General features: G+C 60.8%; 52 protein-coding genes and 1 pseudogene (1 of these 53 running past the window's edge). 27 read left to right on the top strand and 26 right to left on the bottom strand.

Annotated features, from left to right (window positions below; translation table 11 throughout):
* The 3 genes in view from H8A92_RS08745 to H8A92_RS08735 are tightly spaced (at most 19 nt apart) and all read right to left on the bottom strand, a layout consistent with a single transcriptional unit that may run on beyond the window.
* A protein-coding gene (locus H8A92_RS08745) for an error-prone DNA polymerase (protein WP_229195436.1) crosses the window boundary here: on the bottom strand, window positions 1-1,305 show its beginning. 1,980 nt of this gene lie to the left of the window's left edge; 1,305 of the gene's 3,285 nt are visible here — the first part of the coding sequence; its start codon is at window positions 1,303-1,305; its stop codon lies beyond the left edge, outside the window.
* Window positions 1,302-2,705: a DNA polymerase Y family protein gene (locus tag H8A92_RS08740; protein ID WP_229195435.1), complete on the bottom strand. Its 1,404-nt coding sequence runs from the start codon at window positions 2,703-2,705 to the stop codon at window positions 1,302-1,304. Before H8A92_RS08740 ends, H8A92_RS08745 begins: the two co-directional genes overlap by 4 nt.
* Window positions 2,706-2,724: 19 nt before the next feature.
* Window positions 2,725-3,486, bottom strand: a complete 762-nt coding sequence (locus H8A92_RS08735; RefSeq protein ID WP_229195434.1) for an ImuA family protein — start codon at window positions 3,484-3,486, stop codon at window positions 2,725-2,727.
* A 249-nt stretch (window positions 3,487-3,735) separates the two neighbouring features.
* Between H8A92_RS08735 and H8A92_RS08730 the strand changes: the two genes are divergently transcribed.
* Window positions 3,736-4,221 carry a hypothetical protein gene (locus H8A92_RS08730; RefSeq protein ID WP_229195433.1) on the top strand — a complete coding sequence of 162 codons (486 nt, stop codon included), beginning with the start codon at window positions 3,736-3,738 and terminating at the stop codon, window positions 4,219-4,221.
* 14 nt (window positions 4,222-4,235) lie between these two features.
* Window positions 4,236-4,718, top strand: a complete 483-nt coding sequence (locus tag H8A92_RS08725) for a hypothetical protein (RefSeq protein ID WP_229195432.1) — start codon at window positions 4,236-4,238, stop codon at window positions 4,716-4,718.
* Between the two features lie 24 nt (window positions 4,719-4,742).
* Here H8A92_RS08725 and H8A92_RS08720 read toward each other — a convergent pair whose 3' ends face one another.
* Window positions 4,743-5,555, bottom strand: coding sequence for a competence protein CoiA (locus H8A92_RS08720; protein ID WP_229195431.1), 813 nt, complete (start codon window positions 5,553-5,555; stop codon window positions 4,743-4,745).
* Between the two features lie 17 nt (window positions 5,556-5,572).
* Window positions 5,573-6,295, bottom strand: coding sequence for an SOS response-associated peptidase (locus H8A92_RS08715; RefSeq protein ID WP_229195430.1), 723 nt, complete (start codon window positions 6,293-6,295; stop codon window positions 5,573-5,575).
* 109 nt (window positions 6,296-6,404) lie between these two features.
* Here H8A92_RS08715 and H8A92_RS08710 point away from each other — a divergent pair, with 109 nt between their 5' ends.
* The gene (locus H8A92_RS08710) at window positions 6,405-6,710 is read left to right on the top strand and encodes a hypothetical protein (RefSeq protein ID WP_229195429.1); all 306 of its coding nucleotides are present in this window, start codon (window positions 6,405-6,407) and stop codon (window positions 6,708-6,710) included.
* Between the two features lie 132 nt (window positions 6,711-6,842).
* Here the strand turns inward: H8A92_RS08710 and H8A92_RS08705 are convergent, their stop codons facing one another.
* Both H8A92_RS08705 and H8A92_RS08700 read right to left on the bottom strand, forming a co-directional pair.
* The gene (locus H8A92_RS08705; protein WP_229195428.1) at window positions 6,843-7,076 is read right to left on the bottom strand and encodes a helix-turn-helix domain-containing protein; all 234 of its coding nucleotides are present in this window, start codon (window positions 7,074-7,076) and stop codon (window positions 6,843-6,845) included.
* Window positions 7,060-7,752 carry a tyrosine-type recombinase/integrase gene (locus tag H8A92_RS08700; protein ID WP_229195427.1) on the bottom strand — a complete coding sequence of 231 codons (693 nt, stop codon included), beginning with the start codon at window positions 7,750-7,752 and terminating at the stop codon, window positions 7,060-7,062. The genes H8A92_RS08705 and H8A92_RS08700 overlap by 17 nt, the downstream gene beginning before the upstream one ends.
* Window positions 7,753-7,924: 172 nt before the next feature.
* Between H8A92_RS08700 and H8A92_RS08695 the strand changes: the two genes are divergently transcribed.
* On the top strand, window positions 7,925-8,290 hold the full coding sequence (locus H8A92_RS08695) for a hypothetical protein (RefSeq protein ID WP_229195426.1): 366 nt from the start codon (window positions 7,925-7,927) through the stop codon (window positions 8,288-8,290).
* Here H8A92_RS08695 and H8A92_RS08690 read toward each other — a convergent pair.
* Both H8A92_RS08690 and H8A92_RS08685 read right to left on the bottom strand, forming a co-directional pair.
* Complete coding sequence (locus tag H8A92_RS08690; protein WP_229195425.1) at window positions 8,287-9,495, bottom strand: hypothetical protein; 1,209 nt, start codon at window positions 9,493-9,495, stop codon at window positions 8,287-8,289. The two genes, H8A92_RS08695 and H8A92_RS08690, sit on opposite strands and share 4 nt — an antisense overlap.
* Before the next feature lie 148 nt (window positions 9,496-9,643).
* Window positions 9,644-11,641: a toxin-antitoxin system YwqK family antitoxin gene (locus H8A92_RS08685; RefSeq protein WP_229195424.1), complete on the bottom strand. Its 1,998-nt coding sequence runs from the start codon at window positions 11,639-11,641 to the stop codon at window positions 9,644-9,646.
* A 486-nt stretch (window positions 11,642-12,127) separates the two neighbouring features.
* Here H8A92_RS08685 and H8A92_RS08680 point away from each other — a divergent pair, with 486 nt between their 5' ends.
* From H8A92_RS08680 to H8A92_RS08650, 7 genes are all read left to right on the top strand, one after another.
* Window positions 12,128-13,246, top strand: coding sequence for a hypothetical protein (locus H8A92_RS08680; protein ID WP_229195423.1), 1,119 nt, complete (start codon window positions 12,128-12,130; stop codon window positions 13,244-13,246).
* Window positions 13,247-13,289: 43 nt separating this feature from the next.
* Window positions 13,290-14,093 carry a hypothetical protein gene (locus H8A92_RS08675; protein WP_229195422.1) on the top strand — a complete coding sequence of 268 codons (804 nt, stop codon included), beginning with the start codon at window positions 13,290-13,292 and terminating at the stop codon, window positions 14,091-14,093.
* 119 nt (window positions 14,094-14,212) lie between these two features.
* Entirely contained in the window at window positions 14,213-16,672 is a 2,460-nt protein-coding gene (locus tag H8A92_RS08670; RefSeq protein ID WP_229195421.1) for a hypothetical protein, read from the top strand.
* A 27-nt stretch (window positions 16,673-16,699) separates the two neighbouring features.
* Window positions 16,700-19,021 carry a hypothetical protein gene (locus H8A92_RS08665; RefSeq protein WP_229195420.1) on the top strand — a complete coding sequence of 774 codons (2,322 nt, stop codon included), beginning with the start codon at window positions 16,700-16,702 and terminating at the stop codon, window positions 19,019-19,021.
* A gap of 282 nt (window positions 19,022-19,303) precedes the next feature.
* Entirely contained in the window at window positions 19,304-19,876 is a 573-nt protein-coding gene (locus H8A92_RS08660) for a hypothetical protein (protein WP_229195419.1), read from the top strand.
* Window positions 19,876-20,226 carry a hypothetical protein gene (locus H8A92_RS08655; RefSeq protein WP_229195418.1) on the top strand — a complete coding sequence of 117 codons (351 nt, stop codon included), beginning with the start codon at window positions 19,876-19,878 and terminating at the stop codon, window positions 20,224-20,226. Before H8A92_RS08660 ends, H8A92_RS08655 begins: the two co-directional genes overlap by 1 nt.
* Window positions 20,223-21,335, top strand: a complete 1,113-nt coding sequence (locus H8A92_RS08650) for a hypothetical protein (protein WP_229195417.1) — start codon at window positions 20,223-20,225, stop codon at window positions 21,333-21,335. The genes H8A92_RS08655 and H8A92_RS08650 overlap by 4 nt, the downstream gene beginning before the upstream one ends.
* 15 nt (window positions 21,336-21,350) lie before the next feature.
* Here the strand turns inward: H8A92_RS08650 and H8A92_RS08645 are convergent, their stop codons facing one another.
* The gene (locus H8A92_RS08645) at window positions 21,351-22,049 is read right to left on the bottom strand and encodes a hypothetical protein (protein WP_229195416.1); all 699 of its coding nucleotides are present in this window, start codon (window positions 22,047-22,049) and stop codon (window positions 21,351-21,353) included.
* Between the two features lie 560 nt (window positions 22,050-22,609).
* Between H8A92_RS08645 and H8A92_RS08640 the strand changes: the two genes are divergently transcribed.
* The 5 genes from H8A92_RS08640 (at window position 22,610) to H8A92_RS08620 (ending at window position 27,387) form a co-directional block, all read left to right on the top strand.
* A complete protein-coding gene (locus tag H8A92_RS08640) occupies window positions 22,610-22,993 on the top strand; it encodes a DUF2958 domain-containing protein (protein WP_476695693.1) in 384 nt (127 codons plus the stop codon).
* A 10-nt stretch (window positions 22,994-23,003) separates the two neighbouring features.
* Window positions 23,004-23,921, top strand: coding sequence for an ArdC family protein (locus H8A92_RS08635; RefSeq protein ID WP_229195415.1), 918 nt, complete (start codon window positions 23,004-23,006; stop codon window positions 23,919-23,921).
* 73 nt (window positions 23,922-23,994) lie between these two features.
* Entirely contained in the window at window positions 23,995-25,860 is a 1,866-nt protein-coding gene (locus H8A92_RS08630) for a ParB/RepB/Spo0J family partition protein (RefSeq protein WP_229195414.1), read from the top strand.
* Window positions 25,861-26,006: 146 nt separating this feature from the next.
* The gene (locus H8A92_RS08625) at window positions 26,007-26,750 is read left to right on the top strand and encodes a zincin-like metallopeptidase domain-containing protein (protein WP_229195413.1); all 744 of its coding nucleotides are present in this window, start codon (window positions 26,007-26,009) and stop codon (window positions 26,748-26,750) included.
* A 301-nt stretch (window positions 26,751-27,051) separates the two neighbouring features.
* A complete protein-coding gene (locus tag H8A92_RS08620) occupies window positions 27,052-27,387 on the top strand; it encodes a DUF736 domain-containing protein (protein WP_229195412.1) in 336 nt (111 codons plus the stop codon).
* A 49-nt stretch (window positions 27,388-27,436) separates the two neighbouring features.
* Here H8A92_RS08620 and H8A92_RS08615 read toward each other — a convergent pair whose 3' ends face one another.
* Window positions 27,437-29,080 (bottom strand): type IV secretory system conjugative DNA transfer family protein, encoded by a 1,644-nt coding sequence (locus tag H8A92_RS08615; protein WP_229195411.1) that lies wholly within the window; start codon window positions 29,078-29,080, stop codon window positions 27,437-27,439.
* Between the two features lie 331 nt (window positions 29,081-29,411).
* Between H8A92_RS08615 and H8A92_RS08610 the strand changes: the two genes are divergently transcribed.
* Window positions 29,412-29,750 carry a plasmid mobilization protein gene (locus H8A92_RS08610; protein WP_420831301.1) on the top strand — a complete coding sequence of 113 codons (339 nt, stop codon included), beginning with the start codon at window positions 29,412-29,414 and terminating at the stop codon, window positions 29,748-29,750.
* Window positions 29,747-31,171: a relaxase/mobilization nuclease domain-containing protein gene (locus tag H8A92_RS08605; protein ID WP_229195409.1), complete on the top strand. Its 1,425-nt coding sequence runs from the start codon at window positions 29,747-29,749 to the stop codon at window positions 31,169-31,171. The genes H8A92_RS08610 and H8A92_RS08605 overlap by 4 nt, the downstream gene beginning before the upstream one ends.
* A 469-nt stretch (window positions 31,172-31,640) precedes the next feature.
* Here the strand turns inward: H8A92_RS08605 and H8A92_RS08600 are convergent, their stop codons facing one another.
* The 3 genes from H8A92_RS08600 to H8A92_RS08590 form a co-directional block, all read right to left on the bottom strand.
* Window positions 31,641-33,134, bottom strand: a complete 1,494-nt coding sequence (locus H8A92_RS08600; protein ID WP_229195408.1) for a DUF4407 domain-containing protein — start codon at window positions 33,132-33,134, stop codon at window positions 31,641-31,643.
* Window positions 33,127-33,558 (bottom strand): hypothetical protein, encoded by a 432-nt coding sequence (locus H8A92_RS08595; RefSeq protein WP_229195406.1) that lies wholly within the window; start codon window positions 33,556-33,558, stop codon window positions 33,127-33,129. The genes H8A92_RS08600 and H8A92_RS08595 overlap by 8 nt, the downstream gene beginning before the upstream one ends.
* Window positions 33,559-33,657: 99 nt before the next feature.
* Entirely contained in the window at window positions 33,658-34,197 is a 540-nt protein-coding gene (locus H8A92_RS08590; protein ID WP_229195405.1) for a toxin-antitoxin system YwqK family antitoxin, read from the bottom strand.
* A 140-nt stretch (window positions 34,198-34,337) separates the two neighbouring features.
* Here H8A92_RS08590 and H8A92_RS08585 point away from each other — a divergent pair, with 140 nt between their 5' ends.
* Together H8A92_RS08585 and H8A92_RS08580 are read left to right on the top strand one after the other, a co-directional pair.
* Window positions 34,338-36,167, top strand: coding sequence for a hypothetical protein (locus H8A92_RS08585; protein ID WP_229195403.1), 1,830 nt, complete (start codon window positions 34,338-34,340; stop codon window positions 36,165-36,167).
* A 103-nt stretch (window positions 36,168-36,270) separates the two neighbouring features.
* The gene (locus tag H8A92_RS08580; protein ID WP_229195402.1) at window positions 36,271-36,765 is read left to right on the top strand and encodes a hypothetical protein; all 495 of its coding nucleotides are present in this window, start codon (window positions 36,271-36,273) and stop codon (window positions 36,763-36,765) included.
* Between the two features lie 147 nt (window positions 36,766-36,912).
* On the opposite strand, the gene H8A92_RS08575 is transcribed toward H8A92_RS08580, so the two are convergent.
* The 9 genes from H8A92_RS08575 to H8A92_RS08535 all read right to left on the bottom strand — a co-directional run bounded on the left by H8A92_RS08575 (window position 36,913) and on the right by H8A92_RS08535 (window position 44,974).
* The gene (locus H8A92_RS08575) at window positions 36,913-37,467 is read right to left on the bottom strand and encodes a hypothetical protein (protein WP_229195401.1); all 555 of its coding nucleotides are present in this window, start codon (window positions 37,465-37,467) and stop codon (window positions 36,913-36,915) included.
* Between the two features lie 603 nt (window positions 37,468-38,070).
* The gene (locus H8A92_RS08570) at window positions 38,071-39,768 is read right to left on the bottom strand and encodes an alpha-amylase family protein (protein WP_229195400.1); all 1,698 of its coding nucleotides are present in this window, start codon (window positions 39,766-39,768) and stop codon (window positions 38,071-38,073) included.
* 607 nt (window positions 39,769-40,375) lie between these two features.
* Window positions 40,376-41,164, bottom strand: coding sequence for a 3-hydroxybutyrate dehydrogenase (locus H8A92_RS08565; protein ID WP_229195399.1), 789 nt, complete (start codon window positions 41,162-41,164; stop codon window positions 40,376-40,378).
* Window positions 41,165-41,237: 73 nt separating this feature from the next.
* On the bottom strand, window positions 41,238-42,029 hold the full coding sequence (locus H8A92_RS08560) for an acetoacetate decarboxylase (protein ID WP_229195398.1): 792 nt from the start codon (window positions 42,027-42,029) through the stop codon (window positions 41,238-41,240).
* 26 nt (window positions 42,030-42,055) lie between these two features.
* On the bottom strand, window positions 42,056-43,228 hold the full coding sequence (locus tag H8A92_RS08555) for a DUF3734 domain-containing protein (protein WP_229195397.1): 1,173 nt from the start codon (window positions 43,226-43,228) through the stop codon (window positions 42,056-42,058).
* Window positions 43,229-43,268: 40 nt separating this feature from the next.
* Window positions 43,269-43,871, bottom strand: coding sequence for a PepSY domain-containing protein (locus H8A92_RS08550; RefSeq protein WP_229195396.1), 603 nt, complete (start codon window positions 43,869-43,871; stop codon window positions 43,269-43,271).
* Window positions 43,872-43,902: 31 nt separating this feature from the next.
* Entirely contained in the window at window positions 43,903-44,484 is a 582-nt protein-coding gene (locus H8A92_RS08545; RefSeq protein ID WP_229195395.1) for a hypothetical protein, read from the bottom strand.
* A 131-nt stretch (window positions 44,485-44,615) separates the two neighbouring features.
* Window positions 44,616-44,771 carry a hypothetical protein gene (locus H8A92_RS08540; RefSeq protein WP_229195393.1) on the bottom strand — a complete coding sequence of 52 codons (156 nt, stop codon included), beginning with the start codon at window positions 44,769-44,771 and terminating at the stop codon, window positions 44,616-44,618.
* Complete coding sequence (locus tag H8A92_RS08535) at window positions 44,768-44,974, bottom strand: hypothetical protein (protein WP_229195392.1); 207 nt, start codon at window positions 44,972-44,974, stop codon at window positions 44,768-44,770. The genes H8A92_RS08540 and H8A92_RS08535 overlap by 4 nt, the downstream gene beginning before the upstream one ends.
* Window positions 44,975-45,280: 306 nt before the next feature.
* Between H8A92_RS08535 and H8A92_RS08530 the strand changes: the two genes are divergently transcribed.
* Both H8A92_RS08530 and H8A92_RS08525 read left to right on the top strand, forming a co-directional pair.
* Window positions 45,281-45,718 (top strand): hypothetical protein, encoded by a 438-nt coding sequence (locus H8A92_RS08530; RefSeq protein WP_229195390.1) that lies wholly within the window; start codon window positions 45,281-45,283, stop codon window positions 45,716-45,718.
* An 8-nt stretch (window positions 45,719-45,726) separates the two neighbouring features.
* Window positions 45,727-46,377 carry a TetR/AcrR family transcriptional regulator gene (locus H8A92_RS08525; RefSeq protein ID WP_229195389.1) on the top strand — a complete coding sequence of 217 codons (651 nt, stop codon included), beginning with the start codon at window positions 45,727-45,729 and terminating at the stop codon, window positions 46,375-46,377.
* Between the two features lie 150 nt (window positions 46,378-46,527).
* Here H8A92_RS08525 and H8A92_RS08520 read toward each other — a convergent pair whose 3' ends face one another.
* Window positions 46,528-47,175, bottom strand: a complete 648-nt coding sequence (locus H8A92_RS08520; RefSeq protein WP_229195388.1) for a TetR/AcrR family transcriptional regulator — start codon at window positions 47,173-47,175, stop codon at window positions 46,528-46,530.
* Window positions 47,176-47,382: 207 nt separating this feature from the next.
* Between H8A92_RS08520 and H8A92_RS08515 the strand changes: the two genes are divergently transcribed.
* The 4 genes and pseudogenes from H8A92_RS08515 (at window position 47,383) to H8A92_RS08500 (ending at window position 53,597) form a co-directional block, all read left to right on the top strand.
* Window positions 47,383-48,252, top strand: coding sequence for a histidine kinase dimerization/phosphoacceptor domain -containing protein (locus tag H8A92_RS08515; RefSeq protein WP_229195387.1), 870 nt, complete (start codon window positions 47,383-47,385; stop codon window positions 48,250-48,252).
* The gene (locus tag H8A92_RS08510) at window positions 48,249-49,373 is read left to right on the top strand and encodes an efflux RND transporter periplasmic adaptor subunit (protein WP_229195386.1); all 1,125 of its coding nucleotides are present in this window, start codon (window positions 48,249-48,251) and stop codon (window positions 49,371-49,373) included. Before H8A92_RS08515 ends, H8A92_RS08510 begins: the two co-directional genes overlap by 4 nt.
* Entirely contained in the window at window positions 49,370-50,446 is a 1,077-nt protein-coding gene (locus H8A92_RS08505) for an efflux RND transporter periplasmic adaptor subunit (protein ID WP_229195385.1), read from the top strand. The genes H8A92_RS08510 and H8A92_RS08505 overlap by 4 nt, the downstream gene beginning before the upstream one ends.
* Window positions 50,443-53,597 (top strand): annotated as a pseudogene (locus H8A92_RS08500) (efflux RND transporter permease subunit). The gene H8A92_RS08505 and the pseudogene H8A92_RS08500 overlap by 4 nt, the downstream one beginning before the upstream one ends.
* Before the next feature lie 346 nt (window positions 53,598-53,943).
* On the opposite strand, the gene H8A92_RS08495 reads toward H8A92_RS08500, so the two are convergent.
* Window positions 53,944-55,239 (bottom strand): MFS transporter, encoded by a 1,296-nt coding sequence (locus H8A92_RS08495; RefSeq protein ID WP_229195384.1) that lies wholly within the window; start codon window positions 55,237-55,239, stop codon window positions 53,944-53,946.
* Between the two features lie 92 nt (window positions 55,240-55,331).
* Here H8A92_RS08495 and H8A92_RS08490 point away from each other — a divergent pair, with 92 nt between their 5' ends.
* Window positions 55,332-55,937 carry a TetR/AcrR family transcriptional regulator gene (locus H8A92_RS08490; RefSeq protein ID WP_229195383.1) on the top strand — a complete coding sequence of 202 codons (606 nt, stop codon included), beginning with the start codon at window positions 55,332-55,334 and terminating at the stop codon, window positions 55,935-55,937.
* Between the two features lie 216 nt (window positions 55,938-56,153).
* Here the strand turns inward: H8A92_RS08490 and H8A92_RS08485 are convergent.
* Window positions 56,154-57,203, bottom strand: a 1,050-nt coding sequence (locus H8A92_RS08485; protein WP_229195382.1) for a beta-ketoacyl-ACP synthase, incomplete at its 5' end; no start/stop codon positions are given.

The raw sequence follows: 57,203 nt of genomic DNA, 5'->3' as shown, positions 1-57,203 counted from the left end.
CCAGATCATGCCGGCAAGAGATGCCGTAACATCTTCCGGCAGGCCGAGTGCCTTGCCGACCTCGCGCACGGCGCCGCGCGAGCGGTAACGCGAGACAACGGCTGTGAGCGCGGAGCGCGTCCGGCCGTAGGTCTCATAAATCCACTGAATGACTTCTTCGCGCCGTTCGTGCTCGAAGTCGACATCGATATCCGGTGGTTCGCGACGTTCCTCGCTCACGAAGCGCTCGAAAAGCAAACCCTGCCGTACGGGATCGATCGCCGTGATGCCTAGCACATAGCAGACGGCGGAATTCGCGGCAGAGCCGCGCCCCTGGCAGAGGATGCCCTTGGAGCGGGCGAAGCGAACGATGGTTTCGACAGTCAGGAAGTACGGCGCATATTGCATGCGTTCAATCAAGGTGAGCTCGTGCCGTAATTGTGTAGCCACCTTGTCGGGGAGCGCGTTCGGATAGCGCCGCGCGGCACCATCCCATGTGAGCTTTTCGAGCCGTTCCTGAGCGGTGAGCCCATCCTCGAGTTCTTCGGTCGGATAGGAGTAGGTCAATTCATCGAGCGAGAAGCGGCAGCGCTCCGCTATTTCGATGGTCCGGCGCACGGCTTCCGGATAGCGGGGAAACAACCGGAACATTTCCTGCGGCGTTTTAAGGAAGCGATCGGCGTGCCGCTCAAGCAGAAAACCTGCCCGGTCGATGGTCGTGTGCAGGCGTATGCAGGTGACCACATCCTGCAACATGCGCCGTGTCGGGCAATGATAGAGAATGTCGTTGGTGACGACTGTGGCCACACGAACTCTCGAAGCCGCGCTTTCGATGCTTTCCAGTCGCTCGGCTTCATTTGGAAGAAAGAGGCGGGTCAGCGCGCAATAGGCGCGGTTGCCGAAGATATCGCGCAACCGGGCAAGCTCGCTTCCCAAGCGATCATCGAGCCCGTCCGGAAGAAGGACGGCAAGCAATCCTTCGTTCCATTTCGCGACATCAGGCCAGTCGATTTGACAGGCGCCCTTGCCGGCACGCGCCTTGCCAACGGTGAGCAGGCGGCAAAGCCGACTATAGGCTCTGCGATCCGTAGGATAGACGAGAAGGGACGTGCCGCACTGGAGATCGAGCCGGCAGCCGACAAGAAGCCTGACGCCTGTTACTTTTGCGGCTTCATGAGCCCGCACGATCCCCGCGAGCGAATTCCGGTCGACGATTCCGAGCGCCTTGATGCCGAGCACTGCCGCCGCCGCGAACAAATCCTCAGCCGATGAAACGCCACGTAAAAAGGAAAAATGCGTGGTGACCTGCAATTCTGCATAATTCATGCTTCACCCACGCCATGGAGCCACCAGCCGCCACCTTCTCCGGCAGGACCGTTGCGGAATATCCAGTAGCGGGAGCCATCTGCGGTTTCGATGCGGTAGTAGTCGCGCACGAGGCTGAGTTCGGCATCACTGATCCACCACTCACCGTGGATACGTTCGGGCCCGTCCGCCTTGGCGACACGATGCTGGCGATTGCGCCATACGAACATGCGCGGCGGGTGATCGGGGAGTGCCGCAATAGCATGAACTTTTTCCGGTCGATCAAATAGTCGAGCGGGCCGCGGCAGGTTTTTGGGCCATGCCACGCTTTGGATCGGGTCCAAGGCTGGGATACGTTTCATGCTGCGCTCGGGCAGCGCGCTTTCGACGGGCGTCAGCCGGAACACCTTGTTCTGCCCGAGGCGCACACCGAGCGTATCGACGAGCTGGCTTACATCGACATCGGCGCCTCGCATCCCGACGTGGCGGCCGATGGTCTGCTTTTCGGCAAGCGCTTCGACCCACGAAGCGGTCAGGGCCGCGATTTCGATACCGAGGCCGGGATCGACCAAGACAAGCCGTTCGGCAAGCAGTTTTGCGAGGTGCTTGGGTTCGCGGTAGGGACGGGACAGACCAATGCGCACCGACTGATCGACATTGTCGACACGGGTAAAAACAAGGTCGAGACGACGCGCGCCGACGCCGCGGCCTTCCAAAAGCAAGCAAAGCTTTTCGCATAGCCGCTCGATCACGCGCTGAAGATTGTCGGGATCGGCAATCGGCTCGACAAACTTCAGTTCAACACGCGGCAATTCGGGCGGGATAATCGAGGTCAGCGCCTCGGTCAGGCTGCCAAGCGCCTGATCGAAGCGCAGAAGCACATCGGCGCCAAAGCGCAGATGAAGGCTTGCGCGCGGTTTGCTTGCGAGCTGTGCGATGCGCTCAATGCCGACTTCGTGGAGGGATGAGACAACTTCCGCCGGAAGGCGCAAGGCCGCGACCGGCAGGCTTGCAATCGCTTCCGCTTGGCGGCCGGGAGATGCAAGGCTGGTCGAGCCATAGCGTGCGAGCGCCCAGCTACAACCTGGTGTATCCGAGATCGCGGCCTTCGACCGATACCCGGCGCTCTCAAGCCGCGCACCGAGATCGGTGAGAAGAGCATTCTCGCCGTGGAAGAGGTGAGCAGAGCCAGCGACATCAATGAAGACGCCATCCGGAGGGTTCACGGCTACGACTGGCGAATACCGGACACACCAGATCGCCAATCTGAACAGCGCCGCTTCATCTTCCTCCGGGGTGGCATCCATCACGATCAGATCGGGCAGAAGTGACTGCGCATGCGCCACGCTCATGCCCGGGGTTAGGCCGAGGCGTGCAGCCTCGTCGTCGACGCTCACAATGGCGCGACGCTGTCCCTGCATTAGCGCTGTGACCACGTGCCTAGATCGCGGCAACGAGCCGCCGTGCCTGCGTCGCAACCGATCGGTCGGCCAGCGCGGCAGGTACAGCGAGACGACCCTGCGCATCGCATGCCTCCAAAATCCAGGAATGCGGGTCGCCGCCGCGGACGCGCAGAAGCTCCACTTTCCAGTGTTGCCGCTGCAAACCATCAAACCCGTCTTGCGGAGACGGCGAAGGAGAAACGCGCCAGCGTGTTGCGGCGGCGTTGGGCTCGCCAATGAGCGCTTTTTCGGCACTGTTGTACCAGCGCCGGATCGCGAACGCCGTTACACCGCTTTGCCCGGCGCAAAGCTGCAGACGGCGAGAGGCCGTCAGAGGAAGCTTGGTAAGTTCGCCCACCACGCCAGCCAAGCCGTGACAGCGGAGACCTTCCTCCATCGCGGGAAGGACGTCGCGGTCTTTCCACGTCTCGCAATAGATGACGCGATCGGGATGAAGGCCGACGCGAGCTAGCCCCGGCGCGAAGAGATCGCGTCCCTTGAGACACCACAACACAGGGCCGGGGATGCGCGCAAGAATGCCGGCGGTGAACAGCGTCGCCAATCCGGCGTACTCGCTCGCGATTCCGCCTTCGCAGACCTCGTGCAATTGGCCGCGCCCGAGCCCGCCGGTCGGCAAGTGCCTATCGATTCCCGCCACATCGAATGGAAGGACCGTCGGTTCCCCGCAGGCATGCGCCTCCGCCCGCTCCAGCCAGCGGCGTAATTCGGCAATAGGAATGGGCGGGCTGGCAAGGGCCATCCGTGGGCTATCTCCTGAACGGAAAACTCAGATGTTCTACTTTTGTTCTCTTTGGGCCAAGAGTCAACGCCCTTACCGAAAGTCGCGGTTTCGCGGGTTTTCTGGGAGGAACTGCAACGAGGCAGAGAGGCGGCGATAAGTGACCGCTTAAGGTAGTAGGAGGGGTACCGGTCCGGTGGACTGGCTGGAGCACCTCTCATTTCAGTCTCAGGCTAAGCTGCTTTTGCCCACCATTGCTGAGGAGGCAAAGTGATCTCGACCGAAGAACTTCTCTATGGGCTATCGCCGGACCTGACGCTGCGATTCTTTGCGACGTTCGCACGCATGGAATTCGCACTAAAGCAGCTTCGATTGCTCCGTTCGACCGCCGAGGGAGAGGTTGCGCAGATAGGTCACCCGCGTCTGGTCGCCCGGCTCGGGCCCGGATTCTTTCAAGCTGTTGAGGAAGCCCACGTCGCTGAAATGTTGATTGCAAACCCGCCAAAGCATTTTCTCGTAAATGGAGATGGCGGGGTAGCGTTCGGTCCACAGCCAGCCGCTCTGGTGACGACGTCCGATCTGATTGGCGCGACCTGGCGGGTCCGTAACAATCTATTTCATGGCAATAAACTATCTCCGGCCGATCGCAAGCGGGACGAGGCGTTGATGACGAATGCGTTGGCTGTGTTGGATATGATCTTGGAAGCGCTACCCGATGTTTCCTCATCATTTCACGAACCGCAGCAACACTTTTAGCCGTCAGGAGACTTATGGAAGAATTGCTTAAGCTCTCAAGCAAGGAATTGCTGACCCTTCACTCGAAGATTGCGGACCAACTGCGCGCGCGGGGCATTACCCGCACCGCAAACAATCCCACGGGCGATCTTGCGGAATACCTTTTCTGCAATGCGTTCGGATGGACGCGCGCGGGGAACTCCCACCCTAACATCGATGCCATTGGAAGCGACGGGCAACGATTTCAGATCAAGGGCCGGCGAATAACTATGAACCGGTCTCGGCAGCTCGGTGCCATTCGCGCGCTCGACGGTGAGCACTTCGATTTTCTGGCTGGCGTTCTCTTTGATGAATCCTACGGCATTTTTCGAGCCGCGCTCATTCCCCATGCTACGGTCAAGCTCCGCGCGACCTATGTGGCTCATACGAATAGCCACAAATTCATTCTGCATGACGACGTGTGGCGTGCAGAAGGCGTTCGCGACGTCACAGCAGAACTGGCGGCAGTTTCGTTTTAGGAAAGCGCGGACGCCCGTCGCCCTTCAGAATCTGCGTCGTGCCCGGGCGTTGAACGTCCGCGCGAAATGCTCCCGCAAGACGTCGCGACCGGATGGTGGAGGCGGAAGGGGCGGCGACGCCGGAGCGAGACCGGCTCGGTTCAACGCGGCCGATACATCGAAGGTCTCATAGGGCCGGCCCTCGGCAAAGAATGCGCCAAACGAGGCCTTCGTTATTGGTGTGAGAATTGCCATGTCCGACGGGCTTTGCGGCTTCAGCGCCCATAGGATGGGCTTGATAAAGTTTAGCGGATCGTCTGGCTGGGCTGCATCGCCGAAATCAAAGAACACGGGCACCGCGCTCGCGCCCCAATCACGAATGAGGGCGTTTCCTTTCACCCGCAATCCGATCGTCATGGGATTGGCGGCAAGGATCTTGCCAGATCCGAGCGCGCTGAAGAAGTGTGGCCTGTCCCGAATACGGCGCAGGCCATCAACCACCCAGACCATGTTCTGGTAATAGGCTTCCCGCGCCTCGCGCTCGTCCCGACGCAAAGCCGAGTGCTGAAATTCGAGAACAACGCCGCGGTCCGTCATCACGTCGGCGATGTGCTTTTCTCCACTGTCCGCTCTACGGATGATTTCCTGCCAATGCGCGGGAAAGCGGTTCTTCCACTCGCGATGCCATTCCGTTTCCGGCTCCCACCATGGATCGCAATTGCGGACGCCGCGGTGTGCCCAGTGCCATGCTCTATGCTCGCCGCACTTTGCGATGACCGACGCTTCGCAGACGGGACACGTAGCGGATTTGCCCGGGTGCGCTTCGATGCGTTCCCCGAGAATTTGTGCAAACTTCATAGTCGCCCCCTCGCACTTTAGCTGGTCAAGCCATGTTCCTTCTCGCCTCGAGCCACGATCATCAGTGTGCCATCCGGCAGGGGACGCTGCAATTGCAGCGCTTCCTCGGGTGGCGCCGTCAGCCAGGTCTCAATGGCGTCAGGTGTCGTCAGAATCACCGGCATCGCCTTGGGATGAATGGTGCCCACGACATCATTCGGCTCGGTTGTCAGGAAGCCAAACAGATCGTTGGTGGTTTCGCCTTCCTTGACTTTGCGTACCGATGTCCAATTCGTCCAGAGGCCGGCAAACGCTGCCAGCGGGCGATCGTCGTTGAAGGCGAACCAAACATCACCACCAGCTACCCTGTTGAACTCGCTGAATGACGTGAACGGCACGACACAACGGTTCTGTACCCCCAGCCAGCGTTTCCAGTGCTGACTTTTCACATTGCGGATGTTGGTGACGCCGCCGTCAGGCTCCATTCGAAGCAGCTGCTTGAAGTCGATCTGTTGGCCCTTCGCTTCGAGCTTTTTTGCCCGCTTCTTTGTTGCTTCCATCAAGGCCGCTTGAGAGGACGGCATGCCCCACCGCGCAAAGCATAGCTCGCGCACGCCGTCAGGCGCATTGCGGACAATCGGCGCGCGGTAATCGGGAAAGACGCCGGGAAATGCGGGCATGTTGCCGGTCACATCGCGCATTGCACGCGTCAACGCAACGATGGCAGCTTGGTTGCTTGTGATGCTGTAGAGATTGCACATGAAAACATCCTAGCAATCGAAATTCGGATCGTACATATCGGCGTATGCCGATTGATCAACTTGCTTTGCATCAAGTTTCAATTTGAAAGTGCGTCGAGCCCTCCCGCTAATGTCCGACTTCGTTTCCAAACAAATGCAGCGGGAGATTTTGATGAAGAGAGTAGGCGAGCCGGGCGGTTGTTCATCATTAGAAGCAGCAAATACAAACGAACAAACTGATAACTCCGACTGGCTTAGCCGAAAAGGCGCAATGGCGCTGGCGAAGCGTTTGGAGGCTTACTGGCATGAGCGCGGTTACCCGGCAGCGCGCTTTTGGGCAGAGCCTATCGATGAAAGATTTCCAAAGCTCGGAACCTACGAAGTGTATCGTATCGTTTGCAACCTTGTTAACGGCTTGCCTCCTACCTACCGGTGAGAGGCATCGGGACCGGCCGGGGAATCCGCACGCATGTGCGGTTCACCTCAACAAGACCGAAGCGCTTCGCTTTTTGAAGGTCGCTCGGGTAGCGCCCGGCCGGACGACTTACTATCCCTAGCTCTTTCGCCGCTAGCGGCCTCGTCGGTCCGTCCAAAACAATACCATTGGTATGTTAAGCGCCTTGGAGATATCGAGCAAAGTGCTAACGGCAATGCGGCTCAGAGCTTTCTCGTATTTCTGAATCTGCTGGAAGCTGAGCCCGACAGCCCGCCCAAGCTTTTCTTGGGTCATTTTGCGCATGACGCGGTAGAAGCGCAGGTTCTCGCCGATGATCCCGTCGATTTCGTTAGCCCGTCTTTTCATCTGGCCTCCGATCCAAATCGGAATCGCGCCAAAACTGAGCCATGAACTCGATATCCTCCGGGCCGCATGCGGCAGTGTAGATGGCCGTCGTGCTGATCCGTGAGTGACCAAGCCAGCTTTGAACTCTGTTCAGCGGTACTCCGGCTTGAAGCGTGCCGACGCCGAAAGAATGGCGAAGGCCGCGCGGGCATGCAGCGCGTCCTGCGATTTGAGAAAACATCATTACCTGCTTGATCGTGCGCCAGCCCGTAACACGGTGTTGCGGCCATATGCGTTGTCGGGAACGTACCGGATCACGCTGCGCCTCCGCGATGCCAAAATGCGAATCAAGCTCGGCCATGAGCCAGGGCGGAATAGGGATCTCGCGCCAGACGACAGAACGGCGTTTCAAAGACAGAACAGCGACGATGCAAGCCTCGATCTGAAAACAGAGAGGGACGATACTGAGGGCTTCGCTGATGCGCATACCTGTGCATGCGAGAGTCATTGCGAGAAGCCGATCGTCCGTTTCAAGTGTCGCCATGGCGGAGAGGCAGCGACGCCGCTCCTCGCGGTTGAGATATTTCCGCCCGCCCTCGGGGCCATACAGGCTGAAACTGTACCCGCCGCCGCTGTGGCCCTGAGCCGCAACAGTCCTGCGCATATTGTTGCAAGCGGATTTTGCCAATTGATTCAAATAACTCGCTCCCCTGCTCCGCTTGGTTAAGAGCGGTGCCGTAGAAATATAAGGTAAAGGCTACAAGTAGTTATAGGTCAAAGCAACAATATGCGCAGTAGTGTAGTGATGAAAGTAAAGTAACTATAAGCACTTAGCCCACGTCTGTGCTACATTATACACGGACTTGCTCATGCTCTTTCGCCCGTCGATCAAAACTAAATTTCGTACTGCCGCTTTCGGCGCAGGCCTCGTGACGCTCGCAGCGGTCTCGGCTTTCCCCGCCGCCGCCCAGCAGATCAATGTCGTGAGTAACACCACGCCGGACTGTTCGACGATTTCGGACATCGGTAAGAAAGCCATTTGTGAATCAGTTAAACGTACGGAAGATGCGAGGGCGCAAATTCAGGTTGAGGCTGCCCTGAAGAAATGTCTCGTACAGATTGCCGACTTCAAGAAATCACAGCCGGCTGAGTTTGCGAGACTTGGCACGATCACCCGCGAGAATGCCTGCGACGTCGCAGCTAAACTGCCGCGCACATCTGCGTCATTGAACTAAACTGACATACCCTTTGGTTTCGCTGCCACGCTGGCGGTTTGCTGCGGCTTGGGCTTTGCCGCGTCATCTTTCTTGCCCGTCGCTGGCGCTTCCGCTGCAGCAGTATGAGTGGCCGAAGCTGGCTTTGCATCTGATACTTTATTGGCGGGCGCAGGGCTTGACGAATTGATCGATGCCAACAAGTCGTCATTAGCGCTCGTATCCGCGCTCGCCTTTGCCTTTACTGCTTTCTCCTCCTTCTTCTGCGTTCTGAGCTGCTCCTTTTCATGCTCGATATGCTTCCGCGCTGCGGGGTTTCTTTCCCCGATTTCATCCATCTTTTTGTTGAACTCCTTCTTCGCCGCTTCTTCTTCGACGGGCGTCGGTGGTTTTTCGCCACCAACCGCCTTGAAGTAGCCATCGACTGCGCGAGCGTGAGCGTCCTGATCTGCGGCCGGAAGGCTCTTCTTCGTTTCTTCGTACGACTTGCTGTATTCGTTGAAGTCGCCACCAGTCCGCCTGAAATAGCGGGCACCGCCAACGATACCCTTGTCGCTCAAGCCGCCGCGTTTGAAGCGCTCGTAGCTTTCATTTTCAAGATGAACATCCGCCAAGGCCTTAATCGCCGACGGACCAAGGCGCAGAAGCTCAGGATTGTTGGCAACCCAGCCGAGGCCGTATTTCTCCGCCACGGCGAGCGCCTTGCTAACCTGTTCAGCCTGTTGCCGCTCGTAGGAAGAGAGTTCCCTGCCGTTACCCGCGTTACCATTGTCCGCCTTGCCTGCGATGTCACCTTTACGCCCACCGAGAAGCCCAAGCGCGGCATATTGGCCAATAGCCGCGGCTTTGATGTCATCGGCGTTCGCGCGAGCGAGCTTCTGTTGGGCCTCGGCCTGGCTAACTTCCGCGCTGATGAGGGATTCCACGCGTGGCACAGTGCCACCTTCAGCCATGGTACGGCGTTCGTCAGCGGTGAGCGATTGCACGATCCGATCGACCGCGTGAGGTAAAGGCACGCCAAGCGCTTCAAGCCCACGCTTTTGAACGAGCACACCAACCTTGCTCACGAGAGCAGCCGCGTTATCGTCACCCAACTCGGCACGTAGGTCAGCGTAAGACGTATACGGCATCGCGCCGCGCGTCTTGTCTCTCTCACCTGGAAACCCAAGAAAGTTGAAGCGGCGTGCGAGAAAGGTGTCGCCGGACTGGTCGGTTGCTGTACTCACAGCGAAATCACTTCAAAAATAGATCTGTCGAAAATAACGCGCCAAATAAACCGCGCGTGCAGCCGATCCAATTATCCGATGAACGGGCTTAATTTCCCTTAATTGGGTGTTAGCGCTTCTTAATCATCTAGGCCGTTGAAATACAACGCTACTGGCTCGGCTTCTTTCCTCGTTTCCTGGTCTTTTGCGAGGAAAGGCGGGGTGGCTTCGTAAGGCGCGGTGGTGCCGCCACCTGTTTGCCACCGACCCAATATTCTTCCCGAAGGATGTCTCCTGCGGCATCCTGCTCGATCACGGCAGGCCCGTCCGCCGGTTCGCGATGACGTTCGCCGTTTAAGTAGAACTCGGTTTGGGACGCCTCGGTCCACTCGAGCTGGCGCTCCACCAGTTCGTCCCGTGTCTCGCCATGCTCATCGGTCGTCTTGCGGTATGTGTTGTGCTCCGTTGGTTTCAAGCGAAACTCCGCGGGGCCATCCTTGGGATCACGGTGGAGTTTCCCATCGACGTACCAGCACGCTTCCGTGATCCGGCCCGCTTTGTTGTGCCCCAGGATCGCTGGACCGTCGAGGCGATGCGGCCGGCCCTCGACGTAATAGCTTTCATTCACGATATTTCCGTCGTTATCACGATAGATGTCGCAGGGCCCGTCCTCGCGGTGCGACCTACCGTTTAGATACCAACATTCACCAATGATCTGCCCGGTTGCGCCGCGCGAAATGCTTGCCGGTCCGGACAGGCGGTGCATCTCGCCGTCCCGATAGTAGCACTCCAACAAAACAACGCCTGCTTCCGTATCTCGCAAGAAATAAGCGGGGCCTTGATCCTCCTCCCGATGCAGGCGTCCTTCCAGGTGATATTCTTCCATGGAAACTATGCCCGTTGTCCTGTCACGTTCAATCCGTGAGGGACCCTTTCGACGATGCAACTCGCCATGTTGGTAATAGAATTCGAGAACGAATACGCCCGTTTCGCTGTCCCGTTCGACCAGCGCCGGGCCGTCCTGCTCGTCGCGGTGCATCAGGCCATCCCGTAACCAGCCTTCGAGGGTCACTCGGCCCGCTGTGTCCCGCGCCATCGATGCGGGGCCGTTCGAGCGATGTAAAACGCCGTTGCGACGGTACTCTTCCCGCACGACGATGCCCGTTGCGGCATCACGCGTGAATTTGGCCGGTCCTTCGGCTTCGTCCCGGTGAAGCTTGTCTTGCACCATATACTCGAATTCTTCGTGGCCGTTTTCGAGTGCCCAAAAAGCGGGCCCTTCCATGGGATTGCGATGGCGGATACCCCGTTCTTCGAAGACTTCACGGATCACTTTGCCGCGCTCGTCGATCCACTGGAGCGCCGGTCCATCCTCGGATGGGCGATTCAGCGTCCCGTTCTCGCGGTATTCGATCGTCGTATAATTCTGCATCCCAAACACGCGTTCAAGAATGGCAGGTCCCTGCCGCGGATCACGATGTGCACGGTCGTTCTCTATATACACCTCTAAGAGGGTCGTTTCTTTGCACGTGCAAAGGATCGCGGGTCCTTCGCTCGACGGACGGTGCACGATACCGTTCTCGAAGAACTGAAGGGATCGTACATTATCGCCTTCAAAGTTCTCGTTGATCAGCGCGGGGCCTTGCGCGTGCGGTCGATGGCGAACGCCGTCGACCCAATACTCCGATAGCTCCCCGTGCCGGTTCTTGCGGTGAAGTGCTCGCCCCTCGGCGGGATCACGGTGCAGTTTCCAGTTGCGCATGTAGTAGGTGGTGGTCGTGCCACTTTCATCGGTGGCAACGATCGGCGCCCAAGGCAGGTCGCCATAATGGCGAGTGAACATCTCCTCTATATCGGGCCACCTGTAGAGCGCCGCTCCGCCAGTGAAGCGATCTACTTCGGCTTGGCCGCGCTCCAGGGTTACTCTGGGATCGGGCGACACCTTGCCTTCAACGAGCTCTTCGACGAGCTGCATGACCTGCATCGCAGCCATCATGTTGAGGATAATGTCGATGAAGCGGGTTATCAGCGGACTGACTCTCAGCTCGTCCTCGTGACCGACGATCGGCCCCATTCCTGCTAAACACTTGTTCGCCCAGTCCGTGGCAACGTCTGCCTGTTTGGGATTGAGCGACACATTTTTTAGCCCTGCGAGATAACGCACCATCGCGGCAGCATCGGTCGAACCGGCTGTGCCGGGAGCAGAAGCGAGAGGTGGGTTCAAATCGTCGAAAAGAATAGCGAACTCCAGCGTCGAAATTCAGGGATCTCGCCGCAGTCGCGGCAAAGCTGAGAGTCTACGCGGCCGCACGCTTAGGAAGGCTTAATTTGGCGCTAGAGCCTTGATTTCTATCGAAAGTGTAAGAGGCATCTGGACGTAAGTCGGGTATCCGCTCTGGCGTCGCGAAAGCGCTCTCTACTTTGATGGGGAATGGTTCTCGTTTCCGGCCAACAAGCTGAAAGTAATTCTCGGTGAGGCTTTCACCGCCACCGCTGAAAATCTTCGTTTTCAAGGCTCAATTGTTCTTTTTAGCCAATTTGAATGTTCGATTGCGACATTAGCCCCTGAATTTTTTAGACAGCGATTTCTGTTGAGTGAAGATCAATGGATATGCACGAATGAGTGCACTCATAACGTGTACTCATTTTTGATATGAAATTCTTTGACGCCATTAAAACCGTGCCAGATGCAGCGCGCTTTCCGCGCACGGCACACGATCTCCTGACGCAGGCGGAAGCCCTCCTGCAAACAAAGATCACAATGACCTCGCACACGGCTGCGCGGGCCACGGGCTGGAGCCTGAACCGTGACTTTGCCGAGACCGTGGAGAAGATGCACGCCGGCACCACGCCTTCAAGTGCGGTCGTGTATCACAGGCCAGGCCTTTTTGGCTCCGCACATATCCTCTACCGTGACGGAAATCCACCTTGGAACGGCGCACTTCATTCCGACAATCACGAGTACAATGTATTGGGTCACACCCTGACCCATGAAATCGCGCACATCGTAGCCGGTCTCGACGGCTGGAGAAGCGTCGGTATCCCGGCAAACCAGAAGACGTTTTATCTCGAGCAGTGCGCCATCGCAGGCGGAGCCGCGCTCTATGCGACGGTCGGCGGCCGCTTCGTCGATAACTGGACGTTTCCGACCTTGCGGGCGCACCAGAAATTCCCGGACGAGATGCCGTTCGAAGCCTTCTCGGTATATACGCCATCGCCCATGGCCCGCTTTTTTGAATCGAAGGAAGGCGTTGCCGCCGCACGGCGCAGATACCTGACTCCCGCGGGAGTCCTGCGCTTCGATCGCTTATCGGACGATGTCGTCGCGCTCGGACCGCACTTCAGAACGCACCTTACGATGCTGGAGTTGTTCGGCGATGTCGCGCTGACGCTGACGAACGCCTTTGACGGCAAGGACGCGAGCGCCCTGCGGATATCGGACAAATGGCGTCGCGGCTCGGGCAAGCGCGTGAGCACCTATGCCGCGGAGACCTTGTCGTCCTGGTGGCAGGAAGTTGCCTATCTTGCCGGCAGAAAAGTCGCGGTCCCGAAAAACATCTATGCGGGTGAGATCCCCGTGATCACCTCGAAAGAGGACGCGCATCGCTATTTCCTGGATCTCGCGACGGTCGTTCACATTGGCCTCGACGAGCGCCCGAGCGACCGCATTCTCCAGCACGTTCACAGCGGCATCGAGCACTTCGTCTATTCGCCGCAACGCGCCCCGCCGCCGCTTCGCGGCTACGCGCGAGCGCAGCCCGATCATCCGTAGGCTTTTCAATCACAATAACAAACAGAAAATAGGGGAGAACATCATGACATCGAGATCACTTACATTATTTGAAAGAGCAAAATCCACCGCGCTTACGACCCGGACTTCCATCGAAGAGACCCGGAATACCATCGAGCAGGAGCGTGAAACCACGCGGCGCGAAAGCGAAGAACTGGCGAGCACGCATGTCAATCTCATTTTCGCGCTTGATGCGACGGCGAGCCGGGAGCGATTTTGGGAAGAGAGCAAGCTTATCCAGTCGACCATGTTTAGCGCCGTAGGAACCTCGGGCCTGAAGGTACGGACGCAGCTGGTTAGCTATTCCGGCCTTACCCAGCTTGGCGATGTCGCCGCCGGGGATTGGCACAGCGATGCCGAGGCCCTCAGCGACACCATGGAAAACATAAACTGCGTAGCGGGCCACACCCAGATCGGGCAGGTGTTCAAGCACGCCGTGCGTGAGAACACGCAGCGGAAGGTGCATGGGCTCATTCTGATCGGCGACTCATGCGAGGAAGATGGTGCGCAGTTGCGCGCTCTTGGGTCCGAGCTGAACGAGAACCGCATCCAACTCTACATCATGGACGATGGCAACCGCTCCGATGGGCGTCATCCGGATACGTTCCGTATCTTCCGGGAAACCGCCGAGGCCGCAGAAGGCGTGTACCTTCCGCTGGAATCAAAGAGCATTGCCAAGCTGATCGACTACCTGAGGGTTGCCGCGGTGGCTTCGAGCGGCAACATCAAGGCGGTCGATCGCATTGCCGGCAGCGTCACCACGGCAGAAGGTCGCGCCTTTCTCGAACAACGAAAGAAATATCTTTTGCTATCGCACGACAAGAAATAATGCCGCCGGGGCGGTGCACTTTCGTGCGCCGCTCCGCTTTCGCACCGAATTGAGAGAGGCGCCGCCGCGCATAGAACCAGGAGAGATTGTCCGAGCTACCTTCGACGACCGCGATACCAATGAACGACCAAAGCCACACCCGCAACCTTAAAGACTGGCGCGATCGCGCTCAAACGCTGTTCCTTAGCGCGGCCGGGGATCGCTCGCGCGCGGAAAGCGCCGCCTTCTTCAAGAAGGCACGCAAGGTCGTCCTGGACAACGGCAGCAGCTTCAGTCGCCTCTTTATTCCTTTAAGTGATCCCGATCTCTTAAGTATTTATCGCGAGGCACCCGCCTTCATCGCCGCTCAGCAAGAGAGCAAATCCCTGCTTGTCTCTGAGACGGCTGCGATTGCTTCGTCGATCGAAGCTCTTTCGGCGCAAGAGGAGCGCCTGACCAAGGAACACAATGAGCTCCGCGCGGCCGAGCATGCTCTGGAAACCGAGCTGTTCGGATATCTTGGAATCGAACCGCCGCCGTTGGTGCTGAAAACCCTTGCGTCTCGAAGAGCGTTGGCAGCGGCTACCATCGAGCCGCTCGGCGAAGAGGATGAGCGCTCGTTCAGGCCGGGGAAGGCGTCACCGGCGTTCGCGCGCACTGTCACGTTGTTCAAGCAGGTAGATCATAAGGAAGAGCCTGCGGCGGCAAAAGCATTCGAGGCGCTTTTAGCGCATCTCGCGTCGCAAAAACTCGTGTTGCAGGACGTCTTCTATCCACGCGAGGACGACGCGGTCGACTCCCAAGCTAAGCTAGAGCGAAAAACCAACAATCTCCTGAACCAGCTCGAAATCCTGAACCGGGAGACAGCGGCCCTGACGAAGGAGATGCGCGCTCTAGCGGAACGCGAGCGCGAGTTGCTATCCTCGGTGGAGGATCTGAAGCCCGCCGTTGCCGCCTTGGTGCGGCAGAAGACGTTTCTTGAAAGAAAACTAGGCGCTGAGCGACTGAAGCGCGGCATAGCATCGCCCGTGCCCGTGCCGCCATCACCTCCACCTCCGAGCCGGCCAAAGCCGGCTCCGCCGCCGAAACCTATACCGCAACCGAGACCGGCTCCGCCGTCGATGCTGTGGCAAGGCGGGATCAATTACGAAACCGCGCAACATATCGTTGATAACGCTCTGGAGAACTCTGCGGATCTCGTCATTGCGGCGCTCGTGCCCGACGGCGACAAGGCACTTCTCTATGTTGCTGCGCAGACTCATGAGTTGCGCGCGTGGGTGAAGAAGCTGGAAGGTGGGACACTCCGCCCTGAAGACAGGAAATCGCTTCGCGCTTATCTAAAGGGTGAACGGTCGCTTGCGCTCGTGTCCGTCGCAGACGTATCAGGCCTTTACGTCATCCCGCCGAGAATCACATTCGGGAATGCTCTTCACGATTCCAGAGAGCTCATAGACGGGCTGAATGCAAAGGCAAGCAAACGCGCACAGTTCCTTCTTAACCAGAGCGAATTGAGCCGGCTTGCACTTTATGGTTCCAAAGTGCGCCGCGTGGTCAACGTCAAAGCGGCCAAGCTTGCTCAACGGTTGCCGTCACGCGATCAGTTGAGCGGTTTGGTCGAAGGCATTTTAGATGGATTGGCGCAGCGCCTGCCATCGCGGCGCACACGGCGTTATATAGCCGCATTGGGCATCGTGGGTGCCTCGACGGTCGGCTTGGTGAGCGTGGTGCCATGGTCGGCCTGGTACAAGAAGGCCGCGGAGAGCTTAACCCAATCGGCGTCGTGGACGCCCCAAACGTTTCCAAGGCCGCCACCGAAAGACACGTCGGCACGGATGGGCGAGGCGATCCGCTATGCGAAGCGATCCTTCAACCTCCAGACAGAGCCTCGCGTTGGCGCCACGTCCTCGGCAATTCGGGTAGACGAGGGGATGGGAGTCCTGACCGGACCGGGTACCGCCGTCGATGAGCGGGGCAATGTCTGGATTGAGGCGCGCGAATTCGGGAGCCGCAAAGTTCTCGGCTACGCTGAAGCGGCCTCCTTGTCGGCAGTGCGGCTACCGGAACCTGTGCTGGAACAGGCAAAGCAACAGGTTCTCTATGCCCGAGAAAGCATCCGTATCGCTGGGCAGGATGGGGAAGCGGCTCGCTCCACGAACTTTGAGCCGGGTGATGCCGTCCTGGTCAGGCGGATCAGCACGGCACAGGGAACGTCTTACGCGCAGGTGATCCTCCCGACCGATCACAGCGCGGTCGCGCCAATTGATCTCCAGAAACTCACCGCGTTTCCGTTACTCGGCCGGCAGGCTGATTCATTAGGCCGGGTATGGATGATGACGCGGGGCGAAGCGCCGGCATACCAGAGCCCGCGCGGAAATGCTCAGCTCGTGTCCCGAATTGCGGGTGGAACGCCGCTGCTCATTGGCGAGCACTATCTCGATGCGATCGGAGAACGCTGGGCATCGGCGATCGACCCCCGGACCGGGCGCTACTCCGGTTTCCTCCGTGCTCGCGACCTGGAGACGCTCCCAGCTGAGCGTACGCCTCCTGCCGCGCCTGCCGGAAAACCCAAACGAATTCGATTTCAGCAAAACACTCCATAACCAAAATGATTGTGAAAAGAGACGGCCATGACTGAATCAGCAAATGACAAGAAGACCGAGAATGGCAGCAAGGGCGCGCTTTGGAGCGACCTTGTCGATCTCCTCCCCGGGTTTGCCAAGCTCGCGAAGTTGTCGGGCGGTTATGCCGATTCCTTTCTCAATCGCGTGCGCGAAATCGATTACCGGAAGGCGGTTCTTAAAGAGACAGATGCGCGCGGCCTCGTGAGCACGAAGGGACTCTTGCCCAACGCCGGTTTCGTCGAGCTCACGACCGACGCCGGATACATCCTGATGTCCGCACCGTTAAAACGAGCCTTCCTCTATCCTTTCCATCATGGCGACGCCTTCCTGAAAGAGATGATGGAGCCTCTGCTGTCCGCAGCCGGATGGGTCGACGCCCTGCAACGCCAGAATATGGTGATCCGGGAAACACTCGCGCCCGGTCAGGAGCCGCCTTACTTCGCCCTTGCGCGCGAATTCGAGAAGGATATCCGCGCCGCCCAGGAGCGAGCCGAGGCCACAGCGGGGGACTTCGACATCAAGCCCTACTTTACGGAAGAGCTTCACGAATTCTATGGCCGCCGGATGACCCTCCATATGGAGCGGGCTGGCGAGCACGCCCTTCGCGGCGAAGAAAACGCCCATCGGTGGGAGACGGAATCAAATCACGCCTGCATGTTGCTCCATTCCGCGCTGAGCATGCTCAAGAAGCACGGCGTGAAGAAAATCGTTTTCGCGAAAGCGCGCCCCGAAGCCTATGAAGAGGCTGTGAAGCGGATTGCCGAAATACGTGCGCAACTTATGCCGGGTGTCGCTTTCGCCGGTGACCGCATGGGATTTCGTCTTGCATTCCAGCGGACGCTATCGAAGCCCGGTGAGGTTGAGGCACAGGTAACGAATATCGAGAAGGCCAAGGCTTTCATACGGGAGCAATGGCAAGGGTACCTCAGCGCCGCACGGGAATTCCAGGATCAGAACGGCGCAGACGGGGCCAACCCGCATACTGAAAAACTAAAGCGCGCGCGTAACGCCCTGCGTGATCTTGATGCGCTAATAAGCAACGGTGTCACCGAGATCGGCTATGAGCCCGGCGATACTGAAGATGCGGTCGTAGCCAAGATCGCTGCCGCGAAACCGCCGGTCACACATGAGGTTGCTGACGAGCAGCCCGGGCCTGTTGTCACTCCGCCTGTGGTCGCAGACAATGAAGCCGTAGTTCCGCTTGAGGTGAAAGAACGTCAGCGCGCCGCTCCCCCGATAGCCGCGCCACCGGCAGCGCCAGCGCAACCCCCTTCAGCAAGCTCGCCTCTATTCGCGCCGCCAAATGGTGGCGCCCAAGCACGACCTATCGCTTCATCGCCGCCGGCTCCGGCTGCGATGCCGCGCACGGATACCACGCAAGCACGGCCGGCTCCGGTAACGCAGCCAACCGTGCGCGAGCAGTGGAAATACGCCAAGACCATCTTCGCTTGGGCCAAGGATAAGCTGCCGACGATGATCTTAGGCGCGGCTACCGGCGCGGCCGTCCGTCTCGGTGCTCAATTTGCCATGGCGGCGTTTGTCGCCACGACGCCCGGCATCGTCACCGTCATTGGCACGGCAATGATTGCAGGCGCTGCGGCAGGTGCGGCGTCGCGCTTAGCGGTGACGGCGGCCTTTGGCGGTGCCAAGAAACAAGAAGAGGGGTGGAAACGAAAAGCGCTTATCGAGGGCGCGCTTATGGGTGCCCTCGGCGGTGCGCTCGGCGCAAGCGCGATGCAGTTCGCGCACGAGTATCTGCAAAGCTGGTGGGGCCATACTTCCACTGGCTCGCCGGCCTCACCGCCGCCGAACAGCGATCCCGCCACGGGAACGCCGATCGTCGAGCCTCCGCACGCCCCGGCGCCACCGCCAGCCGATGTTCCAGCGAGAACGGGCCACGCGGTGCCCCTCGCGCCGGGAGCGTCGGTCTCCCTCGAAGCTATCGCCGGGGATTTGCACGCCTTGCTTACGCCGGACCAACTTGCATTGCTGCCGAACAATGTGAGCCGCCTCGCGACCTCGTCGTCTCCGAAGGCGCTGTGCCTGTTTTGCAAGGAAGCATCTTACCTTCTGCTCAACGCGCCGCCGCGCGATGCGGCTTCCATTGCGGCTGGTGCGAAGCTGTTGACGTATGGTGTGCAGATTGCACATCAGGCGGATTTGCATGGGCCCGTTAGCCGCATGCTGAATGCCGACCTCGCCTATGTGAAGGCGTGGGGAATCGGAACGGACAAGGACCTGCCGCAAGCAATCGCCTGTGCACGGCGCGCCGGTAACGCAGTCAATAACTATGGACCTCGGCTGCTTCGGTATCTCGGCCTGTCATAGGATCTGGAAGTGCAACCCCTTAATATCGAATTCCGCAAGCCCATCTGTGCACGGTGAAGGCCGGAAGCGGTGCTGGGCGACGCGCCGCGCCGAGCTTAGGCCTGACAACTCGCTCCGACCGATTCCGGGCCGAACGCCGGTCTCTGGGTCAGGCAGGTTCCGGCTTGCAGACACTCCCTCCCGCAAGTCCTTGAAACTGCCAAGGATTCCGGCCGGCACAAATAGTTGTTGCTGGCGAGGCGTCGACCCACTATATATATCTCATTCAATGCAGTGAGATAAATGAACGTCATCAGCCTTCCCATGATCCGCCCCGGTATCGACCCCATTCTCGCGGGGCGGCTTTCCGGCAAACGTGCCTTCGTCACCGCGCTCGAACAGTTTCCCGAACTGACCGAGCCCGCCATCGTCCTGCTCGACTTCGCTGGCGTCGACCTCGCCACATCCTCCTACCTCAATGAAGTTCTGATGCCGCTGCGCGACCATCTGCGCATGCGCCGCCATCCCGGCTACGCCGTCGCCGCCAACCTGAACGAGAAGGTGCGCGAAGAGATCGAGGAGATGCTGGGCCGGTCGGGCGATGCGTTCCTGACCTGCGTTACCGATGCTTCAGGCAACATTGCCGATGTGCAGCTCTGCGGGCGGCTCGACGAGAAGCTGCTGGAGACGTTGAAGCTGGTCAGCGCGAAGCGCGAAACCACCGCCGCACAGCTGCACGAGGAAACACGCAATGTCGACGCCGTCGGCGCGACCGCATGGAATAACCGTCTCTCGTCGCTGGCCGCGAAAAGCCTCGTTGTCGAGATCTTGCAGGGCCGGACCAAACGGTACCGGCCTGTTCTGGAGGTTGCCTGATGGGTCTCGACTTTATCCGTAATGCGGCTCCCGCTTTCAATCGCGTGCTCGACCGCCGCCTGGTCGAGATGCATTCGCCGACGCTGTTCAGCCGCGACGTGCCGATCATCGCGCGCACGGCACGCGCCGATATGTGCGGCGAGGTCACCGCGAAGCTTGGCGAGAAGGTCATGCTCCGCGTGGTGAACAACAAGGTGATTGTGCAGCGGCTCAATGTCGTCATCGCCGAATGCCCAAATGCACCGGCCGAGTTCGTCGCCATCCTGCGCTCCGGTGCCGGTATCTGCGAAGGCGAAATCACGTCGGTGCAGCCCCTCAGCCAAACCTTGGAGGTCGGAATTTGCGAGTGATCACCCGTCCGCAGGAACAACCGGCTACGCCGAACCTCCGCCGCCAGCGCCGCCGCTGGGACGAAGGCGAAGCCTTGCCGATGGCGCTGGGTTGCCTCGGTTGTCCCGATCTCGGCACCTGCGGCGGCATCCGCAAGCGGCAGGATGCGTTTTCCTGCCTCGACGATTGCTGCGGCAATCCCGCGACTTGCGACGGCATGTGCCCCAACAACCCGGTCGGCTTCCGTGAACGGTGGCGCGAGGTCAATGGTCTCGAGCTCGACAACATTCCCCGCGCCGCGCCGCGCCCGGCGGAGCCACTCCCGGCCTATGTTCCCTACATTTATCACGGCAATCGCCGCGCGGTGCCGCTCGACATCGAGGCCGTGGCGCTGCCGCTGCGCCGCTTCCACACGCCGGATGGACGGCTGCGGTTCACCAGCCGCGCCGCCGTCGAGGCGACCTTCGGCATCGGCCCGCATACGCGCATTGTCCTGATCGGCAGCGGCCGGGATAAGCCCATCGAGGCGTGGTGGAAGCTGAGCGAACGCCGCATTCCCATCCTCGCTGGCCTGCGCGCGCTCGGCGTCGCGCTCATCACCGGGCCAAACTATTCCATGTTCACCGACGAGGTCCGTTACAACGACATGCACGCCATGAAGCGCATCGGCAAGGCATGGCAGGAGATCGTCGCTGCCGGCGTTCCGGGCGCCTACCATCTCAATGCCCGCACGCCGACGGATTACGCCCGCCTCGGCGCGTTCATCGCGGAGCGCCCGGAGGTGACCGACGTCGCCTTTGAATTCAAGACCGGGGCGTCGTGGCGCAAGCGGCTTCCCTTCCATGTGGAAGAACTCTCGAAAATCGCGGCGGGCGCGGGCCGGCCCCTCAGCCTGACCATGGTCGGCGGCATCACGGTGCTGCCGCAGCTGGCCGCCGCCTTTCACCGCGTAACCTACATCGACACCTCGGCCTTCATGAACGCGGTGTACCGGCAGCGCCTCTATCTCGGCAACGACGGCAAGATGAAAAAGTATCCCGAGTTGACGTTGCACGGCCAGCCGATCGACGGCCTCCTGGTCGACAACCTCGCCACCATGAAGGCGCGGATCGAGAGCGTGCTGCGTTAAGCGCAACACGGCTGCTTAGTGACGCGTATCCGATCCCGGCATCATGGCTTGGCAGCGGACGGCGGCGAGAAATCCCTTGAACGGCGCCTTCTGTGCGAGCCGCGCGGTTTTCAGCTCGGGCTGCGGGCCGCTGATGAGCAACGCGTGATCACCTGAACGAAACCGTAGGTCAGCGTTGAGATGCGCAAGGCCCAGGAACAGATCACGGAAACCGTTGCCGTGCCCCGACATGCGCCCGTACCGCGACACGTTTTCCTGCAAGGCCGCGTGCATCGCAAGGCCATGGTCGGTGAGATCGGCGAACTCTTCATCTTCGCGCAGGGTCGCAAGGATACCCAACCCGCAGTCGGCGGCGACGAACTCGAAGGCGGATGGTCGCGCCTGAAACGCGAGAATGCCGGTCGATGACGCGCCGGAATGCTCGTGGATGTTGGATTCCATTTCACGAAGCGCGGCCGTCAGGCTTTGCGCGACGGGCTTGACGAGGCCGGACGTTTCCGCCGCCGTCCGCGCCGCGAAGAGAAAGCGATTGCGCTGGACATCGTCGGCCTCGACACGGGGATCGAACGTCGTGCGCATGAAGCCGCGGAGCCGCGCGTCGTCGAGCCAAAGGTTCTGGTTGCTTGCAAGGGCGTTGCGAAAATCGAGTTGCGTTACTGAATCCAGCCACGGTGTTTGCAGCAGCGGGCCTGTTCTGCCGTTGTTCGATTCCATCATGAGCTCGATGAGCGGACAAACTTCCGTCGCCGCGTATCGAACCTGGGGCGCTCCCTTGAGCCTGCCGCGCAAATGGGCCCCCACGAGGTCGTCAACGACATCGAAGGTAAGCGTTTCGCGCGGAAGAGGCTTGTTCGCAAAATCCACAATGGGCCCGTGAAGGAAAAGACCGCCAAGCGGGCACGCAGTGTAGGCGAGTCGTCAGGCGGGCCGTGAGTCGAATTCACAGTTTCCCCATCAAAGATCGAGTTTTTCCCGCTTTTTGGGCGCGTGCGGCAAGCCGCACCGGGAGGCTCTCGTGAACCGAGCCGCAAGCGCGTCTCGGCCATCCGGCTTCGATCCCCACTCGCGCGCATAAGGAGAGCGGCACGCCGCTCGCTTTCTTTTTTTCAGCGAAGAGCTAAAGGGCTGCGCCCTTGGCGCGCGCAAGGCATCCAAACGCTACGCGCCGCCTCCACACGTCTCCCGCAAGGGCGGGGCCCTCGTGTGGACCCTCGGCGCTTCGCGTTCGGACCCTCCTTGCACTTGCCTACCGCCTGCTCGCCACGAGGGCAGGGGTGCAGCAGCAGCTGCACCCAGAAAACAAGGAGGCGAAGATGAAATTACTTACCGATGAAATCCGCGAGACGTTGCTCGCGAACGGAAGGGCCAACGCCGGACGCGAAGAAACCATCGACTTCAAGCCCGCTGTCAAGCTGTTCTTCCCGTGGGGCGCGGCAACGTGGCTGCTCACCGAGCTTGATCCCGAAAATCCCGATATCGCTTTCGGCCTTTGCGATCTCGGCATGGGTTGCCCTGAACTTGGCTATGTGAGCCTCGAAGAAATGGAGAGCCTTCGCTTTCGCGGCCTCGGTATCGAGCGAGACCTTTCTTTTACCGCCGACAAAACCCTCTCCGCCTATGCCGACGAGGCGCGCCGCCTCGGGCGCATCAACGCGTAAGGGGGCGACCATGCAGACAACCCCAAACCGCCGCGACGTTTATCAAGCCATCACCGATCAAATTATCGCCGAACTGGAACGCGGCGTCCGGCCATGGCGCAAGCCGTGGAGCGCAGACCACATGGCGGGGAAGGTACTCTTTCCCCTGCGCCATAACGGCATTCCCTATCGCGGCGTGAATGTCCTTGCGCTCTGGATGGCGTCCCTTGCGAAGGGCTATCGCTCGCCGATCTGGATGACCTTTAAGCAAGCCCTCGACCTTGGCGGTGCCGTGCGCAAAGGCGAACGCGCCAGCCTCACCGTCTACGCCAATTCCATCACGCGCACCGAAACAAATGAGGCCACGGGCGAGGAGAACAGCGCCGAAATCCACTACATGAAGGGGTATTCGGTGTTCAATGCCGAGCAGATCGACGGCTTGCCTACACATTATTATGTGACGCCCGAGCCTGTCGCCGATCCCGTCCCCCGCATCGCGCGCGCCGAAACCTATTTCGCCTCCCTTGGCGCGGATATCCGCCATGGGGGCGCGGATGCGTACTACGCTATCGGCTCCGATCATATCCAGATGCCGCCGTTCGAGGCATTCGAGGATGCCGAGAGCTATTACGCCACGCTTGCGCATGAATGCACGCACTGGACGCGGCACCCTTCGCGCCTTGACCGCGACCTTGGCCGCAAGCGCTTCGGCGATGCGGGCTATGCGATGGAGGAACTGGTTGCCGAACTCGGCAGCGCCTTTACATGCGCCACGCTCGACCTCAACCCCGTGCTTCGCGGCGAGCATGCCAGTTACATCGATCACTGGCTGAAAGTCCTCAAAGAGGACAAGCGGGCGATCTTCACTGCCGCCGCGCATGCGCAAGCCGCCGCCGATTTTCTCAACGCCCGCCAGCCCGGCGCGGCCTCCGAAAAGGAGGCCGCATGAGCCCATCCCGCGCGGCGTCCGCTGCTTACCAACAATTCAAACGAAACCAACTCATATCTCTATGGAGAACATCATGACCAAGAAGAACAACACCAAGACCATCACGATTCCTGCAAGCGGCACCGTCCTCGACATTCCGCTTAACAAGCTCAAGAAGTCGCCGCGCAATGTCCGCAAGGTGCCGCATCCCGCCGCCGACATCGAGGCGCTCGCCGCCAGCATTGCCGCCAACGGCATGCTGCAAAGCCCCGTGGTCGAACCGGAAATAAAGGACGGCAAGCCCACCGGCTCTTATCTCGTCACTATCGGCGAGGGGAGGCGGCTTGCGCAGCTTCTTCGCGCCAAGCGCAAGGAGATCGCGAAGGACGCGCCCGTGCGTTGCGTCATCGATACCGAGCACAACGCCACGGAAATCTCGCTTGCGGAGAACGCCATCCGCACGCCGATGCACCCGGCTGACCAGTTCGAGGCGTTCTTTGACCTTCACACCAAGGAAGGCATGAACGCCGACGACATCGCCGCCCGGTTCGGCGTGACGCCCGCCGTGGTCAGGCAGCGCCTCAAGCTTGCCGTGATCAGCCCGGTCCTGATGCAAGCCTACCGCGAGGAGCAACTCGATCTTGAGCAACTCAGCGCGTTTGCGTTCACGGACGATCACGCCCTGCAGGAGCGTGTCTGGGACGAACTCGGCGGCGATTGCGAGCGCGACGATATCCTTGAGCTTGTGAAGGGTGAGCATGTCGCCGCCACCGATCCCCGCGCGCGTTTCGTCGGGGTGGAAGCGTATCAGGCAGCGGGTGGCGCAATCAGCCGCGACCTGTTTGACGACGAACACGAAGGGTTTTTTACCGACGCGGCTCTGCTCCAGCGGCTCGCCCGCGACAAGCTGGAAGCCGGTGCCGAAGCCGTCCGGGCGGAAGGCTGGAAGTGGGTCGAGATCATGCCCGAGTTCGATTATGCCGCCGTCTCGGACATGCGCCGCGTCTACCCCGAAGCGCCCGAGGTCTCGGAGGAAGTGCAACAGCAGATCGACGCCCTTGAAGCGCAATACGACAACCTCGACAGCGAGGACGAGGATAGTTACCCCGAGTTCGACCGCATCGAAGGGGAAATCGCGGCTTTGCGCGGCGAGGATGCTTTCTATCCTGCCGACATCGCGCGGGGCGGGGCGATCCTCTCCATCGGAGAGGAGGGCGAGCTATCGATCCAGCGCGGTTTCCTGAGGCCCGAGGACGATACCAAGTCCACGCGCACGGTTGCGAAGACAAAAAGCGAAGGTCCTGCGCCGATCCCGGAAAGTCTGGTGGCGGAACTTACCGCCTACCAAACGGCGGCGCTCCGCAATGCCTTTGCCCAGCACTCCGCTATTGCCTTGCGCGCGGTGGTGCACGCGCTGACCGAACAGGCGTTCTTTCACATCGGCCAGACATCGTGCTTGCGCATCAGCCTGCGCGAGGTCTACCCGCATGCCCAAGCGAAGGCGATTGCAGCGACCCCGGCAGAACTTGAAGTGCAGGCGCGGCATGAGGGTTGGGCGAAGCGTCTTCCCGAAGAGGCGAACACGCTTTGGGAGTTCCTCGGCACGTTGTCGCTCGCCGAGCAGATCGACCTCCTAGCGCATTGCGCCTCGCTTGCGCTCGACACGATCCAGCTTCCCAAGCAGCGGCGGCGTCACAACGGCGATGCGGTTGCCGCCGCCATCGGGTTCGATATGGCGGCTGCATGGGAGCCCACCCCCGAAAACTACCTCGGGCGGGTTTCCAAGGAGCGCATTCTTGAAGCAGTGCGCGAAGGCGCATCCGTCGAAGCTGCCGACAACATCGCGGGGCTCAAGAAACAGGCCATGGCGGAGGCGGCAGCAACAAGGCTCAGGGGTAAGGGCTGGTTGCCGTCCGTGCTGAAGCCCCGCGAAGTACCGTTACAGGAAGCCGCCGAATAGGCCGCGCGCCGAAGCCGCCCACCGGGGCGGCTTCGGTCTTTTTTGCGCGGGAATGTCTGGGAAGGGTTGGAGAGATTGGGCAAGGGGCGGTCGCGCCGCAACCCAATCGAGGTTTGAATTGCTCGCAACCAGTTGTGAGCCCATCCATGCCGACCTTTATCCCTCGACCCAATATCGATGCCTTTTTCTCTCGACTTAGTGCCCGTATCGTTCACAAGGATGGGGACAAGGCACATTATTTCTCGGGTACCGATCACATTCAGCTATTCCCGCAGGGCAAGGTCAGCAGCGATTTTTATTATTCGGTCCTATTCCATGAACATGCCCATTGGACCGGGCATGCGACCCGCCTTGACCGTGTCTTGGGGCAACCAGCCGGAAGCAGGGGGCAGGCTCGGGAAGAGATCGTAGCGGTCACCGCCGAAATCCATTTGTCCTTCCGGTTTGGTGTCTTGGGCGCGCTGGATAGTAGCTTCGCTTATGGGAAGAAATTTTACGAGATCATAAAGGACGACCCGGCCTTGATCCGCGCCGCCATGCACGATGGGCGAACCGCCGTCGTCTATATGCACCTGCTGCAAAGCGAGGCGGTCCCGTATCACGTGCTTTCGCCGTGGGCCGAAAAGCTCCTAGCCGAGAATTTTCCGCTGCCGCCTGAACCCGTGCCCGCGCCTCTTCCGGTGCCGCATCCCCGCCCGCAAACCACTTCAACGCCGAATCCGCCAGCGCCGCCGAAGCCGGTCAAACCAAGCCCACCGCGCCCGCGCGCTCCGATACGCAAGCCGATCATCGTCGCCGACCCCGCCGTGCGGGAGCGCCTAGCCCCGTTGATCGCAAAGTTTGGCACCGCACCGCGACCCGGCACCATGCGCCCTGTCTGGCGGGTGTGAAGTTTTCGCCACTTTTCCTAGGCGCTGATGTTTGCCGTGCCGTACTTCCCGGAATCGCCTCTTCATTCCCGAACATGACCGGCCTTTTCAACGGGACGTGCCGCCATGGCGATTTATCGTCGTTGCCCATGATGCAGCCGGTGAACGCCACGCGCTACGCGCGCCTGCTAGGAACGCAGAGAAAAAAATGTTCGGCTTCGCTCCATTTTTTTCTTGCCGTTTGGCGTTCGGCCCCGGCTGCGGGATCAGGGCAACTTGATCGCCATGGTGGCGGTCCCGTAACTTGAAAAGGAGAACACTCATGATCATCGGAAACTTCAGCCTCGATTCCAAGAAGAAAACCTACACGGGCGACATCGTGGCCTTGAGCTTCGAAAAGCGCGGCGTGACCTTCACGCCCGTCGAGAAGAACGGCGACAAGGAGCCGGACTACCGCGTCACGGTGCAAACCGAAGGCGGTCCGATCGAGCTCGGCGCGGCGTGGAAACGCACGAGCGAGCGCGGCCAGGACTTCGTCTCGGTATCGCTGGACGGCCCGCTTCTCTCCGCGCCGTTCAACGCGGCCTTGTTCCCGGATCGCGATGGCAGCGCGACGCTGGTCTGGACTCGCCCGAAGAAGAAAGCGAAGGCGGAGTAATCCGCCGGAACGTCAAAGCCCCCGGCCACGGCCGGGGGCTTTTTCGTGTTCACTCCGCAGCTTCGCCTTGGTGAAACGGGTCCGGCGCGGCGCATTCCGCGACGCCGGGAAGCCGCCAATACGGTCGGCGGAAGGCCATGATCGGGTACTTGAGGCCATTCAGGAAGATGTATTGCTTGTCCTCCGGCAGCGCCATGACGGTTGGCGGCGTTACGAGGCGGAGGCCGACCTTCGACCAGCTCACGCCGCTGCTCGTGCCGGAATTGCTGCTGCGCCCGTTCTGCAAATTCGGGTGCTTGCCGCCCGAGCCATGGCTGAAGCCCGTGTTGTCGCCCCAGCCCTCCGAAGTGCCCGTCGACGTGTTCGCCACGAACTGCGTGAAATCGCCGATCCGCTTGGAGATGAATTCCGCTGTGAAATCGTCGTTGGGGGCGAAGAACTGCGTAAAGCCGCAGCCGGACATGAAGCTGTGCCACGCGTCACCATAGACGTCCCGCAACTGCCCGAGATTTTGCAGGAACGGCCAAAGCTGCACGTTGTAGCCGGCGGCAAGGCCAAAGGCGGTCTCGATGGCGCTGAGATGGCCCAGCATCTTGAACTCGTCGAGGATGAACAGGGTCTTGCCGCCGCCGGGCGAGGCCATGAGTTGATCGAGTGCGCTGACGATCATAAGACGGAAGAAGCGCGCATAGGCCGCCATGTGCTGCTCCGGCAGGATCAGGTACAGCGTTGAGACTTCTTTTTTGAAGTTGGCGAGACGAAAATCATCGCCGGTCAATACGCCCGTGTCGGGATGGGAAAACACAGGATCGCTCAGGAACTTGGTTTGCGTCCGGGCCGAGGAGACGATGTTCTTGATCTCATCGGTGGTGTCGAGGAACTGCCCCGCCAACTCGCCGATGAACGGGTAGGGGCTGCGCATCATCTTCTCGATTTCCTTGATCAAGGCCGCCTGCGGCAAGCCAAGATATTCGCGGATCTGCGGCAGCGTCGCCTTGTTCCCGCGCGTTGCGAGAAGATGGAGGATTAGGACGGCAACCAGATTGCGCGCGCTATCGGGCCAGTGCGGGTCCTTGCCCTCGGTGATGATCAAGGATTCCGACAGGCTTGCAACTTTCGCAAAGACATGCGGATCGTCGATGGACAAGACGGCCAGCGGGTTGAACCGCGAGGTGCCAAGCCCAAGCTCATTGAAGGGATTGAGGAGAAAGGTCTTGCTGACCGCCTTCCGGAATCCCGCCGTCACCGCAGCGTTCTGCGCTTTGGGATCGGTGACGATGAGCGAGCGGTTCATCGTCAGAATGTTCGGGATGATCGCGCACGCACCCTTGCCCGAACGGGTCGGCGCGACGGTCATCATGTGGCGGGGTCCGGTGTAGTTGAGGCCGTGCTGGCTATGAAAAATCCAGTCACGGTCGAATTTGCCCATCGCCGAGCCGAGATAGACGCCGTCTCTGCCGGACAACACGTCTTTCATCAAGGGGGCGTCGGACGGCAGCGAGAAATCCGCCATCCGCGCGTCGCCGAACGTCTTGTCCTCCAACCCATAGCCAGGACTCATCGGATCGGAAGGCGGCTCGGGCGGGGGAGCCGTTGGCGGGAGCGGCGGAGTCTCGGTTTGAGGCCAGCCATGCGCCCAGACCAGCGCGCCGATGAAGGCGAAGACAATCAACACCACCAGAAAATCAGGCATCGCATTCCCCTTGGTTACGTGAAGTCACGCAACGAGGTTCACGCGCGCGCGAAAGAGGGGCGAGAGGAATCCTTGGCAACGATCGACAACGGTTGCAGTCGCAAAGGGATGGTAAGGATGGGTTGGCACGCGCCGTCATTCTTTCGAACGATTATTGATTGTCCGGGAGTTTGGAATTCTGAGCGCGATGCAATTCCGGTAGATTGAGAATTAGAAAAAATAAAAGAGCAGCCAGATGTGTTTCGGCTAGCCGAAACTCTGGTTGAGGGGGCGGCAGAGATGCCCCCTCAAACTCCCTGGGGACGCATGCGCTCAGCTGAAAGGGATACTCGTGGCACGACCGCGATCTGAGAATAAACGAGACCAGCAACTCAACGTCGGGCTTACGACGGAAGAGTTTGCGGAAGTCTACTGGCGCGCGCGGGCCTCCAGCATGCGGATGGTCGACTACGCGCGTTGGCGGCTCCTGGGTGGTGCATCGCAACCCATCGTGCCGGCTTCGGCATCGCGGCGGATGGACGACGGGCTGTTCGCTGAGTTGCGGCGGCTCGGCAACAACCTCAACCAACTCGTGCGCCTTTGCCACTCGACCCGGACCCCGCCCCCGGCGAGCCTCGAAGCCCTCCTGCAGCGTATCCGGGAGGCGATCAACAGGACCGGCCAGTCATGATTGTCAAAATCCAGAAGGCGGGCTCGTCATTCAAGGGCCTGACCAACTACCTCATCAATCATGAGGACCGGGTTGCTTGGACCCACTCGCTGAACTGCGCGAATGACGACGTTAAATCGGTTGTGAATGAGCTCTACATCACGGCGAGCCAAGCCGAATACCTGAAGGAGCAAGCGGGCGTCCATGCGGGCGGGACCGTGGTGGATAAGCCAGTCAAACACATCTCCCTTAATTGGCACCCGTCCGAGCAGCCAACACGGGAAGATATGATTGAGGCCGCGGAGCAGTTCTTGAAGCGGATGGGCTGGGACGAGCATCAGGCCCTTCTGGTAGCGCATCAGGACAAGGCGCACAGGCATGTTCACATAGAACTCAACCGAATCCATCCTGAAACGGGCAGGGCGCTGAATGACAATTTCGAGCGCAATCGAGCGTCGGATTGGGCGAACGAGTACGAACGCGACCGCGGCAAGATTTACTGTGAGGATCGCGAGCGTGATCCGTCCGAACGCACGCCCGCGCCCTCGCGGGAGACCTGGCGCCAGCTCCGTGAAGCGGAGTCGAAATACGTCGAGGATGAAAAGGCGAGCCTCGAGCGGTTGGAAGAAAACTACTTCAAGCGCGGCGATCGCGAACACATGCTCGATAGCCGCGAATGGCATATTCTTAAAGATGACCAGCGCAAGGAGCGCGAAGCGTTCTTCGCCGAGAGCAAAGCGGCCTATAAGGAGTTGCGTACGGAGGTCTATCGCGAAGTACGGGAGAAGTTCCGCGAGGATTGGGGCAACTACTACGCCGCCGTTCGCGCCGGCATCGATGGTGAAACCCTCGTCAACTGGAAAACGACCTTAGTCGACCTCCAGAAGGAGACGCTAGAGAAGACGACGACCGAAGCCTTCGGCATGCTTCGCGAGATACGGAAGGAAGAATACCAGCAACTTCTCGCCGAACATCGGAGCGACAGGCAGGAATTGGCGCGAGCGCAATCTGATGGACGCCGCTCTTACGATCTGTTGCAACGCGTCGGCGCAAACTCGGCAGAACAGCAGCCGCCAGAAGAGACAACGCCGGCAAATCAAAACGAAGCGACAATTGATGAAGCCAAACCAGCGGCAGAAGAGGTTTCGCGTCAAAAACTGCATCTGTCATACGGCACGGTTATGCTCGCCAACAGCATCGGCGAGATCGGGGCGACATTCATTGTGGGCGTCGCAGAATTGGGTGAGCGCCTGTTCGATGGGTTCTTCGGTGGAAAACCCGTCCAACGCGAGAAGCCGCGGTCCGAGCCGGATCATGACGGAGGGAGGCAGCGAGAGGCGGGTCGGTTGCAGCGCGTCGAGGAGGCGATCGAAACAGCACGCCTTGAGCGGGAGCAACGCGACCAGGAATTCTGGCAGGACAGGGAGCGGCGTCGGGGCTGAGCCGGGATCTTCGCCAAGGAGCGCGCGACGGTCCCTCGAAAAACCGGGCTCCCGCCAACGGGCTTTCAAGCGCACTGCGCGCCAGGTTTGCTCACCGTCACGAAGGGAAAGTATGGCGGCCTGTACCGCAGCATACACACATCTGATTTCTGCGGGCCGCGCTCGCCTCTTGATGCTGTTCGGCGCCAAACTCGCCGCGGCATCCCTGACTCGAACTGGGGGAGCGGAAGCGGCCATCCAGGCTCTTCTCCGCGAGCGCGACGCGGCCCTCGAAGCATTCGTCGCCGAAATGCGCGCAGCTGAGAGGAGCGAGAAGAGAGTGCTTCGCGGGTCCAACCGTCATCGAGCCTATTTCGCAGGGCATCGGCCGCTACGGCCTGTTCAAAGTTTTCGGAGCGCGGCGAAAGAAGTCGTCAAAAGAAACGGGCGGAGGTCCCGGAGGCTCCGCCCGCGTTATTCCCGCGTTGCCCTAGTGCTCGCGCGGAGGTTCATTGTGCCCCGCCTGGAGTGACGGCTTCCAGCGCGGCGCATGGCGAGGGGGCTTGTCCGGGGCGGAAGTCTCAGGCTTCCCGACTGGTGCCGCCGGCACCGTCACGACACTCGGTGTGCGCGGCGGCTCCGGTGCAGGAGCGATCGGGGGTGCTTCTGGGACAGGAGACGGCCCCTCGATAGCCTTCTTGGTGCGTCCCGCGGTTTCGACGGCACGCACTAAATCAGCCTCGAATAGTCGCGTCGCATAGGTCATTGGGATAAGCGTGATCGTTTTTCCCAAGACCGCCGCAAGTTCGAGCAGAATTAGAATAGCCTCGAAGATGAACAAGGTCCGGGCGACTACTTCGTCTCTCGATAGCTCATGTAGAGCCTTCAACCGGGCCAGCAAGCCATCGTCGCGAGCCACATGTCGCGGGTCCTGCTGGGCTAGCTGGCGGACAGTTGCTTCGCGGCTGGCGATTGTGCGGTCATACACAACCCTCAGCTCTGCCAACTGCTGCTCCAATTCGCGCCTGTGATCGGTGACCTCTCTCAGCCGGTCAGCGGCGAGGGCTTCCTTCCTCTGCGTTTCTTTTCCGCGTGCTTCTGTCTGTTCCAGTACCCGCTGTTGGGCTTCTTCGCTGCCGCGCGCGGCAGCCGCGAACTCACGCTCGGCCGAGGACAGACGTTCCTGGGCGGCGCGTCGGTTCGGCCGATCGCCCGCACGGGCGAGAACCGCACGCGCAGCCTTCAATTCACGCTCGGCGGCAGCTCTAGCATTCTGCGCCGCGGTGGCGCGCTGATTTGCAGAACGTAGCAGGACCTCGTCTACCTTGGGATCGAGGTTGAAGGCGCGGAGCGTCCGCTCCTCTTCCTCGATCGAGGGCAGAAGTGCGGTCACGCGCGACTGCGATGCCTTATTCTTCACGAGTTCGGCGTCAACGCCCGCGGCCTTTTCCTTGATGAGCGGGCGATTGCGTTCAAGGTAGCGGGCTGCGAGCAGCTGGTCGATTTCGGGCTTGAAAGCGATTGTCCCCGCAACGGTCGCCATCGCGGTGCCGATCATGAGAACCATCAAGAAGCGGCCGCCGCTGAAGGCGAACTTCTTGATGGTGTCGCTGAGCTTCCTCGGGAGCTTGAAGAGATATGTCCGTTCGACCTCGGCCTGGCCCTGAGCGTTCCATGATGCCGCGATGAAGACCAACACGTCAATCAGGCCAACAATGCCGGCGACGAGCACGCCGATCGCAATGGCAGCAGGGTGCCAAACTGATGTCGATAGCATCATGGCCGCTGCGTTCGACCAGAGGGCCGCCTGCCACGCCGCTGACACGTAGATCAGAAGACCAAGGACCCGCAGCACACGGAGGTCACCGTCCGGGCAGGCCCGGACGATGTCATGATGGACCAAGGTCGGCGCGATGAGGATGCGCGTCACGAGGCTGAGTGCGCGGCCCTCACGGGCCGCGCTGTTGGTTTCCTTCTCAGCCATGACGCGCCCCCGTCAGTTGTGAGGCGATAAAGGCGCGGAAAGTTGGAATATGAAGAATCACGCGATTCGAATCCGGCCAATTGATGAAGCCTAATGGATTCGGCGGCGGCGGCCTGCCCCGTGACAGGGCTTCAGCGAAGGCCTTCCGGTGCTCCTCCCACATGTTGAACACACGCTTCGTACGGCGATTCATCACCGTGGCGTTATCGCTGGCCCCCATCATGACGGCTGCTACTTCGCGCGCGCCCCAAGCGAACTCGGTGCTGTCGTCATCGAAATTTGGCAGCGGCATAGAGGGCGGCGGCGGGGACGTACCGCCATTACGAGATCCGCCATCGGCCGATTTCTTAACGTGGTGCCGAACCATAGCCTCGAAGCAAGTTTCAGCTTCCGCGGCCGGTGAGCCTTTTCGAATAACGAGCATTCAAGCCTCCTTCTGGTTGAAGAGGCTCAAAGGAGGCATCAGAACCTTCAGTACCCGCGAGGCGGTCCTATCCAAACGAATTTCAGTACGTTCCGTACGTTAGCGCGGCCGCGGCGCCGCGCTTCTTCGAGGACTTCTTTGCGGGTGCGGTCGCGAGGGCATCGGTTGTTTCACGCGCTTGCCAGCGACCCAGAATTCCTGGCGCACGACGTGCCCATTTGCGTCCCACTCGGTGATCGCAGGACCGTCCTTCGATGGGCGATGTCGAAGGCCCTTGCGGTAATAGGCCTCGGCACGGCGAGCGTGGTTGGGGCTTGGATATTCCAGCAGTGCCGGGCCGTCTTCCCTATGCAAAACGCCATTCACATAATAAGCCTCCATGAACAGCTTTCCTTCGTCATATTCGCGCTGTGCTGGCCCGCCCGAATTGTGCAGCTTTCCGAATTCCATCCAAGCTTCTTCAAATAGCAACCCACCGTCATGCCATTGAATGATTGCAGGGCCCTGGCGGCATTCGCGGTGCTCTTTCCCATTTTTCATATACTCGATCCGGACGACACTGTTGGTTTTAGAGTCAACCCGGAGCGTTAGGGTCCTTTCGGGATCAAACACGAACGTCTGTTGAAAAATGCGTTGCACAGGCTCCTTCTTCTGGAGGGGGAGAAAACCTTCCGTAGCTACGATAGACGACTAGATTGCAATCCGTCATACGGTTATTTATTTTCCTCAGAACGTTGCGCGCAAGGCGTTGATTTTGGCCATTTTCGGTGGACTGAGCCGTGTTATCGCATCAGCAGATGGATGAGCTTCGGGCATCAATTCGCCAGCTTATAGCCGACATGCCAGCTTACATCAGCGATGGTCGGATCGACCGAAATCGCTGGGAAACCGTAGTGCGGAGTGTCGCAAAGGTCCCTGATGACAAGCCATTAAACCCGGAGCGCAAGGGGCTTTGGTACCGCCTGTTCGGATTCGGGGATCAGTCGAACGCCACCAAGTATTTGGGAGGTAAGACAACCAGAGCCACAAAGCCGATCGGTGATGCGCATCTCCGTGCAATATACGAGACATTTGCTGCCCTACGCGTTGGCCGCACGACAACCCACCCGAATTCACCGCGCAGCTGGAAGGCTTGGATTGATCAACTGCTCGATCCTTTAAGGCCATTTCAATCCAACGAAGCTATTCGATCGGTCCTGCGTAAGGCCGCCGCGACCCACGAGCTACAAATGAACCTCTCCAAAAGAGGCGTTGCATGCGTCGTCGCGCGAGATCCCGCCGACCTTCGCCAGTTTGGCGCCGATTTGAATCTGTTTCTGCCGCAGCAGATCTGTGTGCGAATCGATCAAGACCGCATTGTTCCTCCACATCCTGATCGCCGAGAAATTGGTTCACTTTGCGCTTATATCCTCAGCGCTGTTGCGCGAGCGGCTACATCCGCGCGCGCTCCTGCAGGGGCGGAGTTTGCCGGCGAGTACGCGGAGTTCTATCGCAAATGGAAAGGTCGTCTGCTCCTCAAGGGCAACTTCAACGGCACCGCGAACTTAGGCGAGAAGACGTTCGCGCAGGCAATTCATCCGGGCTTGCGATGGCCGGCTTTCAGAAAGGCCGTGGCGGATTTTGGATCGGAGTTAGACGACATTCCGTTCTTGCATGATCTCGGCCGCTTAGTCCGGCTGGGAGCCGATGGAATCTTAATAACTCTTTACGATGGGTTCGATCTTGTTCAATGCGACCCGCTGTTTCGGGCGTTGTTTGTCCGCGAGAGCGAAAACGATGCGGGGCCGCTACTGCTTATCGCATCGAAATCGGTGGGCGTTGCTTCATTTGTCCCTCATTGCTGCGAACTTGATGCCCGATCATTCATAGCTGCCTTGACGGACGCCCGGTCCAAATCGAAAGTTGCTTCGCCTGTGTCGTCGGCGGAAGAAAGAGATGAAAGCGACAGTTCCGATCATTTCGTGAGGGCGCAGTTGCATGAGGACCGCTTCTTTGCCTCGAGGGAAGAGGAGTTTGATTGGGGCGACAACCGCTACATTCCCTCCGTGCTAGAAGGAATATGGCGTGTAATCCAGCACGATGAGTCTGCCCACGTGTTCAGACTCTCTGTTGTCCGAGTCAAGTTCACCACCGATCTTTTGGCGACCAACCGGTACGGCAGCTTCGAGTGGTTCTGTCATGCTGATTATGATCCAAGGCGCCCTAAGACCAGGCCGATTGCTGGCACGGCAATAATGAGTGGGCGCGTCCTTCAATTTGCGACCGCGGACGGGAGGATCATCATGCGTTGGGAGGTCGCGGTTCTGGACAGAGTGCCAACCGCGGACATACTGGGGCACGCACGTCAGTTTCAGAATGAGAAGCCTTATACTTGCGCGCTTAGAGCGCAAAAGTTGCCCGAACCCATCTTCGCGAACACACTAAAGACTGTGTTGAGAATGCATTGCCGAGATGTGCCTGTGCAAAAAGCACCCGAAAAGTTCTATCCGCCTCGACCTTGGCAGCGCATGATCCTTTCAGACGTGGTGGTGGCTGGCCAGGAACAAATACCAGCCCCAAGACAAGCAGCGCCAAAGAAACCAAGACCCAAAAAGGTTAGGGAAAAGTAGGTGGCGCCTTGCTAAGCGATAATTGCTTTCTAGAAAGTTTACCAATGCCTCTCGGTAGGACGTGCGGCCACAATGGTGTCTTCAACTCACAAAGGAGATGCCTATGTCGAAGACTGTGGAAATTGGTAGGCGTGTGGTGCCCGTCGAGCAAATTGCCTTGATCGAAATGTTCGATCCAGAAGCTCAAAAGAATATGCAGAGTACGCGTCCATTTAAGACGCGCATTGTCATGGTTGGTCGCGATAGCATTCTGTCAGAACGAGATGTGCCTTCCCTTTCAGATGAATTAGGCTTCCGTCACCTCCCCAACGATGGCGTGGCGACAAATCCGACAATTCGTTTCACGGTCGAACGTTTTGAGCCTTCAGCGGACTTTCAACCAGCAAAGCCATTTGTCTCGCGGCTGATGTGGAAGGACGGTGACGGCAATACCCAAAGTAAGCTTATGCTTTCGGAAGTTGAGGACCTCGTTGCCACGACAGTACGAGGGGAAGTACCGAGCGTGGACGGTCCAGGGAAAGGCGGTCGATCAAGCTCAGCGCCGAGACCACGGCGCCGGAGGCCGGCCGCAGCAGCGCCACCGCAGCCCCAAGGCTAAAGAGCGCCCTCAATGGGTACTCGCCCTGCTTGTCGAGACGCAATGGGGCGCGGATTTGAATCGGCAATTCGGAGGAGCGTCTGGCATTCCTAGGCGCTCCTCTCGACTCTGACCAACTATTTGGGCTGATAGCACATCGTTCGAGCGTCAGGTCGCGTCAGGTTCCCTCCGAAAGGACACCGTCATATCGAGCCAGTGAGAGGCAAGATAGTCGCGGGCGAATGGGAAGGGCGAGGACGGATGGTCGAAGCAGGCGGCGACGCCGTAAGGACCGACCCAGTTGGTGTCCCCGCAACCAAACGGTCCGATCCAGTGCTCCTCGACGGGGCCACACGACAATTCGTAGCAGGTGACGGTCCACACGCCCTGCAGACCGACAGCTACCCACCGATCTGCTGGTCCTCGTGGGTCCGTTTCGAAAAGCACACTGCAATCAGCCTTCTTATGTGGGTCCTTCCGTCCGATCCTAACGGTCAGAACGAAATACGGCTTGTTGCAGCAGGACTGTGAGCCAAGAAGCAAATGGCAGTCGCTCATAAGGTGGGGCGTCATTTCCCCGCATTCAAACGGTACTGTATCGCCATCCGTGCCAACGGGAAGTTCGCGCAGCAGAAGATGTCGAGTTGGCTCGATGACCATGAACGGTGTCTGGCAATGGGGACAGCGAACCAAAAGCGAATGCAACGGATAGAATTCGGTCATGGCGATATTCCAGGGCTAGGGGAGGAGCCCTCACTCTGGCGGTATCGTCGTCGCAAACGCGAGGCCGGGTTATCGAAGCGTACTGAAGATTGCCGCGCATTCCGAAATGCAGGAGACGAGCAAGTGTGTCGGTCAACCGGCTGCAGCGCCGCAACCAATTTTCGTCCAACAAAAACGTCCAACATCGCGTCCAACATCGGAGAAAATCTCACAACAACTAAATGAATTGAACCGCGATAAATTGTTGGACTTGTGCAGGAAATTCGCTACCTTCGTGTTACCTGGAATATCAACCAGAGGCTCCTAGGGAGCGCCAGCGATTTCAACGACTTAGAACTTGCATCGAAAAGTCGTCGAATATCCGTTGAATAGGCGCCGACGAACGTTGGCGAACTCCGCCACACCAATTCAGTGATCCGATCGCCTGGCTTTCTGTCCTGGTTGATACCAACGCGAAGCGGATGGCGGTCAGCGCCGGCGATCGACGATCTCATATGTCGCAAGAGATAATCGTCCGGGACCTCGCGCAGTTCGACTTGGTCCTTCACCTCGACAATGACGGAGGTAGGACCGACAGCGAGCGATGCTTGCGGACCACCGACCTCACCCGGGATGCTGGTTGGCTGCCGTATTTCCGTCAATGTCACTTCGCTTCAACAGATAATCCAGGCCGCCGACCCGGTACCAGCGGTATCCATACGGCTCGAGCACGACGCGGTGCTGGCCGCGTTTGTCGGCATGGCTGTGGTCTTCCGCGAGAAGGTTGATCAGATGCTCGCCGGCATCGCCCGAGAGGCCCGTCGTGAACGCGATCTCACGCGGCTTTTCGTCGAGATTGTGCACGAAGAGCACAGAATTGTTGCGCCAGTCGTAGCGTATGATGAACACGGCAGGATCGCGTGTCGCGATCACGGAAAAATCGCCCCAGCCGATCTCGGGCACCTCCTTGCGCATGCGGATGATACGCTCGGTCCAGTTCAGCATGGAATTGGAATCGCGCCGCTGTTTTGCGACGTTGACGTGCTCGTAGCCGTAAGGCCCCTCGTCGATCACGCGGCTCACTGGCTTGCTGCTCTTGGTGAACCCGCCATGGGCCTCGGTCGACCATTGCATCGGCGTTCGCGCGCAATTGCGTTCGGGCAGCGAGAGATCGTCGCCCATCGCGATCTCGTCGCCATAGCGGATGACCGGCGTTCCCGGCAGCGTGCACATCAGGCTGTAGGCGAGTTCGAGTCGTCGCCGATCGCCGCCGAGCATTGGCGCGAGCCGACGCCTGATTCCGCGATCGTAGAGCTGCATATTCTTGTCGGGGCCGAACGATTTGAACACGATGTCGCGCTGTGCCTTGGTCAGTCGTCCGAGGTCCAGTTCGTCATGATTGCGCAGGAACAGGCCCCATTGCGCCGTGGCGGGTCGCGGTTTTGTTGCTTTCAGTGCCTTGCCCAACGGACCCGCGTCGCCCGACGCGAGCGCATAAAACAGATGTTGGTTGACCTGAAAGTTGAACATCATATGCATGCGGTCGGCATCCTTGCCGAAATACTCCATGTCCGTTTCGGGCAGCACATTGGCCTCGGCCAGGATGATGGCGTCGCCTTCTCGCCATTGCAGGAATTCGCGGAACACCCGCAGCATGTCGTATTGCTCGACCGGCTTCGTCGCCTTGGCACCTTTGGTCGCGATCACGAAGGGCACCGCGTCCATGCGAAAGCCGGAGACGCCGAGCTGAATCCAGAAGCCCATGATCTTCAGGATCTCCGCCTGAACATGCGGATTCGACGTGTTGAGATCAGGTTGGAAATCGTAGAAGCGGTGAAAGTACCAGGCGCCGGCGTCCTTGTCGCGCGTCCAGGTCGATTTCTGCACGCCGGGAAACACCATGCCCTTGTTGGCGTTGGCTGGTTTCTTGTCCGACCAGACATACCAGTCGCGATAAGGCGAATGCTTGTCGCGCCGCGCTTCCTTGAACCAATGATGCTCGTCGGAGGTGTGGTTGACGACGAGATCGATGATGACGCGGATGCCGCGCTGCTTGCAGCCATGGGTGAACTCGACGAAATCGCCGAGCGTGCCGTAGCGGGAATCGACGCTGTAATAGTCTGCGATGTCATAACCGTCGTCGCGGCCGGGCGAGGTCTGGAATGGCATCAGCCAGATCGTGGTGATGCCGAGGCCGTGCAGATAGTCCAGCCGGCGCAACAATCCCTTGAAATCGCCGATCCCGTCGCCACTGGCATCCATGAAGGTGCCGACGGACAGGCAATAGATGATGGCGTTCTTGTACCAGAGATCGTCGATCATGCACCGTAGACTCGAAGTACCCGCCGGGCGGGCGGCTGCGTGATAAGTGCCTGAGGGCGGGGAGGTTCCGATTATTTGCTGCTGGTGCTTCGAGGCTCCGCCCTTGCGAGCACATCGGCGGCGGTTACGCGTTAATGTGGCCACCGATGAGGCGGTCTCGAGTCGAGCGGACCCAGCAACGTTAGGGCGATTTACTGGCCCGGCCGGTGCGTATCGGAGCCAGGCCGAATTCACTGCGCGTATATTGCCATGCCGATGAAACAGCGATGCAATACGCTCTCCAGCCCGCCGCAATGAAAATCGCTAGAATTCGAGTGAAACCACTGTGAACAAGGCGGGATGGGAACGACCGTCACATCGAGAAATATCAGCAGCTTAGAAGGTGACCACTGGGTTCCGGGAGGCAGCGGGCGCTGTCAAATCGCAACCCGAACGTAATGTCGGTATCGGTGGTTGCGGCTCCGGGATTTGAACCTGCTAGGCAACGGAGCATCGTTTGATTGCGCACCTTATCTTCCGAAGGGTTGAGCTGGAAACGGCGCATAGTCTTGTTCCGGTTGGCTCGCCTGACAGGGGACATGATTGGAAGCTCCGTGAATTGAACCGGCTAGGCGACCGTCCAGCCCCCATCCATCGAGAGGTTGGCGCCCGTGATTTGAGCGGCATTGTCGCTGCACAGGAACAGTGCCAGCGAAGCAACCTGTTCGACGGTGACGAACTCCTTGGTCGGCTGCGCGGCGAGCAGGACATCATTGATGACCTCATCCCGCCGCATGCGCCGGGCCGCCATCGTGTTCGGAATTTGCTTCTCGACGAGCGGCGTCCAGACGTAGCCGGGGCTGATGCAGTTGCAGGTGATCTTCGAGCGAGCGAGTTCCAGTGCCACGGTCTTGGTAAGGCCCGCAATGCCGTGCTTGGCTGCGACATAGGCCGACTTGAAGGGCGAGGCGACCAGCGAATGCGCCGAGGCCGTGGTGATGATGCGGCCCCAGCCGCGCGTCTTCATGCCTGGTACCGCCGCGCGGATGGCATGGAAAGAGGCAGACAGGTTGATCGCGATGATCGCATCCCACTTCTCGGCGGGAAAGTCCTCGATCGGCGAAACGTGCTGGATGCCGGCATTGTTGACCAGAATGTCAACGCTGCCGAAAGTCTCTTCACCGAGAGCGATGAGCTCGGCAATCTCGCTCGGCTTCGTCATGTCCGCGGGCGAGTAGATCGCCCTGACCGTGAAATCGCGTTCGATCGCGGCACGCTCCTTCTCAATGTCGCCGGGCGCGCCCATGCCGTTGATGACGATGTTGGCGCCCGCCCCGGCAAAGGACCGCGCGCACGCGAGGCCAATGCCGCTGGTCGAGCCGGTGACGACAGCTGTCTTTCCGTTCAGAAATCCCATTTCGTACACTTTCTTCACTACACATGCGAATGACGATAGGTACTGCGCCGCAGTTCGCGACGCCCAGTTGGACTTAAAAGACCAAGGCTCTCTCGCCGGCTCGAATCGAGCCGCGAGCCGGCTGCTGCAAATAGTCGTGCACCACCTTTCCGAGGCCGAGCGTCAGGTCGGCGCGAATGTGGACGGCAGAGACGATCTCCAGGACCGGCAGGTCGGCAACCGGCGCCAAGGCATGCGGTGTCAAGGCGAGGGCCGCGGGTCCGGTCCAGGCGCCCTTCAGCACCACGTCCCTAAGATGGTATTCGACGAGCTCGCAGATGCGGGGGCTGCCGTCGACGTGCGGGATGATCTTGAGCAGGAAGTTCGGCTCGTTCAGAGCCACCTTGATTTTCGACAGGTCGGCCGCGCGGTGCTTGTAGCCCATCGTCCCGGTGGCGACCCGGAGCGGGCCGTAATCCAGCGTGCCGATCAATGTGTCGATCTCGGTTCGCAGCGTCGGCTGGGCGAGCTTCTTCGGAAAGCCCCATAGCTCGCGCCCGCCCGCAATGGGGCCTTCGTCGTTGAGGAACATGCAATGCGTATAGCCGCCCTTGCGTCCGCGTAAGGAGACGGGGATGACCTGTCCGCTCTCCGTGTAATCGCCAAAGCCGTTCGAATCCGGCATGCGAATGAATTCATATTTGACCAGAGCTTCTCGCAGGTCGACCTCAAGCGGCTCCGGGACCACCGCCTGGAGCTTGGCCGGATCGGTGCGATAGGTGATGATGAGGTATTCGCGATCGACGAACCGGTACGGCCCGGGCGGGTAGGCCGGGTTGGTCAGCGGCATCGCAAAGGCTCGTTGTTTCACGTCAATCTCGCGCATCTGTGCTCTCCAGGAATTGGGTTGGCCTACTCGCGGCCGTCTTGTTCGAGGTCAAACGTGAAGACCCCGTCGGGGCTCGAAGGCCGCGCGAGCACCTCGGGATGGCGCAGTGTGCGCAGCGCGTCGTGGTAGCCGGCTTGCCAGTGGTCCTGCATTGAAAGGCGCGAGAACTCGTAATCCTTGGAGTGCCCCTCGTGATTGCGCGCGCGATAGATCAGATGGACGATGTTGTAGACGTTGCGGGATACTGCCGTGCTGAGGAGCTTTACGTTCTCGTGCTGACTGAGATCGTCAGGGAGCCGGCCAAGCAGATCCGTGAGTGCGCGCCGCAGGCGCTGGACGCGCTTGAACTGGTCGGTGCTGGCGCGCGTGCGGCTCGAATACTGGATCTCCTTGTGCCGCGTGACGACCTCAGCCATGTTGCGCGGAAGTTGACCGCGTGCGCTCCAGAGGTCGACCTGGAACGCGAGCATGTCCTGCGGGGCATCTGAGTCGATCACCCATTGCAGCGGTGTGTTGGAGACGAGACCGCCGTCCCAATAGTGCTCCCCCTCGATTTCCACGGCCGGGAAGCCCGGCGGCAGCGCGCCGCTTGCCATGATATGCTCGGGCCGGATCGTATGTGTCGTGTTGTCGAAATAGACGAAATTCCCTGTTCGCACGTTGACCGCGCCCGCGCTGAAGCGCGTCGTTCCATCATTGAGACGATCGAAATCGACCAGACGCTCCAGCGTGGTCTTGAGTGCGCGTGTGTCATAAATACTGGTTGCATCGTTGGCGCCGCCGAGTTGCAGCCAGGGCGGGATGGGACGGGCGGAGAAAAATCCGGCTGCGCCGCACGTCGCTGCCAGGCCGGCGCTCATTTGATTGATGAGGTTGCGCGTGTTGTCGCTCTTCGCCCAATCTAGGAAAGGTGTTCCGGATACGTCCCAGGGCGCCGTTGAAGTGACCTGGGTCCAGAAGTCGCGCAGGCGCTCGACACGGGACTCAGGAGGGTTGCCGGCGATGATGGCGGCGTTGATGGCTCCGATCGAAATGCCGGCGACCCAATCGGGATGAATGCTGGCTTCGGCCAAGGCTTCGTACACGCCCGCCTGATAGGCGCCGAGCGCGCCGCCGCCTTGCAACAGCAGCGCGATGCAATCAAAGGGTAATCGTCGTTGCGCGGAAAAGAGCTCGGATCGAGGCTGGAAGTTCATGGTGCGGTTGCTCTTGAGTTTTGCGATGTGAACACGCGTTTCAGCGCTGGCTTGCGCTCTGCTTTCCGACTTTGGGCGGCTCGAGCATCACTTCCTTCAAATGGTCCCCGGCGGCGACGACGACCACGAAATTCAGCTTGCCGTCCTGTCTCACGAGACCACCGGCCAGCGCACTGCCGCTCGCAGCTCTCTCGGCGACCTGCACCGCATCCGACATTTCCTGCTTGATCCATTTCAAGGCAATCATGTTGGCGAGAACGTCCCGATCCAGCTCCTTCAGGGAAGACTCCACCTCCTTGCCCGTAACGCTTCCGGAATTTGCATCGACGGCGTTCTCCCACACGCTTTCATTTCTCATGGTGCGAACGCGGTAGACGGGCGGGTTGGCAAGCTCAAAGCTGATGTCGGCAGTCTTCGAGCCGTCATGCAGGCGCTCGGCGACCTCAATTGCCCGGCTGAGCGGGACTCGTATGGTGCGGAATTCCGTGAGCACGCGCCGAATCGCAGCGTCCTCGGCTTCGCTTTGCGCCGTCGCGCCCGGCCTGTCCGCGTCTGCGGGATTTTGTGCCACGTCGGCAACGGCGCCGGTCGCCGTGAGCGCGGCGGACCATACAATCAGGGCAAACAAATGCTTCTTCGACATTGGTGAACCTCGTCTAAAATTGGTCGATCGCCTACCAAAGGCGAGTGAGAGTGAATGTATCGCTGCAAGAGCCGTGGGCTGCCGAGCCGCAACGGCCATGCGGTGTCGTGCGCCGCGCGGCTCGACGTCGTTTCTCGGTAGAGAGGTGAGAAAGCTTGCGGGTTATCTCCGGCGAAGCCAATGCAATGGAATTTCGGGAGACGTCCTCGACCGCCGACTGTTCGAGACTGTTGCGCACCTCTGCAGGCATCGTCACGGGAGAAACCTCGTTTTCATCGGTTTGCTCGTCCGAGCCCGTGCTTTGAATCGTATCGGGTGCATGATCCGGCTGCGAAGTGGCTGCGGCGATCTCCTTGTCAGCGGATGCCGGCAGGAGCTGATTGGCATCGATCACGACACGCTCCGGTCCCTTGAGGTCGGAGTAGATGCGAATTAAAGGCCGTACAGGATCCGGTTCTGCAAAGTGGTTCGGCAGCTGCGCAGGCAGCGCCCAGCCGGTCGCCAAAAGCAAGCACGCCAGTACACTGCCGACCGTGACAAGATAGCCGCGCAAGGGAAGGCCGTGATCAGTCGATCGGCGTGCGTGCATGAACTCGAGGGATCGTCGGTTCACGGCCGCGTCCCCTGGCAGCGACAAGTCGGTCTCATTGTCAGATACTCCAAAGGCGCGATGCCGCTTCGCGTGCTCGGCGTTTGCAGTTTCATTTCGGCGAAGTTCAGCACGCCAGGACTCCGGACGTCGTCTCACGCGGTGTGCGGGAGATAGTCGATTTCGTCGGGCGCAACGCCTCTACGCGCCAGTTCGGACTCGATCATGTCGAACATGCATTCGAGCGGCGCGAGCCAGGCGTTGACCCAGTAGATGATGCTGTTCCGGGCCATCAGCAGAGCCGGCGTCATGCGAATGTCCTCCGTTCCTGGCCAAGCCTGACGGTACTGAGCCGGCGGGCGCCGAGGGTATGGACCCAGGCGACCATCGAGATCGTGATGCCGAGCAGCAGGCTCAGGACCACGAGACACAAAGCGAAGACAACGTTCAGCGACGCAGCGGCGAGCCCCGGTAAGGGATTTTCACGCATCAACGCGAATAGAAGAGTTGACATTCTCGACCTCATTAATAAACTATACCGTATATTTCATATAGACCATGCTTCGCGGTTGATGTCAAAGGCATGGGCCTCACAAACGCGTTACGGCGAAGCGAGGCTCTGCTCCGGCGAGCCGGAAGCTTCAAGCGGTGAAAGGATTCGACCTGATGAGCTCAGGAAGTCGGATCTCAGCGAAGCGTGCAAAACAGTGTTCGAGCAGGCGAGCACCGGATCAGACAGGGCCAAATAGAAGCAGCTTCAGAGGGGCGAGATCAGCTCCGCGCTGATTGCATCAACCTTTTTGGAAACAGGAGCGACACCATGAGTACCATGTACATTCCGGCTTTGGCCGCATTCGGCGGCTCCGCTTTCGGATCGGTTTCGACCATCGTGAGTGGATGGTTCAGCCGACGACGTAGATTGCGTGAGCGTCATCACACCCGCTCGTTCTCGAAGCGCGAGCGGCTGTATCGCAGCTTCATCGAGGAAGCATCACGGCTCTACGCCGACGCCCTGATCAATGATCAGGCAGAAATTCCGCAGCTCGTCAGTCTCCATACGTTGGTGGGACGAATGCGAATTCTCTCGAGCAACGAGGTCGTTCAGGCCGCCGAGCGCACCGGGCGCCTGATCATCGAAACCTACCTGTCGCCAAATCGCACGTTTGTGGATCTGCCCAACTTTATCGAGGAAATAGACCCATTGCGCGATTTCGGCGAAGCCTGCCGCTGCGAGCTCATGAACCTGCCGGCCCGGTGAGAAGCATCATGCGCGAGCAGATTGACGAGCGGACCAGGAATGCGGATGGGCGCTACAGAATCGTGCAGGCAGCCAAGGCTCTCTATTGTCAGATCGGTCACAACAAGACCACCGTGGCCGACATCGGGCGGAGCTTGTCGATGTCCTCAGCCAACGTCTATCGCTTCTTTCACTCAAAGCGGGCGATCGAGGAAGCTGTCGTAGGAGAGGTGCTCGACGACATCCTGAGCGCGGCAGCCGAGGCGGGGCGCAGCGGCGGCTCGGCGCTGCGGCGCCTGACCACAATCCTGAAGGCGATTGCCGAATGTAACGAAGGTCGAGCTGTAAAGGACCGGAGACTGCAGGACCTTGTGGCGTTGGCCGTTCGGCAGAATTGGTCCGTCGCCCCAGCCTACGAAGACCAGATCAGGGGGCTGGTCCGGCCAGTGATCGGCACCGGGCAAGAAAACGGGGAGTTACGGGACGGCAATCCGATGGCATTGACCCGCTGTCTTCTGGCAGCCATGGATGTCTACCTCGATCCCTCGCGGACCGGTGTGACGACGCTTCGACCAAGCTTCGACGAAATGTTGAGTTTCTGTACGGGTGCGCTGCGCCGCACGCCGTCGGTGCAAGCGCTCAAGATAGCGTCGCACCTGGAACTGACGGTAGGCCGCTGACGGATCGGCTCCGGCGCCTCGCGATAAGACGGCAAGCCTGCAACTAGAGCATGATCCGGAAAAGTGTGAAGCGGTTTTCCGAAAAGATCATGCTCAAACAAGGAGCTAAAGCGCGATGACGATTCAACCCAATCTCATCGCGCCTTAGTGCTACCAATCCGACTCGCACGCCGCCAGGAAGAAGCCGACCCGTTCGCGCACGAAACCGGGAAGCTCCTTCTTCAGGTCTTTCGGCGGCTCGCCGATGAGCGAGCGAAACAGCATTGGCAGCAGGATCAGGTCGAGGAATATCTGCGCGGTGGCGCGGCTTCGCTTGGCGCTGAACGGACCCCTTGGTGAACGGGCGAGCTTCTGCGTGGCGCTGTCCAGCAACTGCGACACCGCGGCCAGGGAGCGATCGCGTGCGGCGTCGTGGACGTTGCGGCTCAGTTCGGGAAACCGCTGAGATTCGGCGATCGTCGCCCGGACCATGCCGAGCGACTCCTCGATAACTCTGTCGATAATGGCGGTTCCGAGGCTCATCAACTTGTCCTCGATGGTGCGGCCCTCGGGTGAGAAGCCTTCAAAATCCGTTAGCCCGTCGATGCTGCGGGCCACCACGGCCGCGAACAGCGCTTCTTTGCCAGGGAAGTGAGCATAGATGGTCGGCTTGCTCGCGGGAGCAAGTTCGGAAATGTCGTCGATGCTTGCGCTGCGGAAGCCTTTTTCGAGAAACAGTTGCTGGGCCGCATCGAGAATTCGTGCCGGCGCGTCGCCGGCAAGATCCTTGGGCGGTCTGCCTCGCTTCGTCTTCTTCATTCTAGGACCTCCGAAATCACGAGTCTGTGCGCGTCGCTTTCCCACTTGACATGAGCTGCGAAGAAAGGCAATGAAAAGAAAATATACGGTATAGTTTATTAAAGCGGGCCTCGATGGTTGTGGGCCTCGCGAATGCTTCCGCGACGATCAGGCTCGCAGAGGTGGGGCGTTCGAGCCCAATCGTCCGAGCAAAATGAGGAGAGTGTCGTGACTGTCTTGAGCCCAGACCCGTCCGGCTTGCCGGAGCGCGTTCTGTTGCGCGAACTGCATCACAGGGTCACCAACGGGGTTGCCTTCGCCATTGGTCTTGTCTCCGCCGCCGCTATTCGGGCTGAGGGGAAGGAAGCCAAAAGCGCACTCAGCGATGTCGTGGAACTGCTGCACGGTTATGCCGACGTGCATCGCGCTCTGGCGATGCCCGCGGGAGATACGCTGATTCACGCCGCCACCTACATTCGCAAACTGGGACGTGGCATGCGCCGGGCGCTGCTGGACCGGATGAACATTCAACTGGCCTTCGCGACGCACTGCCTCGCGCTTCAGCCGGAGCGCTGCTGGCACCTGGGACTGATCGTCCATGAACTCGTGATGCACGCGGCTAGGCATGCCTGCTTCGACGCGCGGGCCGGGCAGATCAAGGTCAAGCTGACGCGCGCCGGCACGCTGGTGAATTGCGTCGTCCTGGACAACGGCTCGCGCCCGGCGCGCGACGTCTCTGACCGCGAATTGCGAACAGCGAGAGATCTTGCCAGGGCTCTCGGCGGCCGGATCGAGCAAGGCTTTGGCGCCGAATTCACCTCGATTGTCCTCTCGTTTCCGCTCAGCCAGCGCGAGCTGGGTCCAAACCGGTCAATCGCGACGCGCCAGATGAGGGTTCCGCGCCGCACGAGAGCTGCCGCTCCAGACGAAGTGGTGTTCAACGCCCGCGCAGCGGCCGATCAACGCGGGCCTACCGCTGCGATTGATCCCTTTGCGGGATTGCTGCGCCAGCACGACCGCGACCTGGTCGTCCCCAATCAGTTCGCCGATGTCCTTGGCGGGCTGCTGTCGCCTTTCCATCCTACGGACGCCTCATGACAACCCAACCTTCCAATCCGACCGATCCGCTTCGGACGCTCCCAGCGGCGACGGTCCTCGTCGCGGCGGCCGTGCTTGCCGGCGTCGCGCTGAGCGGCTGCAACGACCGCGCGGCGCAGACGGCCACGCGCGCTACACTGGTTAGGACCACGATCGTTCAGCCGCGTGACCGGCAAGCCTCCCTCACGCTGACCGGGGAGATCCAGGCGCGCTTCCGTGCCGATCTATCTTTCCGCGTCAGTGGACGCGTGGTTGCCCGCACCGTGGACGTCGGTGCTCACGTCAACAAAGGCGACGTTCTCGCCCGGCTCGATCCGGCGGAGCAACAAGCCGACGTCGATGCCGCGACCGCGGCAGTGGCCTCGGCCGAAGCTCAGCTGCGGGTGGCGAAGGCTACGTTCGAGCGGCAGAAAGCGCTGATCGCGAGCGGCTTCACCACCCGGACCGTGTACGATCAGGCCCAGGAAGGTTTACGCACCGCAGAGGGCGTGCTGGAAGCCGCCAAGGCTCAGCTGGGCACCTCCGGGGATGCGCTCGGCTATACCGTCCTGCGCGCTGAAGCCGACGGTGTCATTACCGCTCGAAACCTCGAGGTCGGCCAGGTCGTTCCGGCTGCCCAACCTGTGTTCTCGCTTGCCCAAGATGGGGAGCGGGATGCCGTCTTTGAGGTCTATGAATCCGTATTTCTTGGCGAGACCGACAGCCGCCGCGTCGCGCTGGCGCTGGTCTCCGATCCCGGCGTGACCGCGATGGGTGAGGTGAGAGAGATTTCACCGGCGATCGACGCGAAGAGCTCCACGATCCGCGTCAAAGTGTCCATCGAGAATCCACCGGCCGCGATGACGCTGGGCAGCGCCGTCGCGGGAACTGTCACGACGAAAGCTCAGAAGGACATCACCTTGCCCTGGAGCGCGCTGATGGCCGTGGGCAGGAAGCCGGCCGTCTGGACCGTCGACCCGAAAACGCAGACAGCGTCGCTGAAGCCCGTCACGGTCGGCGCTTATGAAGCCGGTCAGGTGCTGATCAAGGCAGGCCTCGAGCCCGGCGAGCGCGTCGTCGTCGACGGCGGCAAGCTTCTGAGCGTCGGCCAGTCGGTCACTGAGGAGGGAGGTCAGTCATGAAGCGACAGGTCATGATGATCGCTGGCACGCTCGCGGCGGCCTCGTTGCTCACCGGCTGTCAGCAGGAGACGAATGCGCCGGAGCCCGTGCGCCCCGTGCTCTCAATGGTGGCCAAGCAGAACAGCGGTGACGGCACGGTTGCCGTCGGCGTGGTCGAGCCGCGCTACAAGACCAACCTTGGTTTTCGCGTGCTCGGACGGCTGACTTCGCGCCCGGTCTACGTTGGCGACATCGTCAGCGAAGGACAAATCATCGGGACGATCGATCCCACCGCACTCGATCTCGCCGTTCGTGCGGCCAAAGCCCAGCTTGCGAAGGCCGAGGCGCAGCTTGCGACGACCAGGGCCACGGAGGAGCGGCAGCGCACGCTGATCACCAGCGATGCGACCACCAGGCAGACGCTGGATAATGCCGAGCAGGCCCGCGCCGGCGCCGAAGCAAGCGTCGCGCAGGAGCAGGCGAACCTGACCAAAGCCATCGAGCAACTCGGCTATGCTCAGATCAAGGCGGACTTCGGCGGCGTCGTTACCGCCGTCGGCGCGGAAGTCGGCCAGGTGGTCTCGCCCGGTCAAACCGTAGTGACGGTCGCGCGGCCGGACATTCGCGAGGCGGTCGTCGATATCGGGGACGACCTACCTGTGCCGCTCGAAGTCGGTCTCCCGTTCACCGTCAGCCTGCAGCTCCTTCCCGCGGTTCAGGTCGAAGGCAGCATCCGCGAAATCGCGCCGCAGGCCGATGCGGTGACGCGGCTGCGACGTGTCCGTATTGCGCTCGACAACCCGCCCGAAAGCTTCCGTCTTGGCGCGACCGTCACGGCAAGGCTCGGGAAGGACCAGAGCAGGGTCTTGCGCCTGCCCGCATCAGCGGTGCTCGCCAGCGACGGCGCCGATTTCGTCTGGGTGGTCGATCGGTCCGCCGGCACCGTCTCGCTGCAGAAGATCAATGCTGTCGCCGAACAGGCGGGCATCCGCGTCACCGGCGGGCTTGCCGAAGGCACCCGGGTCGTCACCGCCGGAATTCACAGCCTCAAGCCCGGACAACATGTCCGTATCGAACAGGATCAAGAGCCATGAAGTCGTTCAACCTCTCGGACTGGGCGCTCGGCCATCGCTCGCTCGTCTGGTATTTCATGATCGCCTTCATGGCGGCAGGCCTGTTTGCCTATCTCCAACTCGGGCGGCAGGAAGATCCCGACTTCACCATCAAGACAATGGTGATCCAGGCGCAGTGGCCGGGCGCCTCGCCCGAGGAAATGACGCGCCAGGTTACCGACCGGATCGAGAAGAAGCTGGAGGAACTGGAATCGCTCGACTACACCAAGAGCGTGACGGTCGCAGGCCAGACCACCGTCTTCGTCTACTTGCGCGATTCGACCAAGGCGGCCGACGTCAAGCCGACCTGGGTGCGCGTCCGCAACATGATCGCGGACATCAGGGGCGATTTCCCACAAGGCGTGATCGGACCCGGTTTCAATGACCGCTTCGGTGACGTCTTCGGCAACGTCTATGCCTTCACCAGCGACGGCTTGAGCCAGCGACAGCTCCGCGACCAGGTCGAGGACATCCGCGCCAAGGTGCTGACCGTGCCTGATGTCGGCAAGGTCGACATTCTCGGCGCGCAGGACGAGGTGATCTATCTCGAATTCTCCACCCGCAAGATCGCGGCCCTCGGCCTCGATGTCCACGCCATCATGAATTCGCTGCAAGGGCAGAACGCGGTGGCGCCCTCCGGCGTGTTCCAGGAGGGGCCGGAGCGGATCAGCGTGCGCGTGAACGGCCAGTTCGCCTCAGAGGCGAGCCTCAAGGCAGTCAATCTCCGCATCAACGATCGCTTCTTCCCGCTGACCGATGTTGCGACCATCACGCGCGGCTACGCCGATCCGCCATCAACCCTGTTCAGATACAAAGGTCAGCCGGCTATCGCACTCGCGATTGGTATGAAATCCGGTGCCAACCTGCTCCAGTTCGGCGAGGCGCTGAAGGAGGAGATGACCAGGATCATCGCCGACCTGCCGATCGGCGTTGGCGTGCACCGCGTCGCCGACCAGCCCGTCGTGGTCGAACATGCGGTCTCGGGCTTCACCGAAGCGTTGTTCGAGGCCGTCATCATCGTGCTCGGCATCAGCTTCCTGAGCCTTGGCCTGCGGGCCGGTCTCGTGGTCGCCATCGCCATTCCGCTCGTGCTCGCGATCACCTTCGTCGTGATGGCCTATTGCGGCATCTCGCTGCAACGTATTTCGCTTGGGGCCCTGATCATCGCGCTTGGCCTCCTGGTCGACGATGCCATGATCGCGGTCGAAATGATGGTGGCGCGGCTCGAGATCGGCGATCCCCTCGAAAAGGCGGCAACGCACGTCTACACGTCGACCGCGTTCCCGATGCTGACGGGAACGCTTGTCACCGTGGCCGGCTTCATCCCGATCGGGCTCAACAGCAGCAATGCCGGCGAGTTTACTTTCACCCTGTTCGTGGTGATTGCGGTCTCATTGATCGTCTCCTGGATCGTGGCCGTCTTGTTCACGCCGCTGCTCGGCGTCACCATCCTGCCGGCCAGGATGAAGGGGCATCACGGGCAGAAGGGCCGGCTGGCGCAGATGTTCGCGCGCCTGCTGCTGTTCTGCATGCATCACCGCTGGAGCACCGTCGCGGTGACGGCCGGCGCCTTCCTGCTCGCCGTGTTCGGTTTGCAGTTCGTGCAGCAGCAGTTCTTTCCCTCGTCGGACCGCGCCGAGCTCGTGATCGACTGGAATCTGCCGCAGAATGCCTCGATCACCGACACCAATACGCAGATGACGCGCTTCGAGCGCGAGCAATTGCAGGGCAACGCTTCCGTCGAGCATTGGTCGACGTTTGTCGGTACCGGCGCACCGCGCTTCGTGCTGTCATTCGATCTGCAGACCGCCAACACATGGTTTGGCCAGCAGGTGATCGTGACCAAGGGGGGAATTGCTGCGCGCGATCGCCTTAAGTCGCAGTTCGAGGACTACTTGCGGAAAACCTTCCCGGGCACCGACACCTACGTCAAGCTGCTCGAGGTTGGCCCTCCCGTGGGACGTCCGGTGCAATATCGCCTGAGCGGCCCCGATATCGCTGAGGTCCGCGACCTGTCGCAGAAACTTGCCGGGATTATTCGCAGCAATCCTGATCTCGGGAACGTCGTGTTCGACTGGATGGAGCCGGCGCGCGTCGTCAAGGTCGACGTGCTCCAGGACAAGGCACGCCAGCTTGGCGTCACCTCGGAAGACATCGCCACCACCCTTAATTCGGTGCTCCAGGGCTCGCCGGTCACGCAGGTGCGTGACAGCATCTATCTGGTCAATGTCACGGGACGGGCGACCGCGCCCGAGCGCGCTTCGATCGATACGCTGCGCGACCTGCAATTGACGGGTCTTGGCGGCCAATCGGTTCCGCTAGGGGCGGTTGCCAATCTGCGCTACGAGCTGGAGCAGCCCACGATCTGGCGCCGCGGGCGGATTCCGACCATCACGCTGAAAGCCGCCGTCGTCGGCAACGTTCAGCCGAAGACGGTCGTCGACCAGCTCGCGCCGAAGGTGGCGGAATTTACCAAGCAGCTGCCCGCGGGATACTCGGTGAAGATCGGCGGCTCGGTGGAGGAGAGTGCCAAGAGCCAGGGGCCGATCGTCGCGGTCGTGCCGCTGATGCTGTTCGTCATGGCCACCGTGCTGATGGTGCAGCTGCAGAGCTTTTCGCGTCTGTTCCTGGTGTTCGCGGTCGCGCCGCTCGCGTTGATCGGTGTCGTCACGGCGCTGCTGCCGAGTGGGGCGCCGCTGGGCTTCGTCGCCATCCTCGGCGTACTCGCCCTTATCGGCATCCTGATCCGGAATTCGTGATCCTGATCGTGCAGATCGAGGACCTGAAGAAGGAGGGCAGGCCGGCCTGGGATGCAGTGGTGGAAGCAACCGAGCATCGCATGCGCCCGATCCTGCTGACGGCCGCCGCTGCAAGTCTCGCGCTGATTCCGATCGCGCGGGAGATTTTCTGGGGCCCGATGGCCTATGCCATGATGGGCGGCATCATCGTCGGCACGCTGCTGACCTTGCTGTTCCTGCCGGCGCTGTATGTGGCGTGGTTCAGGATCCATCCTGAGCGCGGCGATGAATCAGTGGCAACGGGCAGCGGGGAAGGGGAGCAAGATGCCATTTGGCCGCAGCCGGTTGCTGGGCAGCGTACGCCGACGCCCGTTCCGGAGCTGGCGCACGAGTGACGGTCTCATCGCGAGCGGGACATGAACCAGCGTAAGCGCCGGGTCATCCCGACCTGTTGGTTCTCGGCTGCGGCCTCCGAGCGCACAGGTTAGACCGCAACAGAACTGAATGTGTCAGTGGTCGCGCCTCCTCGACTGAACCTTCGATCGCTGGTTTTGTGTTCGAACTGGGCGCGTTCAAATCAGGCTGTGCACCGACTGCGCTTGTGCGACGAATGCTCAACTTCGGCCGATCGATGCTGGAATGTCGTAACGCGTAAGCAATGGCTTCCGGTCGCCCTGCGCGCTCGCCCAGGGAGCGCCATTTCCACCAGATTTCCAGCATCATCACACCGTCCCCGCGGCCTCACGCCGCGGCGAGCACCGGTTGCGCCGGGCGCTTCGTGATCATCAGCGACAGCACGGCAGCGATGATGCCGGTCAGGCCGGCGATCATGAAGGCCTGCAGATAGTCGCCCTGGCTGGAGCGCATGAAGCCGGCGAAGAACGCGGCGCAGGCGGCGCCGAGCTGATGGCCGGCGACGACCCAGCCGAACACCAAGGGTGCGTTCTTGTCGCCGAAGGCTTCGTTGGCGATCCGCACGGTCGGCGGCACGGTCGCGATCCAGTCGAGGCCATAGAACACCGCGAACACCGACAGGCTCACCAGCGAGAAATCCGAGTAGGGCAGGTAGATCAGCGACAGGCCGCGCAGCCCGTAATACAGGAACAACAGCTTGCGCGGATCGAAGCGGTCGGTGAGCCAGCCCGACAGCGTGGTGCCGAACAGGTCGAAGAATCCCATCAGGGCGAGCAGGCCTGCCGCCTGCACCTCGACGATGCCATGGTCGCCGCAGAACGCGATCAGATGGGTGCCGACGAGGCCGTTGGTGGTGAAGCCGCAGATGAAGAAGGTCGCGAACAGGAACCAGAACGCCCGCGTCCTGGCGGCGCGCACGAGGTTGCTGAGCGCGGCGACGAACGGATTGCCCGCAGCAGGCAGCGCAGGTTGATCGTCGTGCCGGCTGCCGAACGAGCGCAGGCCGACCGACGCGGGCCGCTCGGGCACCAGGAAATACACCAGCGGGATCAGCGCCGCGCAGCATGCGGCGACCGTCAGCACCACCGGCTTCCAGCCGCCCCATGCCACCAGCGCCGCGAGGCCCGGCATGAAGATCAGCGTGCCGGTCGCGGTCGACGCGGTCAGAAGCCCCATGACGAGGCCGCGATTGGTGGTGAACCAGCGGTTGACGATGGTGGCGCCGAGCACGTTGGCGACCGCGCCCGAGCCGATGCCCGACAGCAGGCCCCAGGTCAGGAACAATTGCCACGGCGCGGTCATGAAATAGCTCGCGCCGGTCGAGGCCGACATCAGCAGCAGCGCGCCCAGCACCGTGCGGCGGATACCGAAGCGCTGCATCACGGCTGCTGCGAACGGGCCGGCGAGGCCGTACAGGAAGATGCCGACCGCGGCCGACGAGGAGATCACGCCGACGTCCCAGCCGAACGCCGCTTGCAGCGGCAGCATCAGCACGCCCGGCGTCGCGCGCAGGCCGGCGGAGGCGAGCAGCGAAAGGAAGATCACGGCGACGACGACGAACGCATAGTTCTGCCCGAACGGGCGTCTCGACACGGGGGCGGCTTGAAGCGGGGTCTGGGTCATGTTACTAACCGGTACGTATTGCGATGCGGCGTGTATACGTACCGGTTAGTAACATTGTCAAGGGCCCCTGCGGAGAGGATCCGGAGAACGTCATGAAGAAAGCCGTCGAACCACAAGCGGAACGCCCGGAACGCCCGGTCCGGGCCGCCGACCGGATCCGCGCCTCCGCCAGCGAATTGTTCTATCGCGAGGGCATCCGCGCCGTCGGCGTCGACGAGGTGGTCGAGCGCGCCGGCGTCACCAAGCCGAGCCTCTATCGCAGCTTCGCCTCCAAGGACGATCTCGCCGCTGCCTATATGCGCGACTACGACCTCGACTTCTGGGAGAAGTTCGAGAACCCCGGCGGAAAGTCCTACAGCGATCCGCGCGAGCATGTGCTGGCCTATATCCGTGTGCTGTCGACGCGCGCGGTGCGCAAGGGCTATCGCGGCTGCGGCCTCAGCAACGCCACCGTCGAATATCCGGCGCGTGACAATCCCGCGCGGCAGGTCGCCGAAGCGCACAAGAAGGTGTTCCGCAAGCGCCTGCGCGATCTCGCCGCCGGCATGGGCGCGCGCCAGCCCGCCGTGCTCGGCGATGCCCTGCTGCTGCTGATCGAAGGCATCTACAGCACCGGCCAGCAGTCGGAAGAGGGCCCGGCGCAGTCGGCGCTCGCGGCGGCCAAGCTCCTGATCGATGCCAGCGTAGCGAAGCCGTGAGGTTGAGCGGCATCGGAGGTTCACCTCTCCCTTGGGAGAGGTCGGCGCACCCGGATCGGCGCTTCGCGCCGTCCGAGCAGAGGCTCCGCGCCGGGTGAGGGGTTACGGTCCCTCGTGAGACCTGCGGCCCCTCACCCGATTTGCTTCGCAAATCGACCTAAGAGCGAGCTTCGCTCGTCTCGACCCCGCCGGGGAGAGGTGAACCGCCAGCCCGCCTCAAGCCCACCGTCGAAACACCAGGCTGGCGTTGACGCCGCCGAATCCGAAACCGTTCGAGATCGCGTGTTCGATGGCCATCGGCCGCGCGACATTGGCGACGAGGTCGATCCCCTCAGCGGCGGAATCGGCATTCTCCAGGTTGAGCGTCGGCGGCGCGACCTGGTCGCGCAGCGCCAGGATCGTGAAGATCGCCTCGACGCCGCCGGCAGCACCCAGCAGATGTCCGGTCGCCGACTTGGTCGCGCTGACGGCAATCCCGCTTTCGCTCCCGAACACGCGCTTGATCGCCTCGATCTCGCCGAGATCGCCGACCGGCGTCGATGTCGAATGCGCGTTGAGATGCTGGATCTCGCCGGGCCGCAAGCCGGCCTGCTCCAATGCCGCCTGCATCGCGCGGCGGGCACCGTCGCCGTCTTCGGGACCTGCGGTGATGTGATAGGCGTCCGCCGTGGTGCCGTAGCCTGTGAGCTCGGCGATCGGCTGCGCGCCGCGCCGCAGCGCGTGTTCGAGCTCCTCGATGACGAGCACGCCTGCGCCTTCGCCCATCACGAAACCGTCCCGGTCGCGGTCGAACGGCCGCGAGGCCCGCGCCGGCGTGTCGTTGAACGACGTCGACAGCGCCCGCGCCGCCGCAAAGCCGCCGAGGCTCACCGGATCGATGCAGGCCTCCGCGCCGCCGCAGATCGCAACGTCGGCCTCGTTGGACCTGATCAGGCGCGCGGCATCGCCGATCGCCTGAACGCTCGCAGCACAAGCGGTCACCGGCGCGCCGATCGCACCCTTGAAGCCGTAGCGGATGCTGATGTGCCCGGCCGCGAGATTGGCCAGGAAGGCGGGCACGGTGAATGGCGACAGCCGGCGTGTCCCGCTTTTCTCCACCGTGCGCACGGCGTCCGCGATCGCGGGAAACCCGCCGATCCCGGTTGCGATCACGGTCGCGGTGCGCTCTTGCGCCCGCGCCTCGGCCGGCATCCAGCCGGCCTGCGCCACCGCTTCCGCCGCGGCCAGCAGCGCGAACAGGATGAACCGGTCCATCTTCTTCTGGTC

The organism is Bradyrhizobium acaciae, assembly GCF_020889785.1.
Classification (GTDB): Bacteria; Pseudomonadota; Alphaproteobacteria; order Rhizobiales; family Xanthobacteraceae; genus Bradyrhizobium; species Bradyrhizobium acaciae.
The sequence above is the reverse complement of the archived record's forward strand: the minus strand, read 5'-3'. Positions and strand labels throughout refer to the sequence as shown.

Coding starts and splice junctions, on each gene's coding strand:
- H8A92_RS08560 (WP_229195398.1), bottom strand. CDS start 42,029: ATGCGCGAGATTGACGTGAAACAACGAGCCTTTGCGATGCCGCTGACC.
- H8A92_RS08530 (WP_229195390.1), top strand. CDS start 45,281: ATGAGTACCATGTACATTCCGGCTTTGGCCGCATTCGGCGGCTCCGCT.
- H8A92_RS08675 (WP_229195422.1), top strand. CDS start 13,290: ATGACATCGAGATCACTTACATTATTTGAAAGAGCAAAATCCACCGCG.
- H8A92_RS08695 (WP_229195426.1), top strand. CDS start 7,925: ATGCTCTTTCGCCCGTCGATCAAAACTAAATTTCGTACTGCCGCTTTC.
- H8A92_RS08680 (WP_229195423.1), top strand. CDS start 12,128: ATGAAATTCTTTGACGCCATTAAAACCGTGCCAGATGCAGCGCGCTTT.
- H8A92_RS08670 (WP_229195421.1), top strand. CDS start 14,213: ATGAACGACCAAAGCCACACCCGCAACCTTAAAGACTGGCGCGATCGC.
- H8A92_RS08665 (WP_229195420.1), top strand. CDS start 16,700: ATGACTGAATCAGCAAATGACAAGAAGACCGAGAATGGCAGCAAGGGC.
- H8A92_RS08520 (WP_229195388.1), bottom strand. CDS start 47,175: ATGAAGAAGACGAAGCGAGGCAGACCGCCCAAGGATCTTGCCGGCGAC.
- H8A92_RS08550 (WP_229195396.1), bottom strand. CDS start 43,871: ATGTCGAAGAAGCATTTGTTTGCCCTGATTGTATGGTCCGCCGCGCTC.
- H8A92_RS08565 (WP_229195399.1), bottom strand. CDS start 41,164: ATGGGATTTCTGAACGGAAAGACAGCTGTCGTCACCGGCTCGACCAGC.
- H8A92_RS08710 (WP_229195429.1), top strand. CDS start 6,405: ATGTCCGACTTCGTTTCCAAACAAATGCAGCGGGAGATTTTGATGAAG.
- H8A92_RS08615 (WP_229195411.1), bottom strand. CDS start 29,080: ATGCCTGATTTTCTGGTGGTGTTGATTGTCTTCGCCTTCATCGGCGCG.
- H8A92_RS08540 (WP_229195393.1), bottom strand. CDS start 44,771: ATGACGCCGGCTCTGCTGATGGCCCGGAACAGCATCATCTACTGGGTC.
- H8A92_RS08505 (WP_229195385.1), top strand. CDS start 49,370: ATGAAGCGACAGGTCATGATGATCGCTGGCACGCTCGCGGCGGCCTCG.
- H8A92_RS08720 (WP_229195431.1), bottom strand. CDS start 5,555: ATGAAGTTTGCACAAATTCTCGGGGAACGCATCGAAGCGCACCCGGGC.
- H8A92_RS08625 (WP_229195413.1), top strand. CDS start 26,007: ATGCCGACCTTTATCCCTCGACCCAATATCGATGCCTTTTTCTCTCGA.
- H8A92_RS08740 (WP_229195435.1), bottom strand. CDS start 2,705: ATGCAGGGACAGCGTCGCGCCATTGTGAGCGTCGACGACGAGGCTGCA.
- H8A92_RS08570 (WP_229195400.1), bottom strand. CDS start 39,768: ATGATCGACGATCTCTGGTACAAGAACGCCATCATCTATTGCCTGTCC.
- H8A92_RS08605 (WP_229195409.1), top strand. CDS start 29,747: ATGATTGTCAAAATCCAGAAGGCGGGCTCGTCATTCAAGGGCCTGACC.
- H8A92_RS08725 (WP_229195432.1), top strand. CDS start 4,236: ATGGAAGAATTGCTTAAGCTCTCAAGCAAGGAATTGCTGACCCTTCAC.
- H8A92_RS08685 (WP_229195424.1), bottom strand. CDS start 11,641: ATGGTGCGTTATCTCGCAGGGCTAAAAAATGTGTCGCTCAATCCCAAA.
- H8A92_RS08490 (WP_229195383.1), top strand. CDS start 55,332: ATGAAGAAAGCCGTCGAACCACAAGCGGAACGCCCGGAACGCCCGGTC.
- H8A92_RS08495 (WP_229195384.1), bottom strand. CDS start 55,239: ATGACCCAGACCCCGCTTCAAGCCGCCCCCGTGTCGAGACGCCCGTTC.
- H8A92_RS08510 (WP_229195386.1), top strand. CDS start 48,249: ATGACAACCCAACCTTCCAATCCGACCGATCCGCTTCGGACGCTCCCA.
- H8A92_RS08600 (WP_229195408.1), bottom strand. CDS start 33,134: ATGGCTGAGAAGGAAACCAACAGCGCGGCCCGTGAGGGCCGCGCACTC.
- H8A92_RS08525 (WP_229195389.1), top strand. CDS start 45,727: ATGCGCGAGCAGATTGACGAGCGGACCAGGAATGCGGATGGGCGCTAC.
- H8A92_RS08715 (WP_229195430.1), bottom strand. CDS start 6,295: ATGTGCAATCTCTACAGCATCACAAGCAACCAAGCTGCCATCGTTGCG.
- H8A92_RS08645 (WP_229195416.1), bottom strand. CDS start 22,049: ATGGAATCGAACAACGGCAGAACAGGCCCGCTGCTGCAAACACCGTGG.
- H8A92_RS08580 (WP_229195402.1), top strand. CDS start 36,271: ATGTCGAAGACTGTGGAAATTGGTAGGCGTGTGGTGCCCGTCGAGCAA.
- H8A92_RS08595 (WP_229195406.1), bottom strand. CDS start 33,558: ATGCTCGTTATTCGAAAAGGCTCACCGGCCGCGGAAGCTGAAACTTGC.
- H8A92_RS08705 (WP_229195428.1), bottom strand. CDS start 7,076: ATGAAAAGACGGGCTAACGAAATCGACGGGATCATCGGCGAGAACCTG.
- H8A92_RS08635 (WP_229195415.1), top strand. CDS start 23,004: ATGCAGACAACCCCAAACCGCCGCGACGTTTATCAAGCCATCACCGAT.
- H8A92_RS08620 (WP_229195412.1), top strand. CDS start 27,052: ATGATCATCGGAAACTTCAGCCTCGATTCCAAGAAGAAAACCTACACG.
- H8A92_RS08555 (WP_229195397.1), bottom strand. CDS start 43,228: ATGAACTTCCAGCCTCGATCCGAGCTCTTTTCCGCGCAACGACGATTA.
- H8A92_RS08655 (WP_229195418.1), top strand. CDS start 19,876: ATGGGTCTCGACTTTATCCGTAATGCGGCTCCCGCTTTCAATCGCGTG.
- H8A92_RS08660 (WP_229195419.1), top strand. CDS start 19,304: ATGAACGTCATCAGCCTTCCCATGATCCGCCCCGGTATCGACCCCATT.
- H8A92_RS08630 (WP_229195414.1), top strand. CDS start 23,995: ATGACCAAGAAGAACAACACCAAGACCATCACGATTCCTGCAAGCGGC.
- H8A92_RS08735 (WP_229195434.1), bottom strand. CDS start 3,486: ATGGCCCTTGCCAGCCCGCCCATTCCTATTGCCGAATTACGCCGCTGG.
- H8A92_RS08575 (WP_229195401.1), bottom strand. CDS start 37,467: ATGACCGAATTCTATCCGTTGCATTCGCTTTTGGTTCGCTGTCCCCAT.
- H8A92_RS08535 (WP_229195392.1), bottom strand. CDS start 44,974: ATGTCAACTCTTCTATTCGCGTTGATGCGTGAAAATCCCTTACCGGGG.